We start from the raw sequence: 47,115 nt of genomic DNA, 5'->3' as shown, positions 1-47,115 counted from the left end.
CAACATTTCTTCATATTTTTCGATCAAATCATCAATAATTCCGATAGTGTTAATTACTACTAAGAAAAATTAGAAATATTTATTTAATAAAATGTCTTTAATTTCTATTAAAGTTTTTAATTTTATTTTTATTTTAATAATTAATTCAAAATAAAAATTTATATTTTGAATTTCTCTTATTTCTGTTTTAGGAATTTTTAAATAATCAATACTTTCCTTGGCGTGCAAAATTGTTGTTCCTTTTGAGTGAAGCCGTATTATTTCTTTATTGTGTTTATTTTTTAAAGAAAAATATATTAATCCGGCATAGTTTTTATTAAAGGGTTTTACTATATTAATTGAACTTGAAATTGCGCCTTTTAATCCCACGGCCATTCTACCTGGGGCTCCATCAAAAGTTATTAATATGTCATTGTAATCACAAATTTTATATTTTATTTTTTTATCTATATAAGTATTTTTATATTCACCAGATAAATCGGAAACTCTTATATATTTAATTGTGTTTTCGTTTTTAAATTCTAAATAATTTTGAGAACCAACTTCAATTCCTTTTTCGAATTTGCAATATTTTTTAATATCTTCTAAATTATTTTTATAAAATATTAACTCAATATTTTTATTTCCTAAATCTTCGAATTTATTAATAATTTCTTCATATTTTTCAATCAAATCATCAATAGTTCCGATAGTGTTAACTATGTGTTGTTGTGTTTTGTAATTATGCAACCTACAATTTATATTTAGTAAATCATTTATTCTTAGGTTTGGTCTAGTTGTACTTGAAATAGAAACTGATTTTATTGCTTTTTGTATATTTTTAGAATTAAGAAGCAAATATATGTAAAATGGCTCAAATTCTTTTTTCACCTCTAATCTTATTAACCCATTATTAAAAACAGAATTTAAATTTTTTTTAGCAAAAAATAAAGAACCCGGAGATCCCGTCCTCGCTAGAAAAATTTGATTTCTTTTTATTAAAAAATTATTATATTTTTGAATTTTAACTTCGGTATTGCCTCAGCATTCGAATTTATTTTTCGAATTAATATCATTTATTCTTAAACATTTTATTCCGGTGTAATTATCTACTATAGGAGCCAGTTTAATGGCATCTAATCCTGTTTTTGTAGACGATAAACAATCTATTATTTTTTTCATATTTCCTCATTATTGATTGAAGGTGGTTTATTTTATGTATATAAAAGAAATTTGTAAAGTAAAAAGTTCAAAAAGAGTTCTTACAAAAGATTTTAAAAAAGAAGGAATACCTTTTTTAAGAGGCAGCGATTTTATTAATTGAAAAAATAAAAATAAAAATCAATTTAATTTTTTTATATCAAAAGAACATTTTAATAAATTAATTAAGATTACTGGAAAACCAAAAAAAGGCGATTTGTTTATAACTGGTGATGGTACTATAGGTAATGTTTTTTATTTAAAAGAGCAAATTGATTTTTATTTTAAAGATGGTGTAATTTGGCTGAAAGATTTTAAAAAAAATATAAATTCAAAATTTGTTTATTATTATCTTGAAACCCCTAAAAATAAAAATAAATTAATTTCCCTTTCTATTGGTTCCGTTATTCCACATTTAACAACTGAAGTTGTTAGAAATGCTTTTATAAAAGATTTTACCCTCAAAGCTCAACAACACATAGTTAACATTATTTAGGAGAGAGATGTTATTTAAAAATATAATCCAAAAAATAATTGATAATAGGGGCAAAAGTGTTAAAAATTCATCAGAAAAAGGTTTGAGAATAATACAATCTTTTTTGGTTAAAAATACTAGATATCCAAAAAACTTATCAAAAGCTAAAATTTTAGACTTTAAAGAAATAAAAAAATTTATAAGAGATAATTTAAATAAAAATGATTTGTTAATTTCTACTTGTGGTAATATAGGTTGCGTAACATTGGCTCCTGAAAAATCTTGTGTAATTCAAACAGTAATAGGTTTTAGGTTTATTGATTCAATTTCTCCGCTTTACATGTTTTATTATTTTGCTTCTAATACTCATATTTTAACTAATTTGAATATAGGACCACAAGACCTTCAATAAAATTAAATGATATTTTAAACTTAGAAATAAATATACATAATAAAAAAATTCAAGATTACATAGTTAACACTATGACTAATTAACTTCTTTTTTAAGAATTTCTAAAACTTTTTCTTCTAATTCTTTGCCCTCCACCATTAGATTTAAAAGTTCTTCACTTAATTTTTTAAGTTCAATTTTAATTTCTTCTTCAGTCATTTCATTAGATGTATCAACACCTACAAAACGACCAGGGTTTAAAGAATAATCTTTTTCTGCTATTTCTGATAAATCAACCGATTTAGCAAAACCTGGAATATCCACTTTTTTATTATTTCGATAATCTTTAAATATTTCTAAAATCTTATCAATATCAGTTTTTTCTAAAACTCTGATTTTCCGAGAAATTAAAGTTCCCATTTCTGAAGCATTAACAAATAAGAAATTTTTGTTATTTTTATTTTTATTTAAAATTCAGCATTGCACTGAAATAGAAACGTTAGCAAATAATTTATCGGGTAAAGCAATAATAGCTTCAACCGCTCCGGCTTCAACCATCGCTTTTCTTAATTTATCATCTCCGCCAGTTGAAGAAGTGGTGGCTCCGTTTGGCATTAAAATTGCCGCTTTGCCGTTTGCATTTAATTTGGCATACATTAAAGATAATCAAGCATAGTTGGCGTTTTTCTCATTTGGTTTACCAAAGATTCAACGTTCATCGCCTTCTAGACTTTCTCTTCAATAGTCTTTAATGTTATATGGTGGATTAGCTAAAATAAAATCAAATTGTCTGCCTTTATGTTTATCTTCGGTAAAAGAATCGCCATTACGATCACCTAAGTTAGCTTCAATTCCTCTAATGGCTAAATTCATTTTTGCCATTTTTCAGTTTCCAGGGTTTGATTCTTGACCGTAAATTGAAATATCGCCAGTTTCACCTGAATGTTCTTTAGCAAATTTGCTACATTGTACAAACATTCCGCCAGATCCACAACAAGGGTCATATACTTTTCCCTTATATGGTTCTAAAATATCAACCATAAGTTCAACCACAGATTTAGGAGTAAAGAATTCTCCGCCTTTGGTTGCAATATGTTTGGCAAAAGCCCCTAAATAAAATTCATAAATCTGTCCAAAGAAATCCCCATCAGCATCTTCCATTTTTAAATGTTCAGTAAAAAAATCAACTAAATTACCTAATGCTACTTTATCAAGTTCACTTTTAGAGTATGTTTTAGGTAAAATTCCTTTTAGATTTTCATTTTTATTTTCTAAAAGTTCAAAAGCTTCGTCAATTTTTTGACCGATTTCTGGACTTTTAGAAAAACTGGCGACATAATCTCATTGTGCTTCTTTTGGTACAATTAAAACGTTTTTAGCTATAAAATAATCATCTTTATCTGAAAGGCCATCTCAACCTTTTGCTTTTAATTCATTAGCTAAAACGTTATAACGATCGGAAGCATATTTTAAAAAGACCAAACCTAGTACGACATTTTTATAATCACTAGGGTCAACTTTGTCCCGCATCTTTTCGGCGGCACCTCATAAAACTTTTTCATCAATCAGTTGTGACATATTAAACCTACCTGTTTTATTAAATGATATGTAAATTATAACTAATATAAAACCCTTAAAAATATAAAATGTAATTTTATATATTTTAGCTTGTATATTTACTTTGAGTTTTTATTATAATTTTTAATTATGATGTCTATCTCAGAAGAAGTTATTGAAAATTCAATAATTAAGTTATTAGAAGAACAAAATTATCAATATATTAATAAACATCAAGATGATTGATTATTAAAACGTCAAGATAAAGATTTTAAAGAATTTATTAACTTTGATCTGCTTTTTACTTGCATGAAAAAAATCAATCATTTTCAAAATGATATTTTAACTAATGATGGTAATAAACTTTCAGAAGAACAAATCGATGAAATAATTAAAGAGGCAATTGATAAATTAAAGTTAAAAAATGATCAAACTTTGACTTTATTTGAAGCTAATAAAAAAATCCATGAATACTTAATCGATGGTGTTTATATTAATCGTCCTGATTGTAGAGTAAATCCGTTAGTTAAATTCATTGATTTTAATAATGTTGATAATAATATTTTTCAAGTAACTAATCAATTTGAGCTAGTTGAAATTAAACAAAAACGTATTCCTGATGTAGTAGTTTTTATTAACGGTATTCCCCTTGTTATTATGGAGCTTAAATCGTTTGATGAAAATGGCTCTCAAAATAATTTAATTGATGCTTATAATCAACTAGGTAATAACACGACTAATAGTGGTTATCGTTTTGATATTCCTTCCATTTTTAAATATAATGCTTTTTTAGTTATTAGTGATGGTGTAGCTTCATTAGTGGGAACTTTAACCTCAAAAATTACTCGTTTTAACGAATGAAAGAAAACTGAATTTAGTAATACTTATGATAATAAAGTAAGCCAAACCAAAAAATTACAAACTTTAATTGCTGGTTTATTTAATAAAGCAACTTTTTTAGACGTTTTAAAAAACGGAATTTTCTTTATTCAAAAAGATAATAAAGAATTAGTAAAAATTATTAATCAATACCACCAATATTATGGGGTTAAAAAAGCTAAAGCTTCGATTGATAAAGCTTTAAAACCGACCGGAAACGGGTTGGGTGGAATTTTATGACATACCCAAGGTTCTGGTAAATCATTTTCAATGGTAATGTTAGCTCATCGACTTTTAGTTGAAAGAGTCAAAATTAGCGGCGAATATAAAGTTCCAACTATCGTTGTTTTAACCGATAGAAATGATTTAGATGACCAATTAGTTAAAACTTTTGATAATGCAGCGGATTTTTTAAGATCTAAAATCGTACAAGTCGGTAGTCGTAAACAACTTTTAAATGTATTAAGAAAAAGTCAACAAGGCAAAGTCATCTTAACTACTATTCATAAATTTAGCAAAGAAGAAATCGCTAAAAACGAAAACGAAAATATTATTGTTATGGTTGATGAAGCCCACCGGAGCCATTACGGTATGAACGAAACTATTAGTTATAAGGTTGACGAAGAAACAGGTAAAACTTATGCTGAACATAATTTTGGCATTGAAAAATATATCCGTGAGTCTTTACCTAATGCAACTTTTATCGGTTTTACCGGAACCCCAATCGAAACCAATAAAAAACAAACTACCGAAGTTTATGGTAGTCTAATTGATATTTACGATATGACCCAATCGGTAGCTGATGGTTCAACCGTTCCTATTAGCTATGAACATCGTTTATTAGATATTAAAACCTTAGAAGACGCGTTAGATAAAATTGATAGTACTTATGATGAAATTGAAAATAGTAAATCTTTAAGTTGAAAACAAATCGAGCAATCAAAACGTAAACTTTCTAGATTACAATCTATTTTTGAAGATCCCGATTTAATCGAAACACTTGCTAATGATATATTAGATCACTATAAAAACTTTTTAAACGGGAAAGTAATGGTGGTTACTGAAACTAGAGCTGCTGCTATTAAATTATTTAAAAAGCTGCAACAGTTAGCCGAAGAAAAATTTAGCGATAAAATTAGTAAAGATCAAATTATTGTTGTGGCAACTACTAGCAATAAAGATTCAGCTGAGGATAGATATATTTTAGGTAGCAAAGAAGAAAGAAAAGAAAAAGGTACCGAGTTTAAAAAAGATAACTCAAAATACAAAATTGCCGTTGTTTGTGACATGTGATTAACTGGTTTTGATGTTCCTGATCTAGAAACAATGTACTTTATTAAACGTTTAAAAGCACATAATTTAATGCAAGCAATAGCTCGGGTAAATAGAGTTTATCCCGGTAAAACTTCTGGTTTATTAGTTGATTATTTAGGGATTAAAAAATATTTAGATGAAGCTAGAAATCAATACACCAACCGTGATTTAGAAAAAAACTTTTTAGATGTAGCTAAAAGTGCTTATCCTGAATTACAAAAGATTTTAGTTAAATTAAATCAACAATTTGCAGCCGTTAATACTGATAGATTTGACAGCAATGACGGTTTAGAAGTATTTGAAATGATTCAAAGTGGAGCCAATATTGCTTTAAAAACTAAAGAAAGCGAAATTGAATTTTTAAATTATGATTCTTATAATTTAAAACGTTTATATAACGTTTGTCGTAGTTTATTAACTGCCAAAGAAGATTTAAAAACTAGATATTATTTAGGGGTTAGAAGTTTTATTCAAAGATTAAATAATACAAAAGAAAATATTAATACTTTTGAATTAGACAAAAAGATTTTACAACTTCGTGATGAAGCTATTAAAGTTGATGAAGTCAAAATTCTAAACAAATATGAAACGACACCGGAAGAATATATTTCAATTTTAAATAAAGATTATTTAAATAAAACTACCGATAAATTTAAAGGCATTGCTAAAATTAAAGTTTTAACCAAAGCTATTGCTATGTTAATTGAAACATCTCGTACTTCTTTGGAAAAATCTAAAAAGTATTCTAAACATTTAAAAGATATTTTAAACAAGTATAAAAGCCAAGATGAAGAATTTGATATTAATAATACTATTTATGATTTAACTAAATTCGCTAACGAGATTTTAGAAGAAAAAGCTGATATTGAAGCTGAAAAATTAGATCCGCTTGAAGAAGCTTTTTATCAAGTTTTAAAAACCGAAAGTGTTAAACGTATTTTATCCGATAACAAAATTAGACAGATTGCCAAAGAGTTAAAAGAAATTTTAACTACTTACTATGAAGAGCATACTGATGATATTTTTGAAAGAAATAGCAAAAGAGCGGCAATTAGAGTTAAAATCAAAGAACAACTAGAAAAATATGATTTATTAAATAAAAACTTTAATCAAGAAGCCGATCTAACTGAAAAATTGTTTTCAGAAGCTCAACACATTTATAAAAAACAACACCAACAATAATTTAAAATGTTGACTTTAAAAGCCAACATTTTTTAATTCAATTTATTAATAGTTTTATTTTCTATTGATTTATTTTTCTTAGTCAATTTTATTAATTTAATTTTATATACTGCTTTTCAAAAATAAGCAATCGCTGGAAAAATTAATAACCCGAAAATTACAATTGCTAAATTTAAAAAGATTTTAATAGCTATTGAATCACCTTTATAAAATAAGGGTTGCTCGAAGTTTAAAAAGCTATATACTGTTAAACCAAAAGTTCGATAACTTTCATTTGAAGGGTTGCTATCTAAATCAATTAATTTAATGCCACTATAAAAAGCAATTAAAGCAAAGAAATAATAAGCTAAAGCTACTACATCGGTTAATCAAATAGTTAAAGTCGTTATTTCAATATTTTTACGATTTATACCTAAAACAATAAAACCGATAATCGGATTTATTAAATGCATAATAATTGATAAACTACCATTTAAAGGTTGAAATCTTTTAATTGATTCTGGAAAAATTAAAGTTCAATAAACTAAAAAAGTTACACTAATAAATACGACAGTTAAAAACATTGCTTTTTTAGCATATTTATGATGATAAAAAATTGCAAATAAAACGCAAGTTATTCCTAAACCTAAATTTGATATCCATGTAAAGGTAAAATTGATCGATCAAAAAATTGATAATATCGGCGGTATTGCTTGATTTTTAATCATTAATTCAAAAGCTTCGGGATTTTGAATTTTAACAGCATTTAGTCGATCATAATATAACCCAGCATAAACATGTCATTTTAAAATGGTTGTTAGCATAATAATAACTAACAAACTAATACCAATAAATAAAGTTGCTTTTTGCTTTTTAGTTCATTTAGCCCATTTCATCTTTACCTCTTATTAAAAATTAGATGCTTAGTTAGCATCTAATAATATAGTAATAATTATTATTTATATTGAATCTTTTTATATTCTTCTTCGTTAAATTCTTGTAAAAAGTTAATTAATAAATCAGCAGCAGCTAAAAGATCACTCATAGCACAAACTCCAATTGGAGAATGTAAATAACGTTGTGGTAATGAAATCGTCATAATTTGAGCTCCACCTTTAGCGTATTGAAGTTCTGATGAGTCAGTTCCACCGCCCATTGCTACAAATTTATAAGCGGGAATTTTATGTTTTTTAGCTACATTAGTCATAAATTTTAATAAACTAGGATCTACCATAGTTGCTCGATCTTGCAATCTTAAAGCAGCCCCTTTAAACAAGGCAGTATTACCTTTAATAGTACCAGGTGTATCATGAGAAGCGCAAGTATCTAGTGCCATAGCAATATCTGGATTAATTAAAGAAACTGATGATTTAGCACCACGAGTTCCGACTTCTTCTTGTACGGTTCCCACTAAATATAAATCAACATCTAGTTCTTTTTTAGCAATCGCTCTGGCTACTCATTCCATAACAGTAACCCCAGCACGGTTATCCATTGCCTTACCACCTAATAAATCCGGATCAGCAAATTGGATAGTTTCACCAGACATATAAACTCTATCACCAATTTCAACACCGTGCTTTTCAGCATCTTCTCTGCTCCTAAAACCGAAATCAGCGTATAGTTCATCCATTGTTATCGCTTTGCTTCTAGCTTCGGCTTGCATAATATGGATAGAAGTATGTCCAAATAAACCAAAATAAGTTTCATTTGAAGTAGTAACTAATTTAGCTTTTGTACCAATAACAACAGTCGGTCAAATTCCACCGACAGCTGAAAGTAATAATTGACCTGTTGGTTCAATGTTTCTAACAATAAAACCTACTTCATCCATATGGGCAGCAATCATTACTTTAGGTGCATTAGGATTAGCAGATGGTTTATGCATAATTAATGACCCGAAGTTATCACGGCTAAATTCAAAACCTAAGCCTTCTAATGATTTTTTTAACTCTTGAGCTACTGGTTCTTCATAACGAGACATCGCTTCAATTTCCATGTATCTAATTAAACGTTCTTTAAATAATTCTTTTTTTGTCATATTTGCTCCTTAAATATTAATTAATAACACATAAAATTTTACCTTATAAATTCTCTAAAAGTACATATAAGCTTTTGATTTGATTAAGATCCAATTGCTCGGCTCTAACGTTTAAACTAAGATTTAATTTTTCTAAACTTTTAACTATTAATTCTTTAGGATAAGAGGTCTGCAAATTATTAATTAAAGTTTTACGTTTGAATTGAAAAATGATTTTAATAAAATGTAACATTTTTTCCAAATTAAAATCAATGTTATCAACAAAATCAAGTCTTACTACAGCTGAATCCACCTTAGGTACAGGATTAAATTCATTAGCTTTAACGTTAATAATTTTTTTAACGCTTGCAACTAAATTAACTGATAATGTTAATTTAGAATAAGCCTTAGAATTAGGGCTTGCTACTAAACGATCCGCAACTTCTTTTTGTACCATTAGGGTTGCTCTTTTTAAGGTTTTAAAAGATCTAATTAATTTAAAAATAATATCGCTAGTAATGTTATACGGTATATTACCGATTACTACTAACTTATTTTCTAAATCGAGATTAGCTTCTAAAAAATCTTGATGTTTAAAATGAATATTACTTGGTAAAGCCTTGTTTAATCAAAGATTATAAATTTCAAGATCTAATTCATAACAATTCAAAGTTTTAACTTTATCAATTAAATGATTAGTTAAAGCCCCTAATCCCGGTCCAATTTCAATTACATCTTCGTTATTAACTTCGGCAGCTTCAACGATTTTTTGTTGAATATTTTTATTAATTAAAAAGTTTTGCCCAAATGATTTTTTTGCTTTTATTTCCAAGTTAAACTCCAAAAATATTTTTAATATTGTTTCTTATTTGATTTACAAATTGTTCATCATCAATATTTTTAAGGGCAGCAATATATTGATAAGTATAAGCAACATAAGGAGAAATGTTTTCTTGACCTCTTTTAGGAGTTGGGGCTAAATAAGGAGTATCGGTTTCACAAATCATTCTTTCAATAGGTATTGCTTTAACAGCTTCTTGAGTTGTTAAAGAGTTTTTAAAAGTAACAACTCCGGAAATTGAAAAGTAAATATTAGGATAAGGTAAACATTTTTTAACAAATTCAGCGTCGCCACTAAAAGAATGTAAAACAATATTAACGTCTTTTCATTCTGGTTTAATAATTTCGTTATAAGCATCTTCTAGGGCATCTCTTATATGTAACATTGCAACAATATTATGTTTTTTAGCTACTTCTAATTGAGCAACAAAACTTTCGTGTTGAATTTCTTTCGAAGGACTATCATCATAGTGATAATCTAAACCAAATTCTCCAATTGCGATAACGTTTTTATCAATAATACTTTCTAAAAATTCACCATCTTTTTTACCTGTAGCATTAGTTGGATGAATACCAATAATCGGTTTAACAAATTGGGGTAATTCTTGTCCTAATTTAAGTACCTCTTTACTATCTTCTTGACAAGTACCAACTGCAAAAATCATTTCTAAACTTTGTTGTTGTCATTGTTTAACAGTTTCTAATGGATTTTTATAATATTCTAAAAATGGGTGACTGTGAGTATCGATATATTTTAAATTTGAAGTTTGCGGAGCTAAAACTTCAAAGAAAATATCTTTAATTTTATTTTGTCAAATTTCTTTAGATTCACGATATTCCATTTTATTATTTGAATCAACTAAGTTATCACTTATAACTTTAATCGCTACAAAAGTTTGACTATATATATTAGCAATATAATTTAAAGCCGCTCCTTCCATATCAACCACTTCAGCTTTAGGAAAATTATTTTTAATAATTTCAATATCACTAGAAGTAGCAAAACGATCAGATGAAACCAATCCTGCTTGGGAAGAATTTTTAAAAATTTTAGATAGTTTATAGGTTTGAGTTTTATCAGCTTTAATAATATATTCGTTTTGATTTGGTAGTTGTCCTAAATGATAATTAGGTAAAGCGGTTAAATCGACATCAAAAAATGCAGTCGAATTAATGATTTTAATATCTCCAACTTTATCATTTTCATTAATTGAGGCAGCAGGTCCTAAATTAATGAAAATTTTATTTAATTCATCTTCTAAATAGTTAATAGCATTTAACATCCCTAAAGCAGCGTTTATTTTACCTACTCCGGTTATTAATAAAGCAAACTTTTGGTTTTTATATTTACCTAAATACATTTTTTGCAGTTTATTAAATTTGATTTCTTCGTAAGTTAACACTTGTTTTAAAATAAGCTCAGCTTCTTGTTTTTCAGCAAAAGTAAATATGTACATCTTTTCTCCTTAGTTAATAATTAAAAGTATAAACCATTTTAAATAAATAAAATAACTGCAAAAAGCAGTTATTAAATTATTTTTTTAAATATAGGTTATCTAATTAAGCCACTAATCCGTATTTTTTTAGAGTTCTTGCATTTTTAGCAGTTGTACGTACAGTTTTTTTAGTACCGTTTTCTAATAAAACGGTTACTTTTTGCAAGTTAAGGTCAAAGGTTCTTTTTGATGTATTTAAAGCGTGTGATCTTTTGTTTCCACTTAAAGCTTTTTGACCGGTTAATTGATCTCTTCCTGGCATAAACGTCTCCTTTACTCGTCTTCTTGTAATTAGTATTTTAATATTTTATATTATTTTTGCCTTTTTTTATAATATTTGTTATTTTAACTTATTTCTTATAAGAAATAAGAGCTTATTAAATTAAGGCATATAAAAACCACCGTTTTTATAATGGTGGTTTTTAAGATCAAATTAATGATATGGTGCGAACGAATGGACTTGAACCATCGACCTCACGATTATCAGTCGTGTGCTCTAACCAGCTGAGCTACGCTCGCAAATGATATGGTGTAATTTACACCATAATATTATAACATAAATAAATTAACGTTTTGAAAATTGTCTTGCTCTTCTTGCTTTTCTCAATCCAAATTTCTTACGTTCTTTAACACGTGCATCACGAGTTAAAAATCCAGCATCTTTTAAAGAATTTCTGTATTCATTGTTTGATGCTTCTAATAAAGCTCTCGCAATACCTAATCTGATTGCTCCGGCTTGTCCACTTAAACCTCCACCGTTAACGTTTGCAAAAACGTCGAATTGTTTTTCGGTTTCGGTTAATGCAAATGGACTTAAAGCATCTTTAATTAAAATATCTGAATTTAAATAGCTTTTAGCTTCTTTACCATTAATGATAAAGCTACCTTTTCCTGGTAATAAGTAAACTCTAGCAACTGATGATTTACGACGGCCTAAACCGTAATATCTGATTTTATCTGCCATTATTTAACCTCGATTTTAACTGGTTGTTGAGCTTCTTGTTTGTGATCTGCCCCAGCGTATACATATAAGTTTTTAAATTGTTTACGTCCTAGTTTAGTGTGAGGTAACATTCCTCTAACTGCTTTTTCAACTAGTAATTCAGGTTTTTTAGCACGTAGACCAGCTGCTGTAATTTGTTTTAATCCACCAGGGTATCCTGTGTGGTGGTAGTAGATTTTCTTTTCGTCTTTTTTAGCTGTAAGAACAACGTCTTTAGCATTAATAACAACTACATTGTCGCCCATGTCAACATTTGGAGTAAATGTTGGTTTATTTTTTCCACGTAGGATTGAAGCTACAAGAGTTGAAAGTCTTCCTAAAGGAACGTTGGCTGCATCGACGATATATCATTTTTTATCAACTAATTCTTTTCTAATAATTGTTGTTTGACGCATACTTTCTTCTTTCTATTGTATTTTGTTGTGATATTTGCACCTTTATATTTAATATAAAATGCTTTACAATTATAACAACTTTTTAATATTTAAAAATAAACTTTTCAAATAAATTTATTTTAGCCGACTTAGCATATAAATTAATGCCGTTTCAGCTCTTAAAATAGCTGGTGATAACATCACAATTTCAATATTTTTTTGCTTAGCTTTACTAATTTCCGCTTCGCTAAAGCCACCTTCTGGGCCAACCATTAATAAACAATCTTGGTTAATTTCTTGAAGATGAACTTGTTTTTCATTTTCGTAAGCAATAATGATGTTTTGATAATTATTAATAATTTCTTCATAAGTTTTAGGTTGATTTAATTTGGGTATTGCATTTCTAAAAGATTGTTGAGCTGCTTCTAAAATGATTTTATTAAAACGATCATATTTACGGACAATATTTAAATTAGATTTATCGGTATATTCCGAAGTAAACGGAATTATTTCCTTAGCTCCTAGTTCAACTGCTTTTTGCAAGGCAATTTCAAAATTACTTAGTTTAATAATTGGAATAGCAACAATAACATTTTGCTTATATTCATGATTAATATTTAATTTTTCAATAATTTCGGCTTTATTTGGAAAAACAAAATTACACTTGTAATATTCATTTTGATAGTTAATTAAAATTGGTTCATTTTTTAGTCTTATTACTTTAATATGACGTTGAATATCTTCATCTAAAACAAAGTAATTATCAATCTTTTGGTTAACAAAAAATTTATACATATTATTTAATATCTTTATTAACTAAGGCTTTTAAAATATTTACTTCGTCTTGGGTTAAATAACGTCAATCGCCAATTTTTAAAGCATTATGATTAATTGGTCCATAACTTTTACGGTGTAATTTTTTGACATAATTATTAACTAATAAAAATAAGTTTTTAACGTGGTGATTACGTCCTTCTCTTAACTTGATTGAATATTTATTATTACCAATTTGTTTAACAATTTGTTTTGAAGGTTTACCGTTTAACATCACTTTATTTGAATTTAAATAGTTAAGTTCTTTTTCCTCTAATGGTTTTTCAAGCTCTACTAAATATTCTCTTTCGATTTGGCTTGAAGGGTGAGCTAGTAAATTAGCTAACTCGCCGTCATTAGTAATAATAATAACTCCGGTGGTATTAAAATCTAACCTACCCACCGAAAACATATGCTCTTTAATTTTTAAGTATTGATAAATAGTACGTCTTTCTTGTGGATCTTTTAAAGTACAAATTGTATTTTGCGGTTTATTAAGTAAAATATAAACGATTTTTTTAGGTTTATTTAAAGTGATTACTTTCCCGTTAATTTTAATTTCATCATGGTTATTTACCCGCATACCAATATAAGCAAGTTCACCATTTACTAATACTTTATTTTCAGCAATTAATCGCTCGGCTTCACGTCGTGAACAAAACCCAATTTCTGAAATTCTTTTTTGTAGTTTAATATCTTGATTTTCCATATTAACTCCTAAAAACTAAGTAAAAAATATATTTATTTATAAATATAGCATAAGCTAAGTACCAATCTTAGAAAAAATAAAAATATTTGTTTTGTAATGTAAACGAAAGAAGGAATAATGGTTGTCATAAATGAGGCTTATCAAAATCAAGATAATAAGTGAATAGAAAACTTTTATATAAAAACCGAAACGATTAATTATCATCCAAAAGCAATTGATTATTTAGTTTACGGTCAGCTTAATTTAGAAAGGTTAATTAAAAACAATAAATTTATTATTAGGTTTAAATATTTTAATCCTTATTTTTCTGGTGGAGTTATTAAAGCAAAACTTTATATTAACAATAAGGAATATGAATTTAAATTAAATCACATTAAAGAAAATTCAGAATTTAATTTTATTTGTATCAGTGAATTAACTAAGGGTTTAACAAACGAAGTTTTCGAAAATATTGAAAACATTAATATATCGATAAGTGGAATTAAATATGGTTTTAATGTCGAAGAAAAAATAACTGATTTTGTTTATAAAATCTCTAATATTAATCAAAATAAAGAAATAAAAGTGCAATCAAAAGGCATAATTATTAATTTTCTAAACAATTTAATTATTGATTCTAATGTTGATATTGAAAATTCAGATAAATTTATTCACTTTGAAAGTCGAAAATATACACAATTTAATTTTTATCCGACTTTATTAAAACAAAATCAATTAAATAAAACTTTATATCAAGTTTCTATAAATAAAGTTTTTAATGATAAAAACATTGATGAAGATATTAAACAATCTGATGTTTATAATATTAAACTTAAAAGTGAATTTAATACCTCATTAATTGATGGTGATATTAAACTCTTATTTAATCCTTATGATTTAAAAAACGGAATTACTTTTGATAATTATTCTTATTACGACAAAATAAAACAAAAAATAATTGTTTCAGCCAATAGCAATCAAGCTCAAAAGGGCTTATTAATTCCACCTAACTTTTTTGGTAATCTTAACCATAAAACAACAATTAATTTTGGTAATAAAGATAAAACTTTTGTTCTTATTTATAATCAAGTATTTCTTAAGCCATTACTTAATCTTTATAAAGGTTTAATTAAGTTAAATATAGAAAAACATCAGCAAAAAATAATTAATATTAAATATCACAAACTTAAAGAAGAATCAATACCAAAAATAATTAAACGAGCAACTTCGATTGAAGAAATTATTAAATTAGGAGAATAAATGAATTACAACTTAGAAATTGACATAATAAATCAACAATCTTTACAATCAAAAAGACACTTTATTTGAAAATTTTGTCAAAAAATAAAATGTATCAATGAAGTAAATAAATTAAAAGGGCAAAGCAAAAATAATAAAACCTTAGAAAGCTTTGCTAATTTATTAGACGCAGATGAGAAAAACATTTTTACAAATAATTTTGTAAATAAAGATATTGATAATTTTTGATATTTAAATTATTTTTCTAAAAATACTTACTACCGAAAATTAAAACAAGTTGTAGATTTATTTTTTACTTATATAAAGGAGATGTATAAAAATGAAAAATAAAATAATTTTAGGTGTTACTTTTGGTGCTGTTGCCTTAATTTCAGTCGGAGCGACTGTTGCAACATTTCTTTTAACCAAAGGCAAAAAGCCGGATATTGTTTGAAATGATGATGATGTAAAAGTTGATGATTCTTTACCAAATAAAAAATCAGATGATAATCCCAAAGTAATAAAGGATAATGATGATATAGAAATTCCTAAATTAGAAGAAAAACAATTAATTGATTGACAAGAAATTTTTCCAAACATTTCAAGCGAAGAATATTATGATAAATTAAATTTTAAAAACGGTCAAGCTTGAATTGATGAAGAAATGATAACTTACATAACCAAAGATGTTCTAAACAGAATGACTAATATTGATGGAGAAACTTATTTTGCTTATAAAATTGTTGACGATCAAAAAGTATTAATTAGTTTTAAATGAGAAAACGAAAAACAAAAAACTTTTGTGACTTATCAAATTAGCACCAATAAGTTATAATTCTATGCATGGAAACAGAAAAAATTGTTTTTAATCAAATTAAAAAATTAACCAAAGTTAAATTTAATTTAGATTCAGAAATTAACGATTTAAAAATTGATAGTTTAGACCTTGTTATTTTAATTAGTGACATTGAAAAAGAACTTAATATTACTATTAGCGATGAAGAACTAATGCAACTTAAAAAGGTTGCTGACATCGTTAATTTACTGGAATTAAAATTAAAAAAATAAAGAAAAGTGTGTAAAATATTAATTGTAAATTCTACATACATATAGCTTATATTTATTTATAAGCTTATATACGGGTATAGTTCAATGGTAGAACAACGGGCTTCAACCCCGTGTGTTGTGAGTTCGAGTCTTGCTACCCGTGCCATATCTTAATGACCTGATGTATCAATTTGATACATCTTTTTTTATTTTTATTTAAAAATTTAAAATAAAAAAAGATGCCACAAAGACATCTTCAAGGTTGTAAAAACAATATGGTGCCGCTAATTGGATTTGAACCAACGACCCCTTCCTTACCATGGAAGTGCTCTGCCCCTGAGCTATAGCGGCAATTACTTTATCTATTATATATAAAAAACATATTTTTACATTAAATAATTTATATTTCATTTTTTAAGCTTATTTTGAAGGCAATATAATACAATTTACTTATTAAATTAAGGAGTAATATGGCAGAAGATACAAAACACATTATTAAGATTACTAATTTGGTAAAAAAATTCAAAAAACAAGTTGCAGTAAATAATTTAAGCTTTCAAGTTAAAAAAGGTGAACTTTATGGTTTTTTAGGTTTAAACGGAGCAGGCAAAACTACAACATTAAACATTATTTTAGGTTTACTTAAAAAGGATAGCGGACGAATCGAAGTTGATGGTTTAGATGCAACCAAAGACTATATGAAAATTAGAAATAAAATTGGTATTGTTTTTCAGCAATCTATTTTAGATGCTCAACTTACTGTTAAAGAAAATTTAATGAGTAGAGCAGCAATGTATTACGGCTTAATTAAAGATCAAAATAATAAGTCAGTAACTACGCAAAAATTAGTTGATAATATGGTTCAAGAATTTCAACTAGAAGAGTTATTAAACAAACCATATGGCAAATTAAGTGGTGGGCAAAAAAGAAGAGTAGATATTGCAAGAGCTTTAATTCATGAACCAGAAATTTTATTTTTAGATGAACCAACTACTGGTCTTGATCCTAATTCTAGAAAAATGGTTTGAGACACACTTCAAAATATTCAAAATAAAAGACGTTTAACCATAGTATTAACAACTCACTATATGGAAGAAGCTAATAATTGTAATTATGTAATTATTATTAAAAAAGGTACAAAATTAGCTGAAGGTACACCAAGTGAACTTAAAAATATTTATTCTAAAACAGCTGTTATTGTAAATCAAAAACCTAACGAAAATTTTGATGAATGATTAACTCATTTTAATGATTTATTCACCATTAAAAAAGATGAAAATCGTTATATTTTAAAATTTAATAACTATGAAGAAGCTAAGGAATTTAGTGTTTGACATAGTGGTAAATTAAAAGATTATGAACTGCAAAAAGGAACAATGGATGAGGTCTTTTTAAACGTTACCGAAGGAGAAAATAATGTATAAATTAAGTCAACTTATTAAACGTAATTTATTACTATTTTTTAGAGATAAAAGAAAAGTAATAATGACATTCTTTTCACCTTTAATTACTTTATTTATTTTTATCTTATTTGCCAAATCACTTTATACCCAAAACATTTCTAAGGAAATGACTTCTGTCCAATCTCAAATCGGAAACGGTTCACTTTTAGTTGGTCTTTTAGGAATTTCTCTTTTAACTAACGCAATCTCAATTTCAATTTTAATTGTTAATGATAGTGAAAAAAATGTCTTTAATGATCTATCAATGACACCGATTAGAACATCAACCATTAGAATAAGCTACTTAATCGTAAACGTTATTTTAAATATTGCTTTAACAACGATGATTTATTTAGTTTTACTAGCTTATTTAGCAATTAGTAAAAATTTAAGTGAGCAAATTATTACTATTGAAGATAAACAAATTGTTATTCCTGCTTTATTAACTATTAAAACTGGTTTTAGTATTTTTGGAATGATTGTTTTAGGAGCTTTATTAAATTCAACTTTCTTCGTTTTTGTATTTAGCTTTGTTAAAAATACCACAGTGTTTTCTGTTTTATCAGGAGCTTTATCTTCAACATCAGGGTTTTTTATTGGGGCATTTATTCCTATTACTATACTTCCTTTATTTTTAAAAAACTTGGCTTCTGCTTTACCAGCAACCCAAGTAGTTCAAGTTATTAAATATTTAACATTTTTAAATCTTGCTGAACATTTACAAGTAGTTTCACAACAAGTTGAATCATTAAAACCACTTCTAGCTTCTGTTAACTTTTTACAAAATATTTATTTTGTTGGTTATGAAAACTTCCAAATAGGATATTCAATATTATATGTGGCAATTTGCTTTGCGGTTGTGTTTATTGTTTCATCAGTAGTAAGATTTAGAGTTACTAAGAAATAGCTTTATGCTATTTTTATTTTGCCTTGATTTAAGTGTGTTTTTGTTATAATTTGTCATTATGGAAAAAACAATGTACGAATCACTATTGGCAATTAAGGCTCAATACGAAGAATTAAATAATAAATTAAACGAACCAGAAATATATAGCGATATCAAAAAATACACTAAATTATCAAAAGAAAAAGCAGATTTAGAAGATATTTATAATTCATTTAAAAAATATCAAGAAATCGAAGAATTATATGCTTTATCAAAAGATATTATTAACAATGAAAAAGACGAAGAATTAATTGCTTTAGCCAAAGCTGATATTGATAATCAACAAGCTCAATTAGAAAGTCTAGAAGATACAATCAAAGAATTATTAATTCCTCAAGACGAAAACGATAAACGTGATGTTATTGTTGAAATTAGAGGAGCTGCCGGAGGAGATGAAGCTAATATCTTTTCAGGAGATTTATTTAAGATGTATCAAAAATATTGCGATACAAAGGGTTTTAAAATTAAAGTTATTGATTCGACATACGGAACAGCTGGTGGATTTAGTCAAATTATTTTTAGTGTTAAAGGCGACAAAGTTTTTTCAAAAATGAAATTTGAACGTGGCGTACACAGAGTTCAAAGAGTACCTCAAACCGAAACCCAAGGTAGAGTTCATACTTCTACTGCTACGGTTACAGTTTTACCCGAAGTTGATGATGATGTACAAATTGATATTAAACCAGATGAAATTGAAGTAGATGTATTTAGATCATCAGGGGCTGGTGGACAATCAGTTAATACTACTGACTCAGCAGTTAGAATTACTCATAAACCGACCGGTATTGTAGTAACTTCACAAGATGAAAGAAGTCAAATTCAAAACCGTGAAACTGCTTTAAAAGTTTTAAAATCTCGTTTATATGAAATGGAAATGCGTAAACGTGAAGAAGAAGAAAGTGGTTTAAGAAAATTGGCTGGTACCGGAGACAGAAGTGAAAAAATTAGAACTTATAATTATCCACAAGATCGGATCACCGATCATAGAATTGGTTTTTCAACTTCTCTAAAAGTAGTTATGGACGGAGCTTTAGATAAAATAATCGAAGAGCTTATTGCAGCTGAAAAAGCTGAAAAAATCAAACAGGCAGGCTTATAATGATTGAAAAAGAGGTATTACTACGTGAAAAGATGCGTTATAATATGCCTCTTTTTGTTTCAAAAAAGGAGCTTAAACTTTTAAAAAAAGATTATCCAGTGCAAAAAATTATTGGTTGACAAGAAATGCAAGGCGTATGGATTAATCTTAAATATAAAGTTTTAATTCCTCGATATGAAACAGAAGAAGTTATATTAGCAACTTATCCATTGATTAATAAAAATTCAAAAGTTTTAGATTTGGGTTGCGGTTCAGGTTTTATTGGACTTGCAATTAAAAAAAATATTGATTGTGATGTAACGTTAATTGATATTTCTAAGCAAGCTATTAAGCAAACTAAATTTAACGCTAAATATAATAATTTAGACGTTAAAGTTATTAAATCAAATTGATTTAAAAAGATAAACGATAAATTTGATTTAATTGTTTCTAATCCTCCTTATTTAAATAAGAAACATTGTTTTGCTAAATCTTTAAAATATGAACCTAGCAAGGCTTTATATGCTAAAGACAAAGGATTGGCTGATTATAAATTTATTTGTCAAAATGCTAAAAATTATTTAAATGAAAAAGGTCATTTAGTTTTTGAAATCGATCCTTATGCTGCTAAATGATTTAAGCAAAATTATGCTAATTGTTTAATTTACAAAGACATTAATAATAAAGAAAGAATTTGTATTCTTAAAAAAGAAGATTTATAAATCGAAGAGTGTTAATTTCGCAAAAATTAGCACTCTTTTATATTTTGTGCTAAAATGTTAATATTATGGAAAAACGTGATTATTATGAAGTGCTTGGCATTAATAAAAATGCTACAGACAAAGAAATTAAAAGTGCATATCGTAAATTAGCAATGCAGTATCACCCCGATCGCAACAAAGAAGAAGGAGCCGAAGAAAAATTCAAAGAAGTAAGTGAAGCCTACGAAGTTTTATCTGATCCTGAAAAAAGAAAAAAATACGACCAATTTGGACATGGTGCTTTTGACCAAAGCAGTTTCCATTATTCTGAAGATATTTTTAATTCATTTTTTAGTCAATTTAAAGATGCATTTTCTGGTTTTGGTTCATTTGACGGTTTTGGCGATATATTTGGTTTTGGGGGATCTTCTAGACAAAGAAGAAACACCAAAGGCGATGATTTACAAATGCGAATGAGCATTGATTTTATGGACTCAATTAAAGGTAAGAACGCTCAAGTTAGATTAACCAAACACAGCAAATGTCAAACCTGTAATGGAAGAGGTGCCGAAAACGATAGCGATATTGTTTCTTGTGATAAATGTCATGGTAGCGGACAAGTTAAAATTAGAAGTGGCTTTTTTACTCAGGTTATGCCTTGTGATAAATGTGGCGGCTATGGACAAATTATTAAAAAACCATGTAAAACTTGTTCTGGAAAAGGGCATGAACAAAAAGATGTTTATGAAAACATTAATATTCCAGCCGGTATTAGCTCTGGAGAAGCAATAAAAATGGAAGGCTTTGGTATGCCTTCTGAAAATGGTGGCGAAAACGGAGATTTATATATTATTGTTAATGTAAGAGCAGATAAACATTTTGAAAGATTAAATAACGATTTAGTTTTAAGTGTACCAGTTTCAATTAAAGATATTATGTTAGGAAATAAAATTACCATTCCTACGCCCTATGGTAATGAAGAAATTCAGTTAAAACCTGATATGAAATTAGATTCAATTTTAACTTTAAAAGGATTAGGGGTTCCATATCGTGGAACAAATAAAAAAGGTAATTTAATAATCACATTAAAACCTTATATTCCAAAAATGAAAAATGAAAGCAAAGAAAAAATTGCAGAAATTTTCGATAATACAAATAATGATGAATACAAAAAGTGATTGGAAACATTCTAATCATTTTTTAATTTAAGTAGATGTCTTTGTGTTATTATAATACCATCAAAGCGAGGTTCACATGGCAAATAAAGTAATGATCGTTGAGTCACCTAATAAGGTTAATACTATTCAAAAATATATTGGAGATGAAGTAAAAGTTTTATCTTCTGTTGGACATATTTTAAAAATGTCTACAAAAGGTAAAGGCGGATTAGGTATCGATTTTGAAAATTGAGAACCACAAATGGTTGCAGATCCAGCTAAAAAGAAAATAATTTCTGAATTAAAAGCTGCGGTTAAAAATGCTGACGAAGTTTATATCGCAACTGACCCTGATCGTGAAGGTGAGGCGATTGCTAAAAATTTAGTTACTACTTTAAAAATTGATAAAAAATATTACAGAATTACTTATCACGAAATTACCGATGAAGCTATTAAAACCGCCATTGAAAATAAACATGATATTGACGAAGATTTAGTAAACGCTCAAAAATCAAGAAGAATGCTGGACCGGATTATTGGTTTTAAACTTTCTCAATTAATGAAAAAATCAGTAAGAAACACTCCGACTAATCCTTCTGCAGGACGTGTACAATCAATTGCTTTAAAATTAGTTGTTGACCGCGAAAGAGAAATTGAAGCTTTTATTCCAACTTTATATTCACAAATTAACGCTAAAATTACCGACGAAATTATTGCAGATTTCTTTTGAAAAAATGAACCTGACTTTAAAGGTGAAAATACTTGAATTAATCGTGATAAAGCTCAAAATATTTTAGAAGAATTAAATAAAAATAAAACTTTAGAAGTGGTTGATTTTAAAATTTCACACCGTAAAGAAGGAGCAATAACTCCCTATAAACAATCGGTTTTATATAAAGAAGCAAAATATGCTTCTTCAACCGTCCAAGCTGCCGCTCAAAAATTGTTTGAAAGTGGGCTTATTACTTATCCCAGAACCGATTCAACTAGACTTTCAGAAGTATTTATTCAAAAAGCTAAAAAATATATTGAAAAACAATACGGCAAAGAATACGTCGCCGATGAGGTTAAAGGTTTTGCTGGCGATCAAGATGCCCATGAAGCTATAAGACCAACCGATGTTAAATTAACACCCGAAGAAGCTCAAAACAAATATGGTTTAAGTGATATTGATACTTATATTTACAAAATTATTTATCAAAAAACTATGATGGCAATTATGAAAAGTCCCCAAAGAGATATCTTTTCATATGAACTAAAAAATGGGGAATACTTTTTTAGAATGTCATACAGTGTTATTACTTTTATGGGTTATTACGCTATTAGCGGTTATGAAAGTGGTAAAACTTTACCTAAATATAATATTGGTGATGTTTTAGATGTGGCTGAATTTATCAAATTAGATAAAGAAACTAATCCACCAGCTAGATATAATGAAGGTTCGCTAATTAAAGCCTTAGATGATATAAAAGTTGGACGTCCTTCAACTTTTGCTTCAACTGTTAAAATCATTAAGGACCGTTTATTTGTAGAAAGTCAAGGTTCTGCTTTAAAACCAACCGAATTTGGAAAAGTTGTTTTAGATAAATTGATCGAAAACTTCCCTACAACTATTAACGAAGAATATACCGCTAAGGTCGAAGAAGAGCTCGACGAAATCGCCGATGGCAAACAAAACTATCAAGAAATAATGCAAGAATTTTGAGATAGATTTATTCAACATTACGACGGTGTAAGCCAAAATATTGAAGTAACTGTTTTAGAAAACGAAAAATTAGAAGAACCTTGCCCTGAATGTGGTTCAGAGCTAGTATATCGTTATGCTAAATCTAATGGGAATAAATTTATTGGTTGCTCTAATTTTCCTAATTGCCGTTATGTTAAATCTTTGGAAAACAAAAAAAGATTTTATAGAAGATGAAAAAAATAGTCCTTTGTGATTATTTTTTATTTTTAATAAAAAACACAGAAAACAAGGCGTTTATTATAAAATTTAACTATTAAAAGGACGTTATTATGGATATGAAAAGTCATAAAACCAGAAAACAAAAAGCTATTGGCGGTTTGCTTTGAACCGGTCTTTCACTAGCTATTGTTGGTTCGGTTAGTGGTGCTTTATACTTCATGGTAAAAAACTCTCGAAAAGTTAATAAAGAACATTGATCTGCCGAGAAGTTTTTAAAACATGCCGAAGAAATTAAATTAGATTCGCCTATAATAACTCCTTCATCTGCTAAAAATATTTATAACAGTTTAGAACAAGAAATTAAAGCAGCTAACGATAAAATTAGAAAATATATCGAAAACAATCCTGAAATCGAACCTTATATTGATAGAACAGCCATTGACGGAATTCAACTTACCATTTTAAATACAGCCGGTGAAAAAATGATTAAAAGATCTATTTTCGAAAGTGCTGATGACGGTGAAAACGATGATAAAAATAATACTAATAGCAAAAAACATCTAAGAAAACTATTAGAAAATATTCCTCCTAAATATGATGTTAATGCTTATATAAGTCAAAGAATTCAAATTAAAAGTAATTTTGAAAATAATAAATTTTTAGTAATTAGATTTACTGGTTTTGATAAAACCGAAGATATAAAAGTTTTAAAAGTAAATTATATTATTACTTTAAATCACGATTATGCTGCTTCTGATTTACAAATTGGAATCGATCCAGATTCACCTAAATCAAAATACTATTTTAAAGGTAGTCAAGAAGTTAAATTTTTAACTAGTGGTGAAAAAATTAGCTATGGTTCTGAATTTGATATTCATTCTGTCGAAATAATAAAACAAGCAAGAAAAATTATTAACAGCGGTATAACTGACGATCCAGCTGAAACCGAAGAGTGATTTAAATCAGAAAAATTTGCCGAAGAGATTTTTGCTTGATTTGTTGATAATCTTAAAAAATATGATGCTTTCCCCGATATTTATCCAGAAGATAAATTTAAAATAATTCCTTATTTAAATAATGGTAGATATGTAATATGAAACCCAAATAAAGGGCTTGATAGTTTAACAATTACTTATCAATATCAAAACAAAGAAAACCCCGATTCGGTATCACGTGGTTTAATGAAAATATTTACAGTAGGTGAATAAAAATGGGAATACATAATGATAAAGTTTTATTAAAAGAAAAAATTAACGAAATTAAGCAATTTGAAAAGGATTTACAAAAGATTAAAAGCTATTTTCAAATTAGTGAAAATCAACAAAATATGTCATTACAAGAATTTTATGAAACAGTTAATATTTTGGATGAAGACATTAATATTAATAATTTAAATAAAAAAAATAATGACAGTCAAAGTTTAAGACAACTAGCAATTATTATTAATGAATTGAAAAATCAATTAGAAGAAAAAGTGCAAGAAGAAAATGTCGATTTAGATTTAAATAAAATTAATGAATTTAAAGATTGAATAAAGAAACACAAGGGAGAATAATTATGGAAAAACGAATTAACATTGCTATTGATGGACCAAGTGGCGTTGGAAAAACTGTAATGAGTACGATGTTAGCCAATAAACTTGGTTATAAGTTTTTAAGCTCAGGTAGTTTTTATCGTGTTATCGCTTATAATGCTTTAAAAGAGAATATTTCACTTAGCGATGAAGAAGCTGTTAACTCAGCTTGAAATATAGAAGATTTACACATTGATGAAAAAGATCGTTTAATCTTTAAAGGCGAAGATGTAACAACTTTAATTAGACAAGACGAAGTTTCACAAGCTGCTTCAAGTATTGCAAAATATTCATCTGTTAGATTAAAAGTAAACGAATTTATTCAATCTTTTGCTAATAAAAACAAAGGCGTTATTGTTGATGGTAGAGATGCTACTTACCGTATTTTACCCCAAGCCGAAGCTAAATTTTTCTTATGAGCTGAACCAGAAGTAAGAGCGAATAGAAGACTAAAACAAGATTTACAAATGGGGATTTCTTCTAATTATGATGAAGTTTTAGCTTCAATTAAAAAACGTGATTATAACGACATGAATCGTGATATAGATCCGTTAAAGGTAAGCGAAGGAAGTTTAGTAATTGATACCTCTAACATGAGCGTACAAGAAAACTTTGATGTCATGTATGACGAAATTTTAAAGAGGTTATCATAATGAAAAATATAGTTGCGATTGTTGGTAAGCCTAATGTAGGTAAATCAACTCTTTTTAATAAAATAATTAATAAAAGAAAATCAATCGTCTATGACAGTCCAGGTGTAACCAGAGATAGAATTTATGAAAATGCCGAATGATCAGGACATGAATTTAAAGTTATCGATACCGGTGGAATTACAATTGAAAATGAAGACTTTAAAGAACAAATTAAAGTCCAAGCCCAAATTGCTATTGATGAAGCAAGTGTTTTAATTTTTATAATCGACGGTAGAGAACCATTAACCGCCGAAGATTATTATGTAGCTTCTTTATTAAGAAAAACTAATAAACCAATTTTATTAGCGGTTAATAAATTAGAAGGAAGTAAAACTGATTATTTCGATGGAACAATTTATTCTTTAGGTTTTAAAGAAATCTTTCCAATTTCTTCAATTCACGGAGACGGTATTGGTAACTTATTAGATGCTGTTTTAGAAAACTTTGATTATTCTCAACCTGAAGTAGATAAACATTTCAAATTAGCTATTTTAGGAAAACCTAATGTTGGAAAATCTACTTTATTAAACTGTTTAGCTAATGAAAATAGAGCTATTGTTAGTGATGTAGCCGGAACAACTCGTGATTCTGTTTCTGAATTAATTAAAATTAACGGTGAGGAATTTGAAGTTATTGATACCGCCGGTATTAAACGTAAATCTAAATTAACCGATAGTGTCGAACACTACGCTTTAATGAGAGCAACTAATTCGATCGAAGAAGCTGATTTATGTTTATTACTATTAGATGCCACTGATGAAGTTACTCACTTCCATCAAAGCATTATCGGGATTGCTTACGAACTTAAAAAACCAATGATCGTTATTGTTAACAAGTGGGATTTAATTGAAAAAGATACCAATACAATGGATCGTTTTAAAAAAGATTTAGCTAAAAAACTTAAATTTGTCGATTGAGCACCATTAGTATTTATTTCAGCAAAACAAAATACCAGAGTTAATAAATTAAAAGATGAAATTATTAGAGTTAAAAATAATATTTCAAGAAAAATCAACACTAATCAATTAAACAACTTAATGATGTCAGCACAAATGATAAGACCAGCTTCTTCAATTAATGGTAGAAGATTGTCAATTACTTTTTCAAAACAAATAGAAGCTAAAATTCCAACTTTTATTTTATTTGTTAATAATACAGACTTAGCTCACTTTACTTATTTGAGATATATTGAAAATCAAATTAGAGAACACTATGATTTTGCTGGTACACCAATTGAATTAGTGTTAAGAAACAAAAATAAAAAAGTAGGTGAACAATAATATGCCTAGCAAAAAAATAACTATTTTAGGGTCTGGTGCAATGGGTTCAGCCTGCGCTTCTATCTTAGCCAACAATAAACACGAAGTCATTATATATGGCATTGACAATCAGGAATTAACTGATTTACAAAACGGCAAAAATAGTCGTTATTTTAAAGAAATAGAACTACCTAAATTTAAAACTACAACTGATTTAGATTTAGCAATTGAAAACGCAGATTATATTTTATTTGCTATTCCTACTAAATTTATTCCTGCTATTTTTGAACTAGTTGTTTCAAAAATAAAAAACAAAACCACAATCATCAACGTAGCCAAAGGTTTTTGACCAGAAAAAAATATTTCCGTGCATGAACAAATGCAAAATTTAACTGTTTTAAACGATCATATTAAAGGAATAGTTTCACTTATTGGTCCTTCTTTTGCAATTGATATGGTGGCAAAAAACATTACTTTAATTGACGCAGTTTCAACTGATTTAAAAATCGCTCAAGATGTACAAAAACTATTTTCTAATAGTTATTTTAGAGTTTATACACAAACAGATGTTAAAGGTGCGGAAACTGGTTCTATTTTTAAAAATATGTACGCTATTGCAGCGGGTTTAGCTGTGGCATTAGGATATTCAACTAACACTCAAGTTGCCTTATTAACTAAAGGTTTACAAGAAATGAGTGTTTATAATAAATTTATTGGTGGCAAAGAAAATACAATTTACGGCTTAACTGGCTTAGGCGATTTAATTCTTACAGCTTTATCTGAAAAATCAAGAAACTATCAATATGGTTTAAACTTTTTCAACAACAATTTTAGTGCTTTGACTAACACCGTTGAAGGTTTAAAATCAATTGAAATAGTTTATGATAAATACGTAGCAACTAAGGTTTTAAATTTACCAATCGTTGAAGCTCTATACGAAATAATTTATAAAAAAACAAACCCTAAAAAAGTTATTGAAAATTTAATGAATAAAGAACTTAAAAACGAATAAAGGAGAATTTATATAATGAATAAACGCGAATTAATATTAAAAACAGCTAATCTAACTGGTTATCAACAGGTTATGATTGAAGATATTTTTGACAACATAATTTACGTTATTACAAGCGAGATTGCACAAGGACAACAAGTTTCTATTTCAGGATTTGGAAATTTAAGTTCTAAAATAATGCCCGCTAAAACTAAAATTCACAACATTACTAAAGAAGAAATTAATGTTGAAGAAAAAATGGTTCCTCGTTTTAAATGTTCTAACGCTTATAAAGAAAAACTAAACCAACTTTATAAAGAATATAAAAAATAATTTGAAGCTATAAAAGCTTCTTTTTTATACTTTATTTTTAATCGGTCATAAATAATCTAAAATACCTGGAAAATCTAGTTTTAGTAAAATACCGATTTTCTCTACTTTGGCATACGTCAAAGTTTTTTTATTTAAAATGGCTTCTTTAAAATCAGTATGTCAAATAAAATAAAAAGTATTTTGCTCACTAAAATAGATGATTCAAAAAGCTAAACCACCATAAAAATTAATTTGATCTAAATATTCAATTTGATGTTTTTTGATGTTATATAAAGTAAAATTCTTTTCTTCGGTACTTTTAGCTTCGAATGCTAAAAATCTACCGTTGAAAACACCATAATAATCAACAGTAGATTTAGATTTGATAGTTGCATCTTTTAATTGAAATTGTTTATTAACAAGGTCAATTCCTTTAAACTTAATATCTAGATTTTTCTTGTGAATTAAAGCCATTTTATTAAGCAAATAAAATTCATTAGTTTTGTTAATAATACTTTCTAAAAACATGCCACGATTATTAGTGTTTTTCATATTTTAATTACACTATTAAATCGTTAATATTATTCTTTATTATTTCGCTATTTTTTCTTAGGTTTTTTAACGTTAGTTAATAAACTTTCAGCTAATAACTCTTGGTAATTATTAAAATATTTGACTTTATCTTTTTTTAGTAATTCTTCTATTAATTCAAATGACATAATCATCGCCAAAACATCGTTATGGCAATATTTTTTTAGCTTAGAAGTTAAATCTAATCATTCATTATCACCAATTCCACTAGGTACAGCTCTGGCAGTTGCTAGCTGTAAAGCCATAGAACCATTTTTAACTTCCAATTCGGCATAAGGTTTAATAATATGTTTAATATTTAAACCTAATTCATCGGCAAAATGAGTTGCAAACTTTTCTATCTTTTTAATTGAATAACGATGTTTGTTATAAGCAATTAAAACAGGAGTTTTTTTTATGTCATAAGGGTTTTTACTATTTAGATAATATAAATCCACTAAATCAACTAATTTACCACTTATTTTGGAATTAGAACTAATTTGATCAGGATTGCCAACAATTTCATAAACTTTGTTCTTAATCTCATTAAATTTATCAAAACTAATTGAACCATCTTTTAAATATTCACTTAATATTTCAATCGATTCTAATAATCTCGATTTTTCATATGTTTTATTAAAAACAACATAATATTTAGCGTCTTTATCATAAAGATCTTCAATCATCTTAATAATACTTAAATAAGAATAATTTTTAGGATCATATATATAATCTGCCGAATCAATTATTTCGCCATTTAATGTTTTGATAATTGATGTTTGACACACCAGTTGTTTTCAACCAGCAAAATAATTAATTAACGGTACAGGTAGAGTAACTCCTTCATAATCAAATCAAACAATTTTGGCGTCTTTTTCTTTTAAGGCTAAATAAACTTCATGACTTTCAATATCTGGACTTATAGCTACTTTATTGTGATTATAAAAATTAGCAAAAGCAGGGTGTAAAAATTGTTCCGAAGCATTAGTAGATTTATCAACATCGTTAATTAACAATTTAATTAAACATTTTCCTGCTTCTTTTAAATTTTCGATCTGGGGATAATAATAAGTTAAAAGATCACTGTAATATTTATCACTGCCACCAAGATTGTCTACTAAATCGTTCCCCGAATCAAAATTACCGTCTAATTGTTTGGCGTCAATTCACTGATCCAAATCAAATTGTTTCATTTTAGTTAAAAATTTATTAAAATCACATTTGTATTTACTAAAAGATTTATTATCGCTTGTTTCGTTAAAATTATTTTCATCGGCTGAAAAGTCAAAAATTGAACTTAAATTTTCATCAATATGTTGAATAATTGTTTTAGCTTCTTGTTTAGATCTACAAGAAAGAATTTTGCCGTTTATTTTATCCCTTAATTCTAATACACTCGCTGTCGAAACTAATTCTTTTTGATTTAGTTCTTTGGCTAATGAACTAGCTGAAAATTTACTTTTAGTTGTTTTAGCATATTCAGATAATCCAAAAGTAATTTCGCCTTTTTGAATATCACGATTTAAAACAAATTCAGGTTTAACTAAATAAACTTTATTAATCTTGATATTAGTTGCTTTTTGAAAAACGTTAACATCATAATAAGCTCTTAAAATGTTTTTAAATTTAGTAGCCGAAGAATAAAGCAAAATGCCCAAAGCTTTTTCTTTTGAATCATAATAAAACGGTTTGGAAATTACGTTTTCAAAAACAAAAACTGGGTTAATAATTAAACAATCTTTTTTTAAGGCATTTAAAGTAAACTCAATTTTATCTTTCAATTTATCTTTGGCTTTAATAGTTTTAATTGCAAAATCTAGACCGTATTTTTGTTTATAAAAACTATTTAAAAATGTTTTAGCTCTACTTTCTACTAATTCTATTCCTGTACGAGAAATTTTGAATTGTTCGTAATTGCTTAATAAAATTTCATAAATTTCTTTATTGATTTTATTGTGAAATTTATCATCGTTATGGTAAAGCTGTTTAATGTATAAAAACTTTTCGCCAGTTGAATTTAAAGTATCTATTTTTTTGGCTTGATCTTCATCTAAGTTATTAATAAAATGCTGTTCGATAATTTCATTAACTGGATTAAAGTCCATATCCCAGTTTGAATATTCATCACTTTTTGATTCTTCAAATTCGTCGTCAGATTCGTCTTCATTCTCTAAAAAGTTTTTATTAAAAACTAAATAAGGTCTCATCCGATTGAGACCTTCAAATTCACGGTAAGTATGATATTTAGGTTTATTATTTTTCATACTGAGGAACTGCTTTCCCTTCTCTAACTCATTTTAAATATAATTGTTGCCATTCTTCTTGATTTTGACAAGCTAAATAATCAATTAAATCTTGATCGGTTTCTTCGTTTCAGGTTGGGCTGATGCCTTTTAAAACGTATTCATCGTATCAGTGTTGACATTTTTGCATATCGTCTAACACTTCAGGTTCATTAACATAAAATTTTCAAGATTTAACTTTTCTAGTTTTAACATCAACTTCATAAGGATTAATATAATCATTTTCTTCTAAAAAACAAGCCACAATAATAAAATCTTTTTCTCCCATTAAATGAGTATAAAGCATTGCTTGTTTAATATATTTAACTGGTAGACCAAACTTATCTCAGTTTTCTAAATTTTTAGCTCCAGATGTTTTAATTTCAACTACTAAATGATCTTTTTCGATATACCCATCAGGCAAACCACCAAATAATTTATTTTCTTTAAAATAATCGTAGTTATATTCATGAGCTGGATATCTTTTAATTTCAACGTTTAATTTCTTTTCAATCCCAGCTAAAATTTTAGGTTCTAAGGCAACCCCTGCATTAATATATTTAGGATCTAAAACTGGAAGTGCACAACGAAAAATACGAGTAAAAGCGGCAAACGGACTGCTAAATTTTTCAACTTGTAATATATCACCAATACTTGAACCAGTAATTTTACCTAATCCAAAAGCAGTTCCAATTTTATTATTAATTTTTTTACCTAAAATTTCAGGTTTAATAACTAATCTTTTATTAACAAAATCTAAGTCATAATTAACGCCGTTAAAACCGCCTTTACGATCCGGAATAATAATATTCATATTGACTCCTATTCTTCAAATTTAACATATTGATGATTTTTAATAATATCGTGATAAAACTTACGATCCTCGCTTGGTAATTTACTTATTTCGAAGTAATTACCGGCTTTAACTCTTAAATAACAAACCTTAGTTAAAGCTACAATTTCATGTTTTTCGTTTTTTGCTTTTCATTCTTCATAAGCATTTTTTAAAAAGATATTGACTTCGTCTTCCTTTTTATTTGGATAGTATGTATGAATAATTTCATGTAATAAGGCAAAAAAGATAAATCCTTCATTCTTATGCATGTCAGATAAAAAGATATAACGCACTAAACCTTTTTTAAGGGTTATTGCTCTTACAAAAGAATCTTCAATATAGGTTTTAGTAATAAGCACAATGCCTTTTTCAGCTAAAAAGTTTTTAATTAAAGCAATTCGGTGAGCAAAGCTATATTCTTTAATACACATATAGCTTAAAATCTTTTCAAAAGTATAAGTAAAATTAGTAGATCTAAAAATACCTAAATGCGGTAGATTTTTAATTCTTTCGACTTGTAGCTCGCAATATCTAATTCAAACTAAAGCATTTGGTCTTTTACGATAAATTTCATGATTAGAAATAACAATGGTATCTAAAATCTTTATATAATCTTCCAATCAATAAACACCGTAAAAACGTTTTAATATCATTAGTTTAGCAATATCGTTCATATCTTCAGAAAAAGCAATTTTTATTGCTTGCGAAAATTCAGGATGTTTAATTAAAAAGTTAATACCAAACTTTTCAAAAAGATAATCTAATTTTTGCGATTGAATTGCTAACTTTTTGCTGTTGTAATATTTATAAACTTGAAATAAATCGCCACTTTTTAAATCAAAAGCATTTTCCATGGCTTCAATAACAGAAGCAAAAATATCACGATGCTCATTGTTAAAAAGTTGAGTTAAATAACGTGGTGTAATTCTGGCTCTTATTGCCATTTCTTTAACACTAATTCGCATCTTTTTTAAATAATATTTAACTTCGCCACCAAAACTATCGCTATGTAAATCAATATTTTTTAAAATCTTATTACTATTTGAAAATCCCATTTTATTTCCTTATCTTCTTTACATAAAAATTATATATTATTAAACTAATATATAAGCTAACCTTTAATACTTACAAACTTTGACATTTTAAAAAATAAGCAGTTAAAATTGTTAATATGAAAGTTTTTAGCTGAGATTTTAAAAATAATTTAAATATTAATGAAGATTTGATTTTAATTATGGGTTCATTTGAATCAATCCATTTAGGTCATTATGAACTAATTAAATTAGCCAAATCAATTAAACAACAAAGAAATTGTAAAATAGCAATGATGTTAATGCAATCACCGATTAAAAAAGGTGAAGTCGCTTCATTAAAAGCTTTTCAACCTAAAGTAAGGCTTTATACTTTAGATAAGTTAGGTATTGATTATGCCTTTGCTGTGGAACCTAATCAAGAAATAATTAATTTAGATTATAAAAAAGTAATTGAAAATTTAAAACTAAATAACGTTAAATATATTGTTTGTGGAGAAGATTTTAAATTTGGTTTTAACCGTTTAGGAACAATTGAAAAATTAAGAAAGCATTTTGACGTTAATGTCGCTTCGGCTAAAAAGGTATCAGGTGTTAAAATTTCTTCTTCATTAATTAACGAATTTATTTTAGAAGGTAATATTTCAGCGGCTAACGAACTTTTAATTGATAATTATGCTTTTATTACTAATATTGAACAATTTTATTTTAACCAACCAAAACATTTAACGAAATTAAAAAATGGGGTTTATATTGTAAACGTCATTATAGCTAATTTTGAGTATCACGGTTTAGTTAAAATAGATAATAATGTTGAAAGTGAAGAAATTAGAAAGAGTGTAATGTATCTTTTTGATTTAGAATTCATACCGTCAAAATATCAAGAAATATACATTGAATTTATTGCTAAAATAAGACAAATAAATAATGAAAGTGAAAACAACTTAACAGAAAAAGATATTCAAATAGCTAAAAAATATTTTGTGGATTTATTAAATAAAGAAAAATAAAAATGGTTTTTATCAAACCATTTTTTTGTTTTAAGATTGAGGTTTTGTATCAGGATTATTAGTAATAAAAGAATTAGATTCCTGAGGTATACTAATAATTTGATCTTCGCCGTTTTCGCTGTTTATCATTATGTTTACATTATATTTAACTTTAAAGTTTAATCTGTCATATTCACTACTTTGAAGTTCAAATCCTTCAATAGATTTTACTTCAATGCTTAAATGCATTAATTGATAACCAAAATTAGCATTTATCAAGCCATTTTCACTATCTATTTCATCTAAAGACATAGCTTTATTTGAACCATTATCAATTATGACGTAAGCATATTTTGAAGAATTATTTATTGTTTCAAATCCTTCGCTTGTTTCTCTAAATAAATTTCAAACTGGATAGCGATTTAAAAAGTACTTATTTAATTCGTTGCCTTCAATTTTTAAATCGTCTTTATTATTTTGTTGTTTATATCAATCAATTAAACCTTCTCAAGCTTTTTTTGTTCTAAGTTCAGCAGGATTTAAAACAAGTAGTATTGAATTTTTTAAAGTTTCTACATTAGCTTTTTTAAATCCACTAATTTCTTTTTCTATATAATCTGATTCAAAATTTTGAGAATTATTTCTTCATTTTAATTTAATTTGTAAATATAGTTTACCAGTTGCGTCATCAGCTTTAAAATTAGTTTCAAAAACAATAGGTGTATCTTTATAAATTTGATATTCCGGGTTGATTATAAAAAATAGATGGGTGTAATCAATGTTTTGACGACTTTTAGCAAAATAATATGAAGCATAATAATCTTTTATATGACTTTCTTGGTCTTTGGTCGAAATTATTTGATTATTTAAAACATAATTTAAATAATCTTCCTCAGTGTAATCCAATTGATTATACGTATATAAGATGTATTTAGAATTGTAAACATTTAGCGGAGTTAAATTTGGATCACTGTTTATATTATAATTAGCTGATAAATATTCAACAGTGGAAATAATCCTAATAATATTACCGTGTTGTTCAATTGCCAAACTGCTTATTTCAAAGTTTTTATTATTTAAAATATCATATGTTTCTTCACCGATTAATAAATCATATTTTTTAAGATAAGTTTTTAATTGATTGGTATCTTTTAATATAAGTTCTTTTACTGTTAATTTTTCAGAAAAAATTTTGTTGAAATCGAACTCAATATTTGCAGTTTGAGTTGGTGTTATTTTTTTAAATAATGAAATTTCTACCTGATTATTATTTTCATCAAGAGAAATGCTGCCATATTTACCGCTTAATTGTATTTTAATAGTTCCTTTTTGATCACTAAATTCTAGAACTTCAACTTTAGTAATATTAATTTCTTTATCTTTATTATCAATTTTTATTTCATTAAGTTGTTTGTATACTTGCGAAGGTAGTTGGGTGTTATTGATATTTAAATATTGTAATAAATCTCCATAAGAAGAAATTCTTAACCCGTTATAATCTGCTTCTTGATAATTTAAATCATCAATAGGTTTTATATTATTTTTTTTAAAACCAGAAATTTTAAAAACAATATTATCTAAACTGTTTGCTTTATATTTTCCATTAATTTTAAAATCAATAGATTGATCTTTTTCGTTTTTAGAAATTACTGTTATTTTTTCAATATCAAAATCACCTTTGGCAGGTTGTAAACTTTCTAGATAATCAGCAGCTTCGTCAACGGTCATTGTATTTTTAAGATTTAAAAAAGCTATTAAATCTTTATATTTGTTGATTGATAGATTATTGTATTTACCGCCAGCTTCAGGGTTAGAACATGACAAACTTATAAGAGGTGCAGACAAAACAACACCAGAAGATAAAGCAATCATTAATTTATTGATTTTTTTCATTAAAACCTCTTTATTTTTAATAATTTTATAAATATTATAAATACTAAATTTTAAATTTATAAAACATAGAGAATAGCTTTACATTTTTATATTAAATTTTAAGATAAATGACTTTAAACAAAATATTAAAATATGGAAAAATATAAAAAATAAGAAAAATTTTATATATAATAATTAAGCACAAAAAACAAGCCGTTTTAGCTCAGTTGGCAGAGCAACTGACTTGTAATCAGTAGGTCGTAGGTTCAAGTCCTATAAACGGCACCATAAACGCGCGAGTGGTGAAATTGGCAGACACGTTAGTTTTAGGCACTAATGCTTTACGGCGTGAGGGTTCAAGTCCCTCCTCGCGCACCATATCACTTTGTGTTAATAAAGAGCTTAATCGCTCTTTTTTTATTTATCTTTTATAAATTAAAACTAGAACTTAAATCTAAGTTCTAGTTGAAATTATTATTTATCACTTAAAAATTTAGCTTTTAAATAATGTTTATATTCGTTTAAGAATTCATTAAGTGATTTTTCTTTAACATCTTGACCGTTATTTAAACTATAAACAACTACAGAGTTAGGATTGTAAAACAAATCTTCAATATCGTTATCACGATAAGTTAATCATGAATTTTTTTGAATTTGTTGATACATTGGATCTTGAGATCTAACTGTATATAAATATTCTTCATATTTTTTATCAAATTCTTTTTTATTCATTTTTTCAAAATTTTGGGTTTCTTTAATAATTGACACTTTTTTATCCATATGTTCCATTCAAGCTACTTCTTTTTCAATTTGGCTTGAATTTTTGTTTACTTTATAAGTGCTTTCGTCTGAACCTAAAATTTCTTGTTCTTTTCTTTGCTCATTTTCAATAAAAGCTAATGATTCATTAAAGAATTTAATTTTAAATTGTTGATTTAAAAATTCTAAGTATTGTTGTCAATTATTTTTAGTTTCCATTTTGTTATAAAAACTAATAAAGTTAGCTAAAACTCTTGGTAATAATGGATTATTAGCTTCCATTTTTTTGACATCAATTTTAATTTCAGCAGGATATTCTAAACTTAATTCATCATGAATATTTTCGTGTAAAGATTTAAGTTCTAAATCAATATCTTTTTTACCATGTTTATATTGAGGATAATTAAATGATAAATGTCATATTAATAAAATAGCAGTATTTGTCGCAATTAGACCAATAATAGATAAAGCGATTAAAACATAATAAATATTAATATTATTCGATTTTATTCCTCTTGCTTTAATCACACCAATAATAACTACAATTAAAGAAAATAAATAAAGAATATTTATCATTATTCAGTTTAAAGCTGATGATGATTTTAATTTAAATCCTTGAACATATTTAATAACTAAATCATTGCCTAAAACATCTTTAGTTTTTTTAGCACTTTGTTTAAAGTAAACAATAAATTTAATTGACATGTATAAAGCAAAAGCTAATAAGGCTAAGGAAATTAAAATAAATACTATTCAATTATGACTAGGAGTTGATGCAGCTGGTTTTTCGCTTGAAGTAGTTGCAGAATTGGTTTCTTCTAAAAAAGAAAGCATTAATTAACCTCTTTATCGTCTTCTTCGTTATCTTGTTTTTTAGATTTTTCTTCTGGCTTAGTTACAATATTTTTTTCTTCAAAAATAGCTGCTATTTTTTCTATTAATTCTTCACGGCTAAAACTGTTAGCTCCAAAAATATTTAATTTTTCTGCCATGGCTAATAATTGTTTATCGTCTAAACGAGCTAATTTAGATCTATAGTCATCTTTATACATTTCTGCTGCAGAAGCTTCTTGGTTTTGACTTGTTTGCGGAAATTCTTCACTTGGACGCATACCGTTAGCTTGCTGCATAAAATTATTAAATAATTCGTTAAATCCACTGTTTGCCATCATTTGTTTTTGAGTAATGTTGAATTTTAAAATTCTAAATAGTTTAATAACTTTACCGCATCTTCATCAAACAGCGAAATAAACCACAATAACTAATAAAGTATAAACAAGTTTTAAAATTTGGTTTATATCTCAAGCCGGTATTGAGAAATAACTAATTCCTCCAAAAATAATGCTTAAAATATTTCAAATAATAATAAAGATATAAATTTGTACTAATCAAAATGAATATAAAGAATAATCTTTTTTATTCATTGCTCTTACAAAAGAAACAACGTGTCATACAAAAACAGCTGCTCCTAAAATCGTTGCAAAAGTTTGTAATAATAAACTTGTTAAATACTGGTTATTAGCACTCGCTTGTGGATTAGCTAAGCTTTTGTTAGATTCGCTAATTGCACTAGTGTAATATGCAATATAAGTTTGTTTTGCAGCAGCATAATAAATTAAAGTAGCTACTTGCAATAAAACGATTAAAGCAAATAAAACAGTAAAAGCAATAAATCATGGATTTCACTTTTTATAGTTTTTATCATATAGTTGTTGCGGTGAACTATATTCGTTTAAATCAATATTCATGATTCCTCCTTTTTTTAGAATATTAATATATAAATTTTAATTTATTTATGTTATTTATGCTGCATTTTCAATTTCTTGTTGCATTTGTTTTGGCAGGTCAACTTCAAAATGCATTTCTTTACCATTAGGATCGATGAAACTTAATTCTTTGGCGTGTAATCTTTGATTAAAATCATCAACTTGTTTATTATAAATAGGATCACCATATACAGGGTGTTTAATGTAGTTCATGTGTACTCTTATTTGATGTGTTCTACCGGTTTTTAAATTACATTTAACAAGGGTTTTATCTTTATTATTAACTTTAAGGTATTTAATCACTTCAACTGAGGTAAAAGCATTTTTAGAATTTTCTTCTGTAACTGCAAATTTTTGTCGGTTTTTAGGATCTCTACCAATTGGTAAATCAATGTTTATATGTTTATTTGCGACAATACCATCAACGATAGCGTAATAAGTTCGTTTAATATCGTGATTTTTAAGTAAAGAAACAAAATAATTATGAGTTTTATTATTTTTAGCAATTATTAATAATCCGCTAGTATCTTTATCAATCCGGTGTACGACACCCATTCTTAAAAGTCCATTAACATTACTTAAATTATTTTTAAAATGATACATTAAAGCGTTGACAAGCGTGCCTTGATGATGACCGGGTGCTGGATGAACCACCATTCCACTTGGTTTATTAATAATTAAATAATCATCACATTCATAAACGATATCAAGATCAATATTTTCCTCTTTTACATCTGTTTGTTTATCAATTAATTTAACTACTTCAATTTCATCGTTTTCATTAACAACAAACTTATTTTTATTAACTTTAATGCCATTAACAAAAACAGCTCCTTCTTCAATTAGAGCTTGAATATCATTTCTAGTAATTTCAGAATTATTAGCAATATATTTATCAATTCTTTCTGTATATTTAGCGATTAATTTTAGCATATGAAAATTATAACAAATAAGATATAATACAAGAATGAAAGCTCTTGAAATCAAACGCTCGAAATTTATCCCTATAATGAAAGAAATTCACAGTAAAGATGAATTTAAAAAAATAAGAGAAGATTTAAGATTAGAATATAGACCTAAACACATAGTTCATGCGTTTATTATTGAAGAAGACGGAAAAATTATTAATGGGTTTAGTGATGATAAAGAACCAAAAGGTGTAGCCGGAATGCCAATTTATAATTTAATGATTAGAAAGAATTTAAAAAACAAAGTTATCTTTGTTATTAGATATTTTGGTGGCGTTGAATTAGGTAAGGGTAATTTAAGAAGAGCTTACGTTGACGCAGCTAATTTGCTATTTGAAGAAGAATAAATAAAATCTGGAAATAATCCAGATTTTTTATTATTTAATTGTTTGAGGATTTAATTTTTCTTGTTTACGCATTTTACTTTCAAAATTAAAAATAAAGGCAGTTTGAATTCCGTAAACAGTTAAAGAAACAATTTGTCAAGTAATACCACCAATAATTCCTCTTAAACCACCTTTTGTTTGAATTCTAATTGCTTCAGCTACATTTGGATCATTAATAATATTATTCATTGATACAAGGGTTAACGCGAAGTAAATAATTCATCAAGTGTTGTTCATCATAAAGATTAAAGGCATTCAAGGGGTTTGACCTCTGAAATCTTTTTTCTTTAAACTGATAATTAATTGAGGTAAAAAGGCAAGAGTGGTAAATGATGGAGAAATTAAACCAATGATTAAAGCAGTAGTTTCATCAAATGTAGGGATTACGCTAGTATGTTCAGCACTGTCATAAAATTTACCAAATTTTAGTTTTTGTCATACAGTTACAATAAAGACAGCAAACATTGCTAAAGCGACCAATTCACATAAAATTATTCCTAAAATTGGTTTTCACATCATTTTTTTATCGTAATCTTTTTTGTATTTATATAAATAAAACATTGTAAATGAATAAATTAGTGTACATAAAAAGTTTGATAAGAAAATGTATCATCCTTGTTCGTTTTTATTAAATACACCATAAACTAATCAAGCTAATAGACCAACAAAGAAAATTCAATATGGTAAAAATTTAACATTACCTGAATCTTTTGTTTTACGCAGTCTTAAAAGCTGAGGAAACCCTAAACAAACTGTTGTTAAAGCTCCAAAAGCTCCAAAAATATTAATAAATATTTGTATTGTTGTCATAACTTCAAAATTATACCAAAATTGAGTTTATTTATTATTTCATAATAAATAGAACAATCTTCAATTAATAAATTTAATTGTAAAAAATAATAAAAAAACACCAAATGGTGTTAGTCATTTCTGAAATGGTGGCTCCGGCAGGAATCGAACCAGCGACACACGGAGCTTCAGTCCGTTGCTCTACCAACTGAGCTACAGAGCCATGGCGGTCCAGACGGGAATTGAACCCGCGATCTCTTCCGTGACAGGGAAGCGTATTAAACCACTTTACCACTGGACCGTGGTTGCGGAGATTGGATTCGAACCAATGACCTTTGGGTTATGAGCCCAACGAGCTGCCGACTGCTCTACTCCGCTATATGGCGGGCAATGAGGGATTTGAACCCCCGCGGGCCGTGAAGCCCCTGGCAGTTTTCAAGACTGCTCCCTTCAGCCTCTTGGGTAATTGCCCATGGTGGACCCAACAGGACTCGAACCTGTAACCGACCGGTTATGAGCCGGTTGCTCTAACCATTGAGCTATGGGTCCTATACCCTTGTTGAGTTACATTCATTTGGTAGCACCGATGAGAGTCGAACTCATGACCTTCCGGGTATGAACCGGACGCTCTAACCAACTGAGCTACAGTGCCATAATGGTGGAGAGGAAGGGACTCGAACCCTCTACCTCCTGCGTGCAAGGCAGGCGCTCTGGCCAGGTGAGCTACCCCCCCATAAATGGTGAAGAAGACAGGATTCGAACCTGCGACCGCTTGAGCCCAAGTCAAGTGCTCTACCAAGCTGAGCTACTTCTCCACTTTTTTTGTTTTGAATGCTTAATTATTATATATAAAATTAAATAATTATTTTAAAAAAATTAATTTTTATTAAACCCTAAAAAGTATTAAATTTGATAACTAAAATTCGTCTGAATTTCAATCGAATTGATAGTCTTTGATCTTGACTGTGTCACCGTCTTTAACACCGGCTTGAACTAATTTTTCAAAAACTCCTAAGCCTTTTAATTTATTATTAAATCTTCATAAGTTGTCGATTGAGTTTAAAGGAATTAAATCATAAATTCTATAAACATCATCTCCACTAATTTCTCATTCGTTATAGCCAACCATTTTAACCACGACTGGGTTTTTATCTAAAGTTATAGTTACAACTTGTTCTTCAATTTCTTGATTAATTACAGCTTTGGCATTTTCTAAAGCATGTCATAAAGCTGCTTTAACAGGATCAATGTTATTGTCGTATAAAGCTGAATATTCAACTAATTTAACATCTGGATAAGCTTCTTCGAAAGCTTTTTTATGTTCTTCAAAAGCTTCTAAATCAGATTTATTAGCAATAACTACTTGGGTTAATTTTTCAAGTGATAAATTGTAACTTTTTAATTCATTATTAATAATTTGATAATCGACAACCGGATTTTTTTCCGGTGAGCCAAAGTCAATAATATGAGCGATAACCTTACATCTTTCAATATGTTTTAAAAATTGAATACCTAAGCCCTTGCCTTCGTGTGCGTTTTCAATTAAACCGGGTAAATCGGCTACAACAAAGCTTTTGTCATAAAACTTAACTAAACCTAATTGCGGCACTAAGGTTGTAAATTCATAATCAGCAATTTTAGGTTTAGCATTACTTATTTGTGAAAGAATAGTACTTTTACCAGCGCTTGGTTTACCAACGAAACCAACATCAGCTAAAACTTTTAAAGTTAAATGTAAATCAAATTTTTCACCAGGGGTTCCGTTTTCAGAAATTCTAGGTGCGGTATTACGACTAGATTTAAAACGAGGATTTCCTTTTCCTCCTTTTCCACCTTTAGCAATTAAGTATTTACCTTCATCAACAACGTCAGCAATTAGTTTTCCATCTTTAAAAACCATAGTTCCTAATGGTACTTTAACAATTAAATCTTGTCCATTAGCTCCGTAAGCGTTTTTAGGTTTTCCGTTTTCTCCGGCTTGAGCTATTAATTTGTTTTGGTAATAAAATGGCAACAAAGTATTTTGACCTGTATCTCCTTGGAAATATACAGATCCACCATCACCACCATCGCCGCCGTCTGGTCCACCTTTATCAACATTAGCTTCTCTTCTAAAACTAATTATTCCGTCGCCACCTTTTCCGGCTTGTACATATACATTAACTTCGTCTATAAATCTCATGATTAATAATTTTATCAAAATAACCTTAAAATAAGTGGTTTTGACAAGGGTAAATAAAAAATATACCCACTGTATATTTTTCTAGATTTGTCATATATATTTTGGATATATTTTTTAATATTATTTTTTAATTCTAGCAAATAAAATTTCTTTAACATCAACATGTTTGTTATCAAACTTTTTAAAATCAAATAATTTTGATTCAGAAAGATTTTCTTGACATAAAAAGTTAAAAACTTTCGCCGTTGTTTTAGGCATTACTGGACTTAACATATAATTAACCGCATAAATTCCTTGTAATAAAGTATTTAAAACAACATTTAATCTTTCTAAATTATCTTTAAGTTTTCAAGGTTCGTTTTTATCAATATATTCATTCATATGCTTACTAAATTCAATTGCTTTATGATAAGCTAAATCAGCATGGTAATTATCCATTTGTTCGCAATAAAATTCATAAGTAGTAGTTATTTCAGCTAAAAGGTGTTTGTCAATATCTAATAAATTATTTTCAACAAAAATAGTTCCATTGTCAAAAGATTGATTAATCATTTTTACAGTTCTATTTAACAGGTTACCAAAGTTATTAGCTAAATCAGCATTTAAAACATTAATTAGTAAATCCTCAGAAAAACTAAAATCATTATCAATATTAATTTGACTACTAAAGAAATATTTAACTGGTTCGGCTCCATATTTTTCAATTAAAGGTAAGGGTTCTACGACATTACCTTTTGATTTAGACATTTTACCTTCAGGAGTAATAATTCAAGAGTGAACTACTTCTTTGGTTGGTAAATTTAAATCCAATGAATGTAAAAATATTGGTCAATAAATGGCGTGAAAACGACTTATTTCTTTAGCTAACATATGTACTCTTTCATCACCGTTAGCTCAATATTTTTCATATTGTTGCTGATCCTTAGATAAATAACCAATACCACTTAAATAACTAAATAAAGCATCTAATCAAACGTAAATAACATGTTGTTTATCGTTATCTTTTTTATCAATTTTGATTCCTCAATCAAAAGTAATACGAGTAACTGATAAATCTTCTAAACCTTTATCAATAAAGTTATTTAAAAGTTCTTTTTGTGTTGCTTTGTTAGTAATAAAATTAGGATGATTTAAAAAGTATTGTTTAATTCAGTCATTAAACATTGACATTTTAAAGAAATAACTTTCCTCTTTAATTAATTCTAGTTTTTGTCCTGAAACAGGGTGGAAATATTCACCATCTTTTAAAATAGCTTGTGATTTAGTCATAAACTCTTCATCACTAATAGAATATAAACCTTCATAAGAACCTGAATAAATAAAACCTTTTTCTAACATTTTTTCAAACACTAATTTAACGGTTTCTTCGTGGTTTTTATTAGTTGTGCGACTAAATACTTGATAATCAATATCTAATTTCTTTCAAAGGTCAACAAACTTTTCGGCTTGCATATCGACATAAGCTTGTGGTGTCATATTATTAGCTAAAGCTTTTTGTTGAATTTTTTGTCCGTGTTCATCTATTCCGGTTGAAAAAACAACATCATAACCTCTTTGACGTTTATAGTTAGCATACATTCAAGCTAAAGTAGTAGTAAGTAAATGCCCAATGTGTAAATTGCCACTTGGGTAATATATAGGTGTTGTAATATAAAAAGTTTTCTTTTTCATCTTATTCTCCTTTAGCTTTTATTGGTTTGTATAATTGCTTAACTTCATCGCGATAAACATGGGTAGTTTTATCTTCGGGGTGTAAATAAATATTTGGTTCAAAATACGTGCCTCAGCCAGCATTAAACCTTGCTTCTACTAAGCAAAATTTGGGACGACTATTAATTCTTGTATAAACTATTTGTACTCTTTTAGGTTCAAAATTGTATTTTCTTAAAAGACATATTAAATCAATGTATCTTGCCATTGGTAAAACAATCGCTAAATAACCTTTTTGTTCGATGATTTTAGCTGATTTAGATATTAATTGTTCTAAATTAAGATTAATTTCATGAGTAGCTAATTTTAATTCTTCACTGCCAGTTTTTCGTGGCTGATTATAATCCTCATTATAATAAGGTGGATTAGCAACTATTAGATCATATTTTTTAGCTTTATTATTGCCACATAAAATTGCATAATCATCAGCTCAAACCTTAAAATCGGCTTCGATAATATTAATCTGATTTTCCATCTTATTTAACTTAACATTTTCCTTAGCTAAATTAGCAGCTTTAGATTGGATCTCGATTGCATCAATTTGAACTTTTTTAGATCGAGCAGTCATAAAGATTGATAAAGCCCCATTATTAGTACCGACTTCTAAAACCTGTCTAACTTTGCGATTCATTGAAGCAAAATTGCCTAATAAAATAGTATCAACCGAATAATTAAACATCTCTTTGTCTTGATAAACAAAAAGATCACCGCTATAACCTAAATTATTTTTAATAATGCCTTTTTTCATACGTTTAATTATAAATTAAACGTTATAAAGTTTTATATCTTAGTTATAAAAACAAGTTAACTTTTTGAGCTAACTTGTTGAATTTTTATCGAGATTTTCATGTTCTTGTAAAACTTTTTGATAAGTTTTTTTATCAAAAACCACATAAGCATCTTGATATTTATTAATATCTTGAATCCCTTCTTTTGAAAGAAGACCAGAACCAACTACACTAACATAAGCTTTTTTGATGTAGTAGTATAAAGAAACTGACGTAATAATACTAATTAAAATACCAAAACAAAAGATGGTTCAAATGTCTTTAAATCCAGTAACCCCTTTACCCGTTGGTATTAAAACATCTTTAATAAAAACAATTCAACCTCCATTAGGCATATTAGTTGTAATAGTTAATCCCGATAAAATAGCAAATCAAGAAATAAATGGAGTAATTAAAACAATAATTACAAAATACATTAATGGACTTAGGAAAAATAAAGTAATAATTAAGCTATGATATTGTCCGAATAATAAAGAAATAATAATTGATATAGCATAAATACTTACTGCGTAAGTTTGACGTCCTTTATTAGCACTAATTATAAAAACCATCCCTAAAAAAGGAGCTACAAACATTGATAAAATTAAATCAAAATAAGTTGTATCTTTGGCTAAAAACATTAGTTCAAAACCTTTATCAAAATTTAAAATATTTAATCCTAAAATCAACATATAAGCAACTAAGGTATTAGAATTGTTATTTACCATAGTTTGATTAGAATTAACTGTTGTAGCGACTTGTTGCACTAAATAAATAAGTGGCATCATTAAACTAACATGTAAAATTCCAAAAGCAATAGATAAACCAATAATAGTTAGTGAAGTTAAAATAACTTTATTTATTCATAAAAATAAACGTTTAGATTTTGATAAATAAATAAGATTAACAATTTTAGCATTAAGATACCCAACTAAAAAACCTAGTAAAACATTAGTTCTAACAAATGCAAGTTTAAAACCTTTATAACCCATATATGTATCAATTATTTCTGTTCCTTCAATGTTTTTAATCGAAGTATTTAAATAACTAAACGAACCAGTTTCACCATAAATAAACATACTTTGTATCATTAACATCATCGCTCATCCAATAATGGTTAATATCGCCGCTAATGACTTATTAAAACTAAAAGCAACAGCAATCGAAAGAGCAGTAAATAAAGGCACTAAATTAATTAGTTCTCGTATTACTTGTCAAGCAACATTTAAATGATAATAACTGCTACTTTTTTCATCAATATTAACAACAATAGTTTGTAAGACACCATTAACAATAGATAAAAATGTCAAAATAGCAATTGGTAATAAAACTGCTTTAAAAACATCAGTCATAAATAAACGCATTAAAGCAAATATTCGATTTTTAGGTATTAATCTTTTATTAGTTTCGTTGTTATTTATTTGCTTTGTTTTCATATTTAAAAATTATATGGATTTTTAATTTTAAAGCTTAATTTAAGTTCAAAATAAATAAAAACTACAAGGAGTTAACCTTGTAGTTATTTGTTCTCTGAAAACTGAATATCGTCTATTTAGATTACTTCTATAGAATTAACTATTAAACCTATCAATTTATTAGTACTGGTCAGCTGAATACATTGCTGTACTTACACCTCCAGCCTATCAACCTCATAGTCTATAAGGAATTTAAAGGGA

General features: G+C 27.3%; 45 protein-coding genes, 13 tRNA genes and 1 rRNA gene. 24 read left to right on the top strand and 35 right to left on the bottom strand.

The window, feature by feature from the left end; translation table 4 throughout:
- Positions 1 to 69: 69 nt before the first annotated feature.
- Positions 70 to 1,161, bottom strand: coding sequence for a restriction endonuclease subunit S (locus FJO69_RS02000; RefSeq protein WP_140781325.1), 1,092 nt, complete (start codon positions 1,159 to 1,161; stop codon positions 70 to 72).
- A gap of 34 nt (positions 1,162 to 1,195) precedes the next feature.
- Between FJO69_RS02000 and FJO69_RS07200 the strand changes: the two genes are divergently transcribed.
- Together FJO69_RS07200 and FJO69_RS01990 are read left to right on the top strand one after the other, a co-directional pair.
- Entirely contained in the window at positions 1,196 to 1,675 is a 480-nt protein-coding gene (locus FJO69_RS07200; RefSeq protein ID WP_170177207.1) for a restriction endonuclease subunit S, read from the top strand.
- A gap of 7 nt (positions 1,676 to 1,682) precedes the next feature.
- Positions 1,683 to 2,066: a restriction endonuclease subunit S gene (locus FJO69_RS01990; RefSeq protein ID WP_140781323.1), complete on the top strand. Its 384-nt coding sequence runs from the start codon at positions 1,683 to 1,685 to the stop codon at positions 2,064 to 2,066.
- A 75-nt stretch (positions 2,067 to 2,141) separates the two neighbouring features.
- Here FJO69_RS01990 and FJO69_RS01985 read toward each other — a convergent pair whose 3' ends face one another.
- Positions 2,142 to 3,623: a type I restriction-modification system subunit M gene (locus FJO69_RS01985; RefSeq protein ID WP_140781322.1), complete on the bottom strand. Its 1,482-nt coding sequence runs from the start codon at positions 3,621 to 3,623 to the stop codon at positions 2,142 to 2,144.
- Positions 3,624 to 3,752: 129 nt separating this feature from the next.
- Between FJO69_RS01985 and FJO69_RS07195 the strand changes: the two genes are divergently transcribed.
- Positions 3,753 to 6,977, top strand: coding sequence for a type I restriction endonuclease subunit R (locus FJO69_RS07195; protein WP_140781321.1), 3,225 nt, complete (start codon positions 3,753 to 3,755; stop codon positions 6,975 to 6,977).
- A 32-nt stretch (positions 6,978 to 7,009) separates the two neighbouring features.
- On the opposite strand, the gene FJO69_RS07190 is transcribed toward FJO69_RS07195, so the two are convergent.
- The 10 genes from FJO69_RS07190 to FJO69_RS01930 form a co-directional block, all read right to left on the bottom strand.
- Positions 7,010 to 7,852: an MAGa3780 family membrane protein gene (locus FJO69_RS07190; protein ID WP_140781320.1), complete on the bottom strand. Its 843-nt coding sequence runs from the start codon at positions 7,850 to 7,852 to the stop codon at positions 7,010 to 7,012.
- A 59-nt stretch (positions 7,853 to 7,911) separates the two neighbouring features.
- Positions 7,912 to 8,997: a M42 family metallopeptidase gene (locus tag FJO69_RS01970; protein ID WP_140781319.1), complete on the bottom strand. Its 1,086-nt coding sequence runs from the start codon at positions 8,995 to 8,997 to the stop codon at positions 7,912 to 7,914.
- A 43-nt stretch (positions 8,998 to 9,040) separates the two neighbouring features.
- Positions 9,041 to 9,808 carry a 16S rRNA (adenine(1518)-N(6)/adenine(1519)-N(6))-dimethyltransferase RsmA gene (rsmA, locus tag FJO69_RS01965; protein WP_140781318.1) on the bottom strand — a complete coding sequence of 256 codons (768 nt, stop codon included), beginning with the start codon at positions 9,806 to 9,808 and terminating at the stop codon, positions 9,041 to 9,043.
- 1 nt (position 9,809) lies between these two features.
- Positions 9,810 to 11,273, bottom strand: a complete 1,464-nt coding sequence (locus tag FJO69_RS07185; protein WP_140781317.1) for a TatD family hydrolase — start codon at positions 11,271 to 11,273, stop codon at positions 9,810 to 9,812.
- Between the two features lie 103 nt (positions 11,274 to 11,376).
- Positions 11,377 to 11,574, bottom strand: coding sequence for a 50S ribosomal protein L28 (gene rpmB / locus FJO69_RS01955; protein ID WP_140781316.1), 198 nt, complete (start codon positions 11,572 to 11,574; stop codon positions 11,377 to 11,379).
- A gap of 180 nt (positions 11,575 to 11,754) precedes the next feature.
- Positions 11,755 to 11,831: transfer RNA gene (locus FJO69_RS01950), tRNA-Ile, on the bottom strand.
- A 46-nt stretch (positions 11,832 to 11,877) separates the two neighbouring features.
- Entirely contained in the window at positions 11,878 to 12,276 is a 399-nt protein-coding gene (rpsI, locus tag FJO69_RS01945; RefSeq protein WP_140781315.1) for a 30S ribosomal protein S9, read from the bottom strand.
- Positions 12,276 to 12,710 carry a 50S ribosomal protein L13 gene (gene rplM, locus FJO69_RS01940; protein ID WP_140781314.1) on the bottom strand — a complete coding sequence of 145 codons (435 nt, stop codon included), beginning with the start codon at positions 12,708 to 12,710 and terminating at the stop codon, positions 12,276 to 12,278. The genes rpsI and rplM overlap by 1 nt, the downstream gene beginning before the upstream one ends.
- Positions 12,711 to 12,824: 114 nt before the next feature.
- Positions 12,825 to 13,484, bottom strand: a complete 660-nt coding sequence (locus tag FJO69_RS01935) for a 16S rRNA (uracil(1498)-N(3))-methyltransferase (RefSeq protein WP_140781313.1) — start codon at positions 13,482 to 13,484, stop codon at positions 12,825 to 12,827.
- A 1-nt stretch (position 13,485) separates the two neighbouring features.
- Positions 13,486 to 14,211, bottom strand: a complete 726-nt coding sequence (locus FJO69_RS01930) for a pseudouridine synthase (RefSeq protein WP_140781312.1) — start codon at positions 14,209 to 14,211, stop codon at positions 13,486 to 13,488.
- A 117-nt stretch (positions 14,212 to 14,328) separates the two neighbouring features.
- On the opposite strand from FJO69_RS01930, the gene FJO69_RS07180 reads away from it, so the two are divergent.
- From FJO69_RS07180 to FJO69_RS07165, 5 genes are all read left to right on the top strand, one after another.
- Positions 14,329 to 15,450: an MHO_1580 family protein gene (locus FJO69_RS07180; RefSeq protein WP_140781311.1), complete on the top strand. Its 1,122-nt coding sequence runs from the start codon at positions 14,329 to 14,331 to the stop codon at positions 15,448 to 15,450.
- Complete coding sequence (locus FJO69_RS07175; protein ID WP_140781310.1) at positions 15,451 to 15,780, top strand: MG284/MPN403 family protein; 330 nt, start codon at positions 15,451 to 15,453, stop codon at positions 15,778 to 15,780. It begins immediately after the preceding gene.
- Entirely contained in the window at positions 15,770 to 16,264 is a 495-nt protein-coding gene (locus tag FJO69_RS07170; RefSeq protein ID WP_140781309.1) for an MHO_1590 family protein, read from the top strand. Before FJO69_RS07175 ends, FJO69_RS07170 begins: the two co-directional genes overlap by 11 nt.
- Positions 16,265 to 16,272: 8 nt before the next feature.
- Positions 16,273 to 16,497 carry an acyl carrier protein gene (locus FJO69_RS01910; RefSeq protein ID WP_140781308.1) on the top strand — a complete coding sequence of 75 codons (225 nt, stop codon included), beginning with the start codon at positions 16,273 to 16,275 and terminating at the stop codon, positions 16,495 to 16,497.
- Positions 16,498 to 16,567: 70 nt separating this feature from the next.
- Positions 16,568 to 16,642 (top strand) — tRNA-Trp (locus tag FJO69_RS07165).
- A 110-nt stretch (positions 16,643 to 16,752) separates the two neighbouring features.
- Here FJO69_RS07165 and FJO69_RS01900 read toward each other — a convergent pair.
- A tRNA-Thr gene (locus FJO69_RS01900) sits at positions 16,753 to 16,827 on the bottom strand.
- A gap of 119 nt (positions 16,828 to 16,946) precedes the next feature.
- On the opposite strand from FJO69_RS01900, the gene FJO69_RS07160 reads away from it, so the two are divergent.
- The 12 genes from FJO69_RS07160 to FJO69_RS01840 all read left to right on the top strand — a co-directional run bounded on the left by FJO69_RS07160 (position 16,947) and on the right by FJO69_RS01840 (position 28,554).
- Positions 16,947 to 17,900: an ABC transporter ATP-binding protein gene (locus FJO69_RS07160; protein ID WP_140781307.1), complete on the top strand. Its 954-nt coding sequence runs from the start codon at positions 16,947 to 16,949 to the stop codon at positions 17,898 to 17,900.
- A complete protein-coding gene (locus tag FJO69_RS01890; RefSeq protein ID WP_140781306.1) occupies positions 17,893 to 18,825 on the top strand; it encodes an ABC transporter permease in 933 nt (310 codons plus the stop codon). The genes FJO69_RS07160 and FJO69_RS01890 overlap by 8 nt, the downstream gene beginning before the upstream one ends.
- Before the next feature lie 58 nt (positions 18,826 to 18,883).
- Positions 18,884 to 19,963, top strand: coding sequence for a peptide chain release factor 1 (prfA, locus tag FJO69_RS01885; RefSeq protein WP_140781305.1), 1,080 nt, complete (start codon positions 18,884 to 18,886; stop codon positions 19,961 to 19,963).
- Entirely contained in the window at positions 19,963 to 20,664 is a 702-nt protein-coding gene (gene prmC / locus FJO69_RS07155) for a peptide chain release factor N(5)-glutamine methyltransferase (protein WP_140781304.1), read from the top strand. Before prfA ends, prmC begins: the two co-directional genes overlap by 1 nt.
- 65 nt (positions 20,665 to 20,729) lie before the next feature.
- Complete coding sequence (gene dnaJ, locus FJO69_RS01875; RefSeq protein ID WP_277872279.1) at positions 20,730 to 21,836, top strand: molecular chaperone DnaJ; 1,107 nt, start codon at positions 20,730 to 20,732, stop codon at positions 21,834 to 21,836.
- Between the two features lie 61 nt (positions 21,837 to 21,897).
- On the top strand, positions 21,898 to 23,730 hold the full coding sequence (gene topA, locus FJO69_RS01870) for a type I DNA topoisomerase (RefSeq protein ID WP_140781302.1): 1,833 nt from the start codon (positions 21,898 to 21,900) through the stop codon (positions 23,728 to 23,730).
- Positions 23,731 to 23,822: 92 nt separating this feature from the next.
- Positions 23,823 to 24,914: a hypothetical protein gene (locus FJO69_RS07150; protein WP_140781301.1), complete on the top strand. Its 1,092-nt coding sequence runs from the start codon at positions 23,823 to 23,825 to the stop codon at positions 24,912 to 24,914.
- A gap of 2 nt (positions 24,915 to 24,916) precedes the next feature.
- The gene (locus FJO69_RS01860) at positions 24,917 to 25,261 is read left to right on the top strand and encodes a hypothetical protein (protein ID WP_140781300.1); all 345 of its coding nucleotides are present in this window, start codon (positions 24,917 to 24,919) and stop codon (positions 25,259 to 25,261) included.
- A gap of 2 nt (positions 25,262 to 25,263) precedes the next feature.
- Positions 25,264 to 25,932 carry a (d)CMP kinase gene (cmk, locus tag FJO69_RS01855; RefSeq protein WP_211333783.1) on the top strand — a complete coding sequence of 223 codons (669 nt, stop codon included), beginning with the start codon at positions 25,264 to 25,266 and terminating at the stop codon, positions 25,930 to 25,932.
- A complete protein-coding gene (gene der / locus FJO69_RS01850) occupies positions 25,932 to 27,251 on the top strand; it encodes a ribosome biogenesis GTPase Der (RefSeq protein WP_170177206.1) in 1,320 nt (439 codons plus the stop codon). Before cmk ends, der begins: the two co-directional genes overlap by 1 nt.
- Position 27,252: 1 nt before the next feature.
- Complete coding sequence (locus FJO69_RS07145; protein ID WP_140781298.1) at positions 27,253 to 28,242, top strand: NAD(P)H-dependent glycerol-3-phosphate dehydrogenase; 990 nt, start codon at positions 27,253 to 27,255, stop codon at positions 28,240 to 28,242.
- A gap of 15 nt (positions 28,243 to 28,257) precedes the next feature.
- Positions 28,258 to 28,554 carry an HU family DNA-binding protein gene (locus tag FJO69_RS01840; protein WP_140781297.1) on the top strand — a complete coding sequence of 99 codons (297 nt, stop codon included), beginning with the start codon at positions 28,258 to 28,260 and terminating at the stop codon, positions 28,552 to 28,554.
- A gap of 24 nt (positions 28,555 to 28,578) precedes the next feature.
- On the opposite strand, the gene recU is transcribed toward FJO69_RS01840, so the two are convergent.
- From recU to FJO69_RS07130, 4 genes are read right to left on the bottom strand one after another with little or no spacing between them, the layout of a single operon-like run.
- Positions 28,579 to 29,085, bottom strand: a complete 507-nt coding sequence (recU, locus tag FJO69_RS01835; protein ID WP_140781296.1) for a Holliday junction resolvase RecU — start codon at positions 29,083 to 29,085, stop codon at positions 28,579 to 28,581.
- 47 nt (positions 29,086 to 29,132) lie between these two features.
- Positions 29,133 to 31,367, bottom strand: coding sequence for a UU173 family protein (locus tag FJO69_RS07140; RefSeq protein ID WP_140781295.1), 2,235 nt, complete (start codon positions 31,365 to 31,367; stop codon positions 29,133 to 29,135).
- Positions 31,357 to 32,199, bottom strand: coding sequence for an MAGa7180 family putative nuclease (locus FJO69_RS07135; RefSeq protein ID WP_140781294.1), 843 nt, complete (start codon positions 32,197 to 32,199; stop codon positions 31,357 to 31,359). Before FJO69_RS07135 ends, FJO69_RS07140 begins: the two co-directional genes overlap by 11 nt.
- A gap of 8 nt (positions 32,200 to 32,207) precedes the next feature.
- Complete coding sequence (locus FJO69_RS07130) at positions 32,208 to 33,275, bottom strand: hypothetical protein (protein ID WP_140781293.1); 1,068 nt, start codon at positions 33,273 to 33,275, stop codon at positions 32,208 to 32,210.
- A 116-nt stretch (positions 33,276 to 33,391) separates the two neighbouring features.
- Here FJO69_RS07130 and FJO69_RS01815 point away from each other — a divergent pair, with 116 nt between their 5' ends.
- Positions 33,392 to 34,261, top strand: coding sequence for an FAD synthase (locus FJO69_RS01815; protein WP_140781292.1), 870 nt, complete (start codon positions 33,392 to 33,394; stop codon positions 34,259 to 34,261).
- 30 nt (positions 34,262 to 34,291) lie between these two features.
- On the opposite strand, the gene FJO69_RS01810 is transcribed toward FJO69_RS01815, so the two are convergent.
- Positions 34,292 to 36,133, bottom strand: a complete 1,842-nt coding sequence (locus FJO69_RS01810) for a hypothetical protein (RefSeq protein WP_140781291.1) — start codon at positions 36,131 to 36,133, stop codon at positions 34,292 to 34,294.
- A 191-nt stretch (positions 36,134 to 36,324) separates the two neighbouring features.
- Between FJO69_RS01810 and FJO69_RS01805 the strand changes: the two genes are divergently transcribed.
- Positions 36,325 to 36,400 (top strand) — tRNA-Thr (locus tag FJO69_RS01805).
- Between the two features lie 5 nt (positions 36,401 to 36,405).
- A tRNA-Leu gene (locus FJO69_RS01800) sits at positions 36,406 to 36,490 on the top strand.
- 96 nt (positions 36,491 to 36,586) lie between these two features.
- Here the strand turns inward: FJO69_RS01800 and FJO69_RS07125 are convergent.
- Genes FJO69_RS07125 through FJO69_RS01785 form a run of 3 tightly spaced genes read right to left on the bottom strand, consistent with a single transcriptional unit; the run spans position 36,587 to position 39,570 of the window.
- On the bottom strand, positions 36,587 to 37,705 hold the full coding sequence (locus tag FJO69_RS07125; RefSeq protein ID WP_140781290.1) for a DUF342 domain-containing protein: 1,119 nt from the start codon (positions 37,703 to 37,705) through the stop codon (positions 36,587 to 36,589).
- Positions 37,705 to 38,619, bottom strand: a complete 915-nt coding sequence (locus FJO69_RS07120; RefSeq protein ID WP_140781289.1) for a hypothetical protein — start codon at positions 38,617 to 38,619, stop codon at positions 37,705 to 37,707. The genes FJO69_RS07125 and FJO69_RS07120 overlap by 1 nt, the downstream gene beginning before the upstream one ends.
- 54 nt (positions 38,620 to 38,673) lie before the next feature.
- Positions 38,674 to 39,570 (bottom strand): RluA family pseudouridine synthase, encoded by an 897-nt coding sequence (locus tag FJO69_RS01785; protein WP_140781288.1) that lies wholly within the window; start codon positions 39,568 to 39,570, stop codon positions 38,674 to 38,676.
- 34 nt (positions 39,571 to 39,604) lie between these two features.
- On the opposite strand from FJO69_RS01785, the gene FJO69_RS01780 reads away from it, so the two are divergent.
- Positions 39,605 to 39,952: a YigZ family protein gene (locus FJO69_RS01780; RefSeq protein ID WP_140781287.1), complete on the top strand. Its 348-nt coding sequence runs from the start codon at positions 39,605 to 39,607 to the stop codon at positions 39,950 to 39,952.
- 30 nt (positions 39,953 to 39,982) lie between these two features.
- Here the strand turns inward: FJO69_RS01780 and FJO69_RS07115 are convergent, their stop codons facing one another.
- The 14 genes from FJO69_RS07115 to FJO69_RS01710 form a co-directional block, all read right to left on the bottom strand.
- The gene (locus FJO69_RS07115; protein ID WP_140781286.1) at positions 39,983 to 40,801 is read right to left on the bottom strand and encodes a SemiSWEET family transporter; all 819 of its coding nucleotides are present in this window, start codon (positions 40,799 to 40,801) and stop codon (positions 39,983 to 39,985) included.
- Positions 40,802 to 40,927: 126 nt separating this feature from the next.
- Positions 40,928 to 41,003 (bottom strand) — tRNA-Phe (locus tag FJO69_RS01770).
- 1 nt (position 41,004) lies between these two features.
- A tRNA-Asp gene (locus tag FJO69_RS01765) sits at positions 41,005 to 41,081 on the bottom strand.
- Between the two features lies 1 nt (position 41,082).
- A tRNA-Met gene (locus FJO69_RS01760) sits at positions 41,083 to 41,158 on the bottom strand.
- Between the two features lie 3 nt (positions 41,159 to 41,161).
- Positions 41,162 to 41,252: transfer RNA gene (locus FJO69_RS01755), tRNA-Ser, on the bottom strand.
- 1 nt (position 41,253) lies between these two features.
- A tRNA-Ile gene (locus FJO69_RS01750) sits at positions 41,254 to 41,329 on the bottom strand.
- Positions 41,330 to 41,355: 26 nt separating this feature from the next.
- Positions 41,356 to 41,432 (bottom strand) — tRNA-Met (locus FJO69_RS01745).
- Between the two features lie 4 nt (positions 41,433 to 41,436).
- A tRNA-Ala gene (locus tag FJO69_RS01740) sits at positions 41,437 to 41,513 on the bottom strand.
- A gap of 5 nt (positions 41,514 to 41,518) precedes the next feature.
- Positions 41,519 to 41,595 (bottom strand) — tRNA-Pro (locus FJO69_RS01735).
- A gap of 101 nt (positions 41,596 to 41,696) precedes the next feature.
- The gene (gene obgE, locus FJO69_RS01730) at positions 41,697 to 42,962 is read right to left on the bottom strand and encodes a GTPase ObgE (RefSeq protein ID WP_140781285.1); all 1,266 of its coding nucleotides are present in this window, start codon (positions 42,960 to 42,962) and stop codon (positions 41,697 to 41,699) included.
- A 120-nt stretch (positions 42,963 to 43,082) separates the two neighbouring features.
- On the bottom strand, positions 43,083 to 44,633 hold the full coding sequence (metG, locus tag FJO69_RS07110) for a methionine--tRNA ligase (protein ID WP_140781284.1): 1,551 nt from the start codon (positions 44,631 to 44,633) through the stop codon (positions 43,083 to 43,085).
- Position 44,634: 1 nt separating this feature from the next.
- Positions 44,635 to 45,420, bottom strand: coding sequence for a tRNA1(Val) (adenine(37)-N6)-methyltransferase (locus FJO69_RS07105; protein ID WP_140781283.1), 786 nt, complete (start codon positions 45,418 to 45,420; stop codon positions 44,635 to 44,637).
- A 69-nt stretch (positions 45,421 to 45,489) separates the two neighbouring features.
- Positions 45,490 to 46,875 (bottom strand): hypothetical protein, encoded by a 1,386-nt coding sequence (locus FJO69_RS07100; protein ID WP_140781282.1) that lies wholly within the window; start codon positions 46,873 to 46,875, stop codon positions 45,490 to 45,492.
- A gap of 138 nt (positions 46,876 to 47,013) precedes the next feature.
- Positions 47,014 to 47,115, bottom strand: a 23S ribosomal RNA gene (locus FJO69_RS01710); the annotation flags it as partial.

The organism is [Mycoplasma] falconis (genome assembly GCF_006385795.1).
Lineage (GTDB): Bacteria > Bacillota_I > Bacilli_A > Mycoplasmatales > Metamycoplasmataceae > Metamycoplasma > Metamycoplasma falconis.
This window is presented reverse-complemented; position numbering and strand designations above follow the sequence as displayed.